Here is a 56,859-nt window from a genome sequence, read left to right on the forward strand (position 1 = left end):
CGGCCGCGCCGCCTTCCACCTTGCCGCGTGCGCGGTAGCCGGTGAGGGCCGAATGCGAGGTGGCCTGCGACTGCGCGGCGGTGAGCATCACACCCACGCGGCCGCGGTCGGCATCGAACACACCGATATCCGCACCGATCTGCAGGCCCGAGCGGGCCACCTTGAGCTCGAGCTGGTCATTGACCGCGCCCAGGCGGCTGTGGGTGGAGTCGACCTTGGCCCAGGTGTGCACGCCATCAATGCCGGCGGCGTGGTCGCCGTTGCGGTCGTGCCAGCTATGGCGCAGCAGCTGGGTGAGCGCGAACTGGTTGGCCAGGTAGGCGCCGGTCTCCGGACGCAGGACCGGCGCCGGGGCCGGGGCCGGATCGATCGGATCGACCGGGTCAACCGCATCCACCGGATCCACCGGATCCACCGGATCCACCGGATCGACCGGATCGACCGGATCGACCGGATCCACCGGGTCAACCGGATCAACCGGATCAACCGGATCCACCGGATCCACCGGGTCAACCGGATCGACCGGATCGACCGGATCAACCGGATCAACCGGATCGACCGGATCGACCGGATCGACCGGATCGACCGGATCAACCGGATCCACCGGGTCAACCGGATCGACCGGATCAACCGGATCAACCGGCGTGCAGCCGGGCAGGGCTGGATTGGCCTCGCACGGGTTGGTCGTCGGGATCTCCGAGCGCAGGTACCAGTTGCCGTCCTGGTGTTTGACCAGGAAGTACTCGTACTGCCCACCCACGGCACGACCGATCAGATCGAACTGTGCATTGGACGCACCGCCGACGGTGATCAGCGCAATGCCCAGATCGGTCTTTGCACCGGTCCCGCCGGCGTTGAGCACGCGTACACCGGCCTGGCCGTCGGCATCGCCGGTGATTGCCAGCGTGTCGGTGGCGGAGTGGTCATCGCCCAGCACGGTGTTGAACAGCAGCGTGCCGCCGTTGCCGGCAAACGTATTGACGGCCAGGGTATTGAAGGCAGTGCCGTTGCCCAGTGCGACGGTACCGGTGGGATCGAGCTGCAACCGATCGACGTTGCTGTCGCCGGTCAGCATCCAGGTGCTGCCGCTGCCCAGCGTTGCCGACGTGACGTCGGTGAATCGGCCATCGATACGCGCATTGTTGAGCAGCTGAACGTCGAGCGTGCCGGTGACGGTACGCGTGTCGAAGGTGACATCCCCGCTGAGGCGTGAGTCGTCCACCGTGAAGGCCACCGAGGTCCAGCCACGGGACGGCGTCGCGTCAAACGCGCGGACCAGCATCAGATGGTTGTCGCCGCCCACCAGTTGCGCAGCATTGGCAACCCGTACGTCATAAGACGCATCGACATTCCCGTAAGCCGCAACCTGTATCGCGGCGCCGCGCGCCGAACGCACCGTCGATCCATCCACCCGCAGTCTGAGGGTATCGGTGTCCGGAAGGGCGCCCAGGAGCTGGACGCCAACGTTGGCCGCTTCGATGGAGGAGCCATTGACGATATCCACCGTACCGCCGGCCATGCGCACGCCAATGCCGGAGAAGCGGTCCGAAACACCCGGATTGTCGGCGACACGGACCAGGGTGGCATCGAGCAGTGCATGCGCCCTGCCGATCGCCGTGGTCTCGCTGATCAGATCCACGCCCACGCTGGCGCCGGCGAAGCTGCTACTGAGGTCATCCATCAGAATGCTGCTGCCGATCAGATGCACGGTAGCGTCATTCTGCAGATGAAGGCCGCCATCGATGAAGGTCGACCCGATGGCGCGCAGGGAGGCGGCGTCGGTCAGTTCGAGGGTCTTGTTCGGGCTGGACATGCTGCGGCGCGACACGGTGGTGCCAATGAGGTCCACCTGTGAGGTGCTGTCGGCAATGATGTTGAACGTGGCGCCGTTCCTGACCACCAGACGTGCATCATTGCGGAGGGTCCATGTGTCGGCAGCGTCGCCGATGCCCACGTCGGCCTCCTCGCCATCCAGCACGCGCGCGTCCAGATCGCCGAACGGGAGCGAGGTCAGCGCAAGGATCACAGCACAGGTCAGCAGCCTGACAGGCGGATGACCAGGATGTCGGGTCGTGATGGCGTTCATTGTCGTGGGTCTCTCGATCGGGATAGGCCGGGGAGTTCGTGAGGTGGCCGGGCAGACTGCAGGGGGAACGGTGCAGCGGCGGTACCCTGGCGGTCGCAAATGACACGGACTGTCCAGCAGGGGATGCGCAGTGTCGCGATCGGACCTGCGTCAACCCATACAATTTCTTGCAGATTGTCTGCGTCTATCGCTGGCGATCATCGCCACCGGTGGACCCTCGTTCCGACGGCACGCGCAGGTCATGCCCCGCTGCGCGCTGGCGTCACGACAGCCACTGGCGCCGGGCCCCAGGCGCCGGCGTCCAGGTCATCGTCTTGGGGAGATCCGTCGAGGACGTGCAGTGTCGTGTTGCCAGGTCGGCTGACACACGCAGCAGATCGCCGTGGCGCTGCGGCGATGCACGGCGGCCGTCGGCACGTCAGACGACCGCTGTGCCCTGCTACACCGGCGGCAGCACTTTGCCGGGATTGAGGAGTCCGTCCGGATCCAGCGCCCGCTTGATCGCCCGCATCGCCGCCAGCGTGGCGGGCGTGAAGGCCTGGGCCATGAAGTCGCGCTTGGCCAGGCCGATGCCGTGCTCGCCGGACAGCGTGCCGCCCAGGGCGAGGGTCAGCGCGAAGATCTTCGGCAGGGCGGCGTGCGCGCGTGCGCTCTCGTCCGCGTCGTCGGGGTGGTACAGGATGTTGACGTGCAGGTTGCCGTTGCCGGCATGGCCGAAGGTGACGATGGTCAGCGCGTGTTCCTGCGCCAGCGCCTGCACGCCGGCGACCAGATCGGGAATGCGCGACACCGGCACCACCACGTCTTCGTTGATCTTGCCCGGGGCGATGCTGCGCAGCGCCGGCGACAGCGCCTTGCGCGCTGCCCAGAGCGTCTCGCGGGCGCTGCCTTCCATCGCCACGTCCAGCGCGATCAGGCCGTCGCCTTCGGCGGCGGTGGCCAGCGCCTGCAGCAGATAGGGCAGGGTGTCGTGATCGCCGTCGGCCTCGACCAGCAGCATCGCGCCGGCCTCGGGCACCACGGCACCATTGCGGCGCAGCAGCTCCAGGCTGCGCGCATCCATGAATTCCAGGCGGGTGGGCACCACCGGCTGCGCCATCAGGCGCGACACCGCGGCGGCCGCCGCATTGGCGTCGCGATACAGTACGCGCAACCCGGCCTGGGCCACGGGCAGCGGGGTCAGCTTGAGCGTGGCTTCCACGATCAGCGCCAGCGTACCTTCGCTGCCCACCAGCAGATGGGTCAGGTCGTAGCCGGTCGCATCCTTGGTGTACGCCCCTCCGCACCGGATCACCTCGCCGGCACCGGTCACCGCCACCAGGCCGAGCACGTTGTCGCGGCTGGTGCCGTACTTCACTGCGCGCGGGCCGCCGGCGTTGCAGGCGAGGTTGCCGCCAATACTGCAGATCTCCGCGCTGGACGGGTCCGGTGCCCAGAACAGGCCATGCGGTACCAGCGCGTGCTGCAGGTCGCCGTTGAGCACACCCGGCTCCACCACCGCGCAGCGGTTGCCCGGCTGGATGTCGAGGATGCGGTTCATGCGCGCGAACGAGAGCACGATGCTGCCATTCACCGGTACCGCCGCGCCGGTGGTACCGGTGCCGGCGCCGCGCGCGACCAGCGCGATGCCATGCGCGCGGCATGCACGTACCAGGGCGACAACCTGGTCGCGGTCGCGCGGGAAGGCCACGCCGGCCGGCAGCGCATGCCGCCACGAGTTGTCCTGCGCGTGCGCCTGCAGCGCGCTGTCGTCGGTGCGCCAGCCGTCGTCGCCCAGCAGGGCATGCAGGGTGGCGGCGAAGGCGGCGGGCAGGGCGGTGGTCATGGGGTGTTCCGGGACGAGGCGGGGGCAGGGTGGACCAGCTTCCAGCCGATCACGGCGGTGCAGAGTGGCAGCCACACCCAGCGCAGCTCGGAGAGCAGGGTGGTGATGCCACGTGCGTTGAAGAACTGGCCGGCGAACGGCGAGACGCGGATCGGCCGCCACGGCGCGAACAGCCGCTCGCCGCTCCACGGCCACCACAGCGCCACGCCCAGGCCGCCGGAGGTGAACGCATCCAGCAGCGGGTGCGACAACGTGCTGATGCCGACAAACGCGGCGGCCTGCACGGCCGTGGCGCGCAGACGCCGGTGCAGCAGTGCTGCCAACGTGGCCAGCAGCGCGGCGAACAGAAGCGAGTGGCTCGCACCGCGGTGACCGAAACTGTCGGCGTAGGGAATGTGCAGCGCGAACGCCAGCACGTCCGCGTCCGGCAGCATCGCCGCCACCACGCCGGCGGCCAGCAGCGGCGTGGCGATGCGGCCGCGGTCGGCCGCGCACCACAGCGCCAGCGGAATGGCGGCATGGGTAAGAACGGTGGGCATCAGCAATCCTCCAGCCGGAAGGCATCCCGCAGCCAGCGCAGCTGCGGTGGGTCGCCAGCGGCCTCGACCACATCGAAGCGGCAGGGCCGATCGGCCAGCGCCGGATGCGCCAGCAGGAACAGCTGCGCGGCCAGCACCAGCTTGCGGCGCTTGCGCAGATCGACCGAGACGGCACCGCCGCCGAACGCGGCCGACGCGCGGTAACGCACCTCCACGAACACCGTGGTGTCGCCGTCGCGCATCACCAGGTCCAGTTCACCACCGCGGTAGCGTGCGTTGGCGGCCAGCGGCTGCAGGCCGGCGCGACGCAGATGCGCCCGAGCCGCCGCTTCCACCGCCGCGCCGCGCTGCGCGCGTCCGGTGGCCATGCCGGACCTAGTTGGCCGACGCGATCGGCGTCGGCCGACCGCCGCTGAAGGTCGACCACACCGGCACACGCAGCACGTTGCCGTTGCTGTCAAGGAACAGTGTGCCGGTGGCGCCGGCCAGTGCGCCCTCGGTGGCGATCTTGTCCAGGTAGGCGCTGATCTTCCACGCATCGAAGCCGAACGCGAACAGGCGGCCGGACGCGCCGCGTGCCGAGGGCAGGATCTGCCCGGCGGTGGAAGCGGCCGGCAGGCCGGCCACGCCGCGCACATTCCAGGCTTCGTTCGGATAGATGATGCCGTCCAGCGCCATGTCTTCCTCGGGCTTGCCGCTGCCGAGGGTCAACTGCGAGGTGCCCACGCGGCTGGCGCCGCCGGCGCCGGCCAGCGCCAACTGCGGCGCCAGCGTGCGGGCCTGCGGCGCCTTCACCGCCAGGAACACGCCGTCCACGCTGCCTGCGGCGCGCAGCTGCGCGCCGACATCGCCCACGGTGTCGTTCACGCCGACCGTGGCCGCCACCTGGCCGCCACGCTGGGTGAAGCGCTCGCGGAACGCGGCGGCCGCGCGGCGGCCGGTCTCGTCGTTGCTGTGCACCACCAGCACCTTGCCGCGCTCGCGGCCGCGCAGGTACTCGGCGGCGATGATGCCGTCGTCTTCGGGGGCCATCGAGAAGCCGGCGCTGCCGGCCGGCGGGCTGCCCTTGCCACGGTTCAGTGCCAGCACCGGCACCGGCAGCTGCGCACGGCCGAACACCGCATCGACCTCGTCGCGGCCCAGCGGCCCGACGATGAAGTCGGCGCCCGCGCCCACGGCCTTGTCGTAAGCGGCCACGGCACCGGCGGCGGTGCCGGCGGTATCGATGAACTGGATCTCCGGGCGGCGGCGCGACTCACCGTAGTAACCGCTGAGCAGGCCATCGCGGACCGGCTGTGCGGCGGTGGCCAGGCGACCACTGAGCGGCAGCAGCACGGCCATCTTCACCGGCGGGCGGTAGCCATCGGACATCGCCGGCGGGCGCTTGCTGGTGTCGAACTGGCTGGCGCCATCGCGGTCGAACGGACGCGGCAGCGGCAGGCCACGGGCAATCAGCGCGCGACCGGCGAAGTTGTACAGCGGCTCGTTGGCCGGCAGCGCGGCGGCCCTGGCCCGCAGGGTGGCGTCGTCCAGGGTGCCGAGCAGGCTGGCGATGGCCTGCTGGTTGTCACTGCGCGCCTTGCCGGTCAGCGCGGCATGTGCGCGGGCGCGCTCCAGCGCGGCGCCGAGGGTGTCGCCGGTGGCCTGCAGCGCATTGGCGCGGGCCAGCTGCCAGCGCGTGCGCAGCGACGGAGCCACTGCGTCCGAGGATTCCTTCAGTGCGGCCAGCGCCTGTGCCGGCTGTCGGTCGGCCAGTGCCAGCTCGGCACTGGTGAGCTGGTAACGCTGCAGGCTGGCGCCGGTGAGCTGGCGCGGCTGCACCTGGCTCAGCAGGCTGCGGGCGCGGGTGGCATCGCCGGCTTCATGCCAGGCGAAGGCAGCGTCGGCCAGCGCGGCACTGCGGGCACTGCCACGCAGGGTGTTGGCCAATGCTTCGAGCTGCACGGCGGCATCACGCGGCTTGCCCTGCTCGATCAGTGCCAGCGCCTGGCTCTGCGCCGGGGATTCGGGGGCACTGGTGAGGCTGGTCGTGGCGCAGCCGGCGAGCAGCAGCAGCGACAACGAAAGGGCAGAGATCCGTGCGACGGGCTTGTTCATGATCAGGTCCATTCGATGGGGGCAGCGGCCGTGGCCGGGGAACGGTACGATTCTACCCTTGACCCATGAGTGCCGTTGCGATGAGTGCTGTCCCCACGCTGTATGTCGTTGCCACCCCGATCGGAAACCTCGCCGACCTGACGCCGCGCGCGCAGGAGGTGCTGCGCTCGGTGGCCGCGATCTGCGCCGAGGACACCCGCCGCAGCGGCCAGCTGCTGGCCCACTTCGGCATCCAGCAGCCGCTGGTGGCGCTGCACGACCACAATGAAGAAGCGTTGTCGCAGCGGATCGTGGCGCGGCTGCAGGCCGGGGAGTCGTTGGCGCTGGTCAGCGATGCCGGCACGCCCCTGGTGAGCGATCCAGGCTACCGCCTGGTCCGCGCGGCGCGCGAAGCGGGCATCCGGGTCAGCCCGGTGCCGGGCGCGTGCGCGGCGATCGCGGCCTTGAGCGTGGCCGGTCTGCCCAGCGACCGCTTCACCTTCGAAGGCTTCCTGCCGGCCAAGGGAGCGGGCCGCCGCGAGCGGTTGAATGGACTGGCGGGCGAAACCCGCACGCTGGTGTTCTACGAATCCTCGCACCGCATCATCGAATCGCTGGCCGACATGGTGGCCGCGTTCGGGGCCGAGCGACCGGCGGTGATCGCGCGCGAACTGACCAAACTGTTTGAAACGGTGCTCGACGGCCCCCTGGGCTCGCTGCTGCAGCAGGTGGAAGCCGACGACAACCAGCGCAAGGGCGAGTTCGTGGTGATGGTGCAGGGCGCCGCCGACGACGCGCAGGCCCAGCTTGCTGCAGGCCGCCGCATGTACGCCAAGCTCAGCGAGCACCTGCCGCCTTCGACCGCCGCCAAGCTGGCGGCGGAACTGACCGGCGCGCCGAGAAAGGCGCTGTACGGGAGTTGAGCTGCGGTCGGGTGGTCGTCAGTGCCTGGGATGCAGCGCCGATGTCGGAACGTAGGGCAGCCGGCCAACGGTCGGCTCCACCGGTGTGCTGTCCCGAGCAACAGCCCCCTTCAGTACAGGAGGCACGCCGACAGGCGGGGGGATGTGGGGGCTGGTGGCACCCTGGGGGCTTCTTCGCAGAAGGCGAAGAAAGGGCGGAGCCGGCCGATAAGCCGGGTTTTGTCGTGGACAGTCATTCTTCTAGGCGCTGCGTCACCGCAGCGCTCAAGCAACCTACCCGGACCCGACGCGGGCCACGTCATTAGGTCCCTATTTGGTCTTGCTCCAGGTGGGGTTTGCCGTGCCGGTCTGTTGCCAGACTCGCGGTGCGCTCTTACCGCACCATTTCACCCTTACCGGCTCCCCGAAGGGAACGTAGGCGGTATCTTTCTGTTGCACTTTCCGTCGGCTCGCGCCGCCCAGGCGTTACCTGGCACCTTGCCCTGTGGAGCCCGGACTTTCCTCGGCATCCGCAAGGGATGACGCGACTGTCTGGCCGACTCCGCCGCGCGCATTGTCCCACATCCGCTGCGCGGCAGGGACGTGGATGCGGGACTACGGTGCAGGCGTGTCCAACCGGGTCTCGCCGATGCAGCGGCCATCGGCGGCGAAGCGGCGCTCCTGGATGAAGCCGTGGCCGCGTTCGTCCAGGGCGATGACGGTACTGGCACGGGTGCCGTAGTCGGGGCTGCGGATGAATGCCGAGGACAGCCAGCGCTCGCGCTCCAGGCCGATGCCGGTGTCGGGCAGGGCGTCGTCGTCGGCACGGCCCTCATTGGCCAGCGCCTGCCAGAGCGGGTCCAGCGCGACCTCGCCACGGGCGATCCAGTCGCCGAGGGCCTCGACCAGGTTCACGGTTTTCGGCCACGGCGCATCGAGCGGGCCATTGGACATGCCGTGCAGGCCCGGTGACAGCGTCCGTCGCAGCAGGGGATGGTTGCCCAGGAACTGGCAACTGTCGCGGTCGGCCAGCAGCAGGTTGAACGGGGCGAAGGCGGAGGCATCGGGGGCCAAGGCATCGGCGAAGGCGGCGGCCGGGGCGCTGCCACGCAGGAAGTCGGCCACCAGTGCACCGCGCGAGGGGCCGGTCTGGCGGGCCAGCGGGTCGCGCACGTTGGTCACCACCGCCATCCGGCCGTTCTGGCCGATGCCGGCCCAGGTGCCGCCGGAGCGGAGGTCGCGCCCGGCCATCACGCCGGTGTCGGGTGCGGGCCAGGCCGCCAGCGCGGCGGTGGGCCGGGCGTGGAACTCGTCGCGGTTGCCGGCCATGACCAGCTGCCAACGGGGGTGGGCCTTCCAGGCCAGAGCGAGCAGACACATGCGCCGATTGTGCCGGGTTTGCGCACGAACAGGTCGAAGCCGACCCCCGCGCGACTGAATGCGGGCAAGGGTTTCACGCCCTCTGCACAGGCCTGAACTTCCGATCAATCTCAAAAATTGAGACGAAACAGCAACTTGTGGATAAGCCTTGAACAAGTCTCTAAACATTGCTGCAAGCCCTTGATGTTCAAAGTGATTTCGGCTTCGCAAAGTTGTTGACAACCCAATCGGCACTGCTAAGGTGGGCAACAGAGGGAAAACCGGGTTTTTTGTGGTTTTTCGTGGTTCAATGTTTCACCGGGCAAAGGAAAAGGTGCAGGCGTCGTGTTCCAGGGCGAGACGGCCATCACAGTTGATGACAAAGGGCGCATGGCGGTTCCCACCGCTTATCGCGACCTCGTCGCGCGCGCCAGCAACAACCGTCTCGTGCTCACCTACAACCCGTTCGAGTCCGGCTGCCTTTGGCTCTATGCCGAATCGGAGTGGGAGCGGGTGCGGGACGACGTCATGTCCAAGCCCAACACACAGCGTGTCGTGCGTCTGCTGCAACAGAAGCTGGTCGGTTCGGCCGCGCATCTGGAGCTGGACGGCAACGGTCGCATCAGTATTCCCGCCAGCCACCGTGGTGCCGTTGGCATTGAAAAGAAGGCGGTTCTGCTCGGCATGGGCGACAAATTTGAATTGTGGAGCGAGCAGGCACATCGCGCGTTGATCCAGCAGACATTGTCTGACGAGGATCTCGGCGATGGGTTGCTCGACCTGAAGTTGTGAGCCGGGGTGCCCGGGTGCGCGGGGGCGCGCAGGCCGGTCACCTTCCGGTGTCGCAGTCGCCGGCGGGCCATCTGCCGGTGCTGTACACGCAGGTCCTGGAAGGCCTGGCGGTGATCGAAAACGGACGGTATCTCGATGGCACGTTCGGTCGTGGCGGTCATGCCCGCGGCGTGCTCGAGCAACTCGGTCCTGGAGGCCGGCTGCTGGTCATGGACAAGGATCCCGAAGCGATTGCGGTGGCCGAGCGCGATTTCGCGCCGGATCCGCGCGTCTCGATCTTCCGTGGCAGCTTCGCCGACCTGCTGCATTGGGATGCCACCGCCGACGGTCTGGACGGGGTGCTGTTCGACCTCGGTGTGTCGTCGCCGCAGCTGGATGTGGCCGAGCGCGGTTTCAGCTTCGGCAAGGACGGCCCGCTGGACATGCGCATGGACCCGGACAGCGGCGAGAGTGCGGCGCAGTGGCTCAATCGCGTTGAAGAGCGTGAGCTCATGGATGTGCTGTGGACCTACGGCGAGGAGCGCCAGGGCCGCCGCATCGCCCGCGCGATCATTGCGCGCCGCGACAGGCAGCCGTTCGCCCGCACTGCCGAACTGGCCGAGCTGATCGCCTCGGTGATGCCGCGTGGCAAGGACAAAATCCACCCGGCCACGCGCAGCTTCCAGGCCATCCGCATCCACATCAACCGCGAACTGGCCGACCTCGAAGCCGGCCTGGACGCGGCAATGGCGCGGCTCAAGCCCGGTGGCCGGTTGGCGGTGATCAGCTTCCACTCGCTGGAAGACCGCATCGTCAAGCAGTTCATGAACCGTCATGCCAAGGCCCCGCCGACCAACCGCCGGCTGCCGGAACTGACGGCGTTCGTGCCGACGCTGGACCTGATCGGTGGCGCCATCAAGGCCGACGACGACGAGCTGGCGGTCAACCCGCGCTCGCGCAGTGCCGTGCTGCGTGTCGCCGAAAAGCGTGCGGTGGCCGGATGAGCCGCCTGCTGCTCATTGTGCTGCTGGCCTGCACGATCGCCTCGGCGATCGGCGTGGTGTTCATGCGCCACCGCCACCGCCAGACCTTTGTGGAGCTGTCCAAGGTCGAGCGCGCGCGCGATGAGCTCAATATCGAATTCGGCCGCCTGCAGCTGGAGCAGGCCACGCTGGCCGAAGCGACCCGGGTCGATCGCGTTGCCCGCGAACGCCTGGGCATGAAGTTCCCCGAGGCCGCCGACGTCGTGGTGGTGCGCCCATGAGCAAGTCCGGCCGCAACCGTGCCCGCAACAGCTTCAACCTGCGCCAGCGCCTGAAGTGGGTGGGTCTGGCGCTGGGCCTGTGCTCGGTGTCGCTGGTTGGCCGCGCCGCCTACGTGCAGATCATCAACAGCGAGTTCTACCAGCGCCAGGGCGAAGCCCGCTACCTGCGCGAGCTGCCGATCAACACCTCGCGCGGCATGATCACCGACCGCAACGGCGAGCCGGTGGCGGTGTCCACCCCGGTCGCCTCGATCTGGGTCAATCCGCAGGAACTGCTGCGCGAACCCGAGCGCATCCCGGAGCTGGCCACCGCGCTCGGCATGCCGCTGGACGAGCTCAACGCCCGCCTGGCGCAGAAGGCCGACAAGGAATTCATGTACTTGCGCCGCCGGATCAACCCCGACGACGCCGAGAAAGTGGTGGCGCTGAAGATCCCCGGCGTCGCCTCGCAGCGCGAGTTCCGCCGCTTCTACCCGCAGGGGGAGGCGATGGCGCACGTGCTGGGCTTCACCAACATCGACGACCGCGGCCAGGAAGGGCTGGAACTGGCCTTCGACGAGTGGCTGCGCGGCAAGCCCGGCGCCAAGCGGGTGATCCGCAACCGCAAGGGCGATACCGTCGAAAGCGACCTGCTGCGCCCGGCCGAACCCGGCAAGGACCTCACCCTCAGCATCGACCGCCGCATCCAGTTCCTGGCCTTCAAGGAGCTGCGCAACGCACTGATCGCCAACAAGGCGGCCGGTGGTTCGATGGTGATCATGGATGTGGCCACCGGCGAAGTGCTGGCGATGGTCAACCTGCCGACCTACAACCCCAATTCGGTCGGCGGTGCCGCGCCGGACACGCGCCGCAACCGCGCGGTCACCGATCTGGTCGAGCCCGGTTCGACCATGAAGCCGTTGACCATCGCCTCGGCGCTGCAGTCCGGTGTGGTCACCAAGGACACCATCGTGGACACCAATCCCGGCTACATGGCCGTGGGCCGGTTCACCATCAAGGACGTGCCGCGCAACAACGGCGTGCTCAACGTCACCGGCGTGATCACCCGCAGCTCGAACATCGGCGCCGCCAAGATCGCCGCCAGGATGCCGGACCAGGTGTTCTACGATCACGTCCACAGCTTCGGTTACGGCGTGGCTCCGCACAGCGGCTTCCCCGGCGAATCGGCCGGTGTGCTGAAGCGCCCCGCCCGGTGGGACGGTGCCACCAAGACCACCATGTCCTACGGCTATGGCCTGAATGTCACGCCGCTGCAGATCGCCACTGCGTACTCGGCGCTCGGCAACGGCGGCAAGCTGATCGCGCCCACCTTCGTGAAGGGACAGCGCAACGAAGGCAAGCAGATCATCGACGAGAACATCGCCAAGGAAGTGGTGGCGATGATGGAAACCGTGGTCACCCAGGGCGGCGCCAAGCAGGCGGCGGTGCTGGGCTACCACGTGGCCGGCAAGACCGGTACCGCGCGCAAGACCGGTCCCGGCGGATACGAGCGCGGGCATTACAACGCGCTGTTCGCCGGGGTCGTGCCGGCCAGCAACCCGCGCTTCGCCACGGTGATCGTGATCAATGACCCGCAGGCGGGCAAATACTACGGCGGCCTGGTGTCGGCACCGGTGTTCCACAACGTCATGGAAGGCGCGCTGCGCCTGATGGACGTGCCGCCGGACGATATCGAGTCCTGGCTGGCCGCGCAGCAGTCCGGAAAGATGGGGCACTCCGCCTCGATCCTGCCGGCGCCGCCGGCCGAGGTGGTCCTGCCGGCCGATGCCGCCGCTGAATTCGATGCCGCGCTGCCCAGCGCGCACGCCACGACGCCCCCCGCGCAGGGAGGCACGCAATGAGCCAGACGATGTTGCTTTCGCAGTTGATTCCCGACGTGGCGCTGCCCCACGACCCGACCATCACCGGGCTGGTGCTGGACAGCCGCGCGGTGCGCCCGGGCAATGCCTTCGTGGCGATCGCCGGCTTCGGCGCGCACGGGCTGGGCTTCGTCGAGCAGGCACGTGCTGCCGGCGCGGGCGCGATCCTGTTCGATCCGCCGGCCCCGGCCGAGCTGCCGGCCCCGGCCGACGCGATCGCGGTGCCGGGCCTGCGCATGCGCATGGGCGCGATGGCCGACCAGTTCCACGGTCACCCCTCGCGCGCGATGACGATGGTGGGAGTGACCGGCACCAACGGCAAAACCTCCACCGTGCAGCTGCTTGCCCAGGCCTGGCACCTGCTTGGCATCCGCAGTGGAAGTATCGGCACGCTGGGGGTCGGACTTTATGGTGATGTGGTGCCGACCGGCTTCACCACCCCGCTGGTGCTGCAGATGCACGCCGTGCTGGCGCAGCTGCGCGATGGCGGCGCGCAGGCAGTGGCGATGGAAGTCAGCTCGCACGCGCTCGACCAGGGGCGGGTGGACGCGGTCCACTACGACGTGGCGGTGTTCACCAACCTCACCCGCGATCATCTCGACTACCACGGCGACATGGCGCAGTACGGTGCGGCCAAGGCCAAGCTGTTCCACCGCGCGGGCCTGAAGGCCGCGGTGGTCAACCTCGACGACCCGTTCGGCAGTGAACTGCTGCGCACCCTCGACGCCGGCGTGCAGCCGGTCGGGGTCAGCTCGCGCGGCGCGCAGCAGGCCGCGGTGCGTGCCGATTCGCTGACGCTCGACGGTCGCGGCATCGCCTTCGAGCTGGTCGTTGGCGGTGAACGCCACCCGGTGCAGTCACCGCTGCTCGGCCGCTTCAACGTGGACAACCTGCTGGCCGTGGCCGGCGCGCTGCTGGCGCTGGACCATGCCCCGGCCACGATCGCCGCGCTGCTCTCGCAGCTGCAGCCGATCGCCGGCCGCATGAACCGTCTTGGCGGTGCGAACGGCCAGCCCACCGTGGTGATCGACTACGCCCATACCCCCGACGCGCTCGAACAGGCGCTGGCCAGTCTGCAGGGCCACCTGGCCGGGCGGCTGGTGTGCGTGTTCGGCTGCGGTGGCGAACGCGATACCGGCAAGCGCCCGCAGATGGCCGCCATTGCCGAACAGCACGCCGATGTGGTGATCGTCACCGACGACAACCCGCGCGGCGAAGACGGCGATGCCATCGTTGCCGACATCCTGGCCGGGCTGCGCGCGCCTGACGCCGCCATCGTGCAGCGCGACCGCGCCGCCGCGATCACCCGGGCGATCGGCCTGGCGGGCGCCGGCGACATCGTGCTGATCGCCGGCAAGGGTCATGAACCCTACCAGGAGATCGCCGGCGTGCAGCATCCGTTCAATGACACCGAGGTGGCCGCACGCGTCCTGGCGGCATCGCACGGGGAGGCGGCACGATGAAGCGCACGCCGCTGTCACTGATCGCCCACTGGGCCGGTGGCGAGATCCACGGTGAAGACACCGCGATCGACGCCATCAGCAACGATACCCGCACCCTGGCCCCCGGCAGCCTGTACGTGGCGCTGCGTGGCGAGCGCTTCGACGGCCACGACTTCGCCGCCGACGCCGTCGCGCGCGGCGCGTCGGCCATGCTGGTCGAGCGCCTGCTCGATGTGGCGCTGCCGCAGATCGTGGTCGCCGACAGCCAGCACGCGCTGGGTCGGATCGCCGCCGGCATGCAGCGTGACCGCCAGGCCGAGGTGTTCGCCATCACCGGCAGCAACGGCAAGACCAGCGTCAAGACCCTGCTGCTGGCGATCCTGCAGCAGGTTGCGCGCGAAGAAGGGCGCGTGGTGTATGCCAACCCCGGCAACCTCAACAATGAAATCGGCCTGCCGCTGGCGCTGATCGACGCCCCCGAAGACGCGGACTACGCGATCTACGAGATGGGCGCGGGCAAGCCGGGTGACATCGCCTACCTGACCGACATCGTGCGCCCGCGCTATGCGCTGGTGAACAACATCGCGCCGGCGCATCTGGAACGCATGGGCAGCCTGCAGGGCGTGGCGACCACCAAGGGCGCCATCTACGCCGCGCTGCCGGCCGATGGCGTGGCGGTGATCAATGCCGACGACGCCTTCGGTGCCTGGTTCGAACAGCACGTGGTCGGCCAGCCGCCGCGCAGCCGCGTGCTGCGCTACGGCCTGGACCACAGTGCCGACATCACCGCGCTGTCGGTGCGCCTCAGCGTCTCGGGCAGCCGGTTCGTGCTGTCCACCCCGCAGGGCCAGGCCGAAATCGTGCTGGCGTTGCCGGGCCGCCACAACATCGGCAACGCGCTGGCCGCGGCATCGCTGGCGCTGGCGGCCGGCATCACCCTGGCCCAGGTCGCCGCCGGTCTGGCGCGCGCCGAGCCGGTGCCGGGCCGTCAGGTCGCGCACGTGCTGCCGGGTGGCGCGGTGCTGATCGATGACAGCTACAACGCCAACCCCGGTTCGCTGGCCGCCGCCATCGATGCGCTGGCCGCCGCCGGCGACGAAGGCTGGCTGGTGCTCGGCGACATGCGCGAGCTCGGCCCGGACGGCGAAGCGCTGCACGCGCAGGCCGGCCGTCGCGCGCGCGACGCCGGGCTCAAGCGGCTGTACACGCTGGGCACGCTGAGCGCCGCCGCGTCGGCCGCTTTCGGCGACGGTGGCCGCCATTTCAGCGACCACGACACCCTGGCCGCTGCACTGGCCACCGAACTGCATGCTGGCGTGCGCTGCCTGGTCAAGGGCTCGCGCGGCAGTGCGATGGACAAAATTGTCAAAGCGCTGCTGGCGCGAGGAGAGGAAACCCCCAATGTTGCTTGAACTGGCCCGATGGTTGCAGCAGTTGGAGAGCCTGTTCGGGCTGTTCGGCTATCTGACTCTGCGCGGCATCCTCGCGGCGCTGACCGCGTTGTTCCTGTCGCTGTGGCTGGGGCCGGCGATGATCCGCAGGCTGGCCCAGTTCAAGGGTGGCCAGCCGATCCGTACCGACGGTCCGCAGACCCACTTCTCCAAGGCCGGCACGCCCACGATGGGCGGTTCGCTGATCCTGCTGACCATCACCCTGTCAGTGCTGCTGTGGGCCGATCTGCGCAACCGCTATGTCTGGGTGGTGCTGGCGGTGATGCTGTGCTTCGGCGCGATCGGCTGGTACGACGACTGGATCAAGATCGTGCGCCGTGACCCGAACGGTCTGAAGTCGCGCTGGAAGTACCTGCTGCAGTCGATCTTCGGCCTGGCCGCCGGCCTGTTCCTGTTCTATACGGCCGATGTACCGGCCGCGATGACCTTCTATATCCCGATGTTCAAGTCGGTGGCGCTGCCGCTGGCCGGCATCAGCTTTGTGGCCATCGCCTACTTCTGGATCGTCGGCTTCTCCAACGCGGTCAACCTGACCGACGGCCTGGACGGGCTGGCGATCATGCCGACCGTGCTGGTCGCCTGCGCGCTGGGTGTCTTCGCCTACGCCTCGGGCAACGTGGTGTTCTCCAGCTACCTGCAGATCCCGCAGATTCCCGGCGCCGGTGAACTGGTGATCATCTGCGCGGCCATCGCGGGCGCGGGCCTGGGCTTTTTGTGGTTCAACACCTACCCGGCGATGGTGTTCATGGGCGACATCGGCGCGTTGGCGCTGGGCGCGGTGCTGGGCACGATCGCGGTGATCACCCGCCAGGAACTGGTGCTGGTGATCATGGGCGGTGTCTTCGTTGTCGAGACGCTGTCGGTGATGATCCAGGTCGCCTCGTTCAAGCTGACCGGCAAGCGCGTGTTCCGCATGGCTCCGATCCACCACCACTTCGAACTGAAGGGCTGGCCGGAACCGCGCGTGATCGTGCGCTTCTGGATCATTTCGGTGGTGCTGGTCCTGATCGGCCTGGCCACGTTGAAGGTCCGCTGATGAACGATCTGTCGCGCCAGGCAACCCGCCTTGAAGCCATCGGAGGCCACTTCGACAAGTGGCTGCTGGGCGCGATCATCGCGCTCACCGGGCTGGGCGTGGTGATGGTCGCGTCCAGCTCGATCGCGTTGATGAGCAGCCCGTTCTACTACCTCAACCGCCACCTGATCTTCCTGGCGGTCGGCATCGGGCTGGCCATCGTGGCCATGCGCACCGAGCTCAAGAGCATCGAGCAGTACAACCAGATCCTGCTGCTGGGCTGCTTCGCCCTGCTGGTGGTGGTGTTCATCCCCGGCCTGGGCAGCAGCGTCAACGGTGCCCGGCGCTGGATCAACCTGGGCATCTCCAAGTTCCAGACGGTCGAAGCGGTCAAAGTGCTCTACATCGTGTGGCTGTCCAGCTACCTGGTGCGCTTCCGCGACGAGGTCAACGCGACCTGGCCGGCGATGCTCAAGCCGCTCGGCGTGGCCGGCGCGCTGGTGGTACTGCTGCTGCTTCAGCCGGACTTCGGTTCTTCCACCCTGTTGCTGGCGATCACCGCCGGCATGCTGGTGCTGGGCGGGGTGAACATGCCGCGCATGTCCATGCCGGTGGTCATCGGCATGGTCGGCATGAGCGCACTGGCGATCATCGAGCCGTACCGCATGCGCCGCATCACCTCCTTCCTGGACCCGTGGGCCGACCAGCAGGGCGACGGCTACCAGCTGTCCAACGCGCTGATGGCCGTGGGCCGCGGCGAGTGGACCGGCGTGGGCCTGGGCAACTCGGTGCAGAAGCTGTACTACCTGCCCGAAGCGCATACCGACTTCATCTTCTCGGTGACCGCCGAGGAGCTGGGCTTCCTCGGCACGTGCCTGATCATCGCGCTGTACGCGCTGCTGGTGGGCCGCACCTTCTGGCTGGGCATGCGCTGCGTGGAGATGAAGCGTCACTTCTCCGGCTACATCGCCTTCGGCATCGGCCTGTGGATCAGCATGCAGAGCTTCGTGTCGATCGGGGTCAACCTCGGCATCCTGCCGACCAAGGGCCTGACCCTGCCGCTGATCTCGTCCGGTGGTTCCAGTGTGCTGATGACCTGCGTGGCGATGGGCCTGCTGTTGCGCGTGTCCTATGAGCTGGACCGCGCCGAGCGGCGCCAGGCCGTGCGCATGGGCGCCCCCGAGGGCGACGACGGTGCCGCTGCGGCCGACGCGCCGACCAGCGCCACGGCCGTCGCTGCCGCCCTGCAGGATGCCCCGCGCGACAGCTCGCCGCGCGGCACCAGCCGCATGCAGCAACGCATCGAACCGACCCTGGGGAGGATGGGATGAGCCTGCCCGTTGCCCCTTCCGAACGCCCGGTGATGATCATGGCCGGTGGTACCGGCGGCCACATTTTCCCCGGCCTGGCCGTGGCGCGCGTGCTGCGCGAACGCGGTGTGCCGGTCACCTGGCTCGGCGCCGATGGCGCGATGGAAACCCGCCTGGTGCCGCAGCACGGCATCCACATCGACACGTTGGCCATCAGCGGCCTGCGCGGCAAGGGCACGCTGGCCCTGATCGGTGCGCCGTGGCGCCTGCTGCGCGCGGTGCGTGCCGCCGGCTTCCTGATCCGTGACCGCCAGCCGCGTGCGGTGATCGCCTTCGGTGGCTTCGCCTCCGGTCCGGGTGGACTGGCCGCGCGCCTGCACGGCCTGCCGCTGCTGGTGCACGAACAGAACCGCGCGCCGGGCCTGACCAATCGCGTGCTGTCGCGCGTCGCGCGGCGCATCCTGACCGGTTTCCCGGGCAGCTTCGCCGCGCGCGAGGAAGCGGTGGGCAATCCGGTGCGCGCCGAGATCGCCGCGATCGCCATTCCCGAATCGCGCCTGGCCAACCGCCAGGGGCCGCTGCGCCTGCTGGTGCTTGGCGGCAGCCAGGGTGCGCGCGCGTTGAACAACGCCGTGCCCAAGGCGCTGGCGGCACTGGGCGCGCGCGTTGCCATCGACGTGCGCCACCAGAGCGGCGAGAAGCTGCATGCCGAAGCCGTCACTGCCTACCGCGAGGCTGGCGTAACCGCGCAGGTGGACGCGTTCATCGCCGACATGGCCGAAGCGTACGCCTGGGCCGACCTGGTGGTGTGCCGTTCCGGCGCGTCCACCCTGGCCGAGCTGTGCGCGGTGGGCGTCGGCAGCGTGCTGGTGCCGTTTGCGGCCGCCGTCGACGATCACCAGACCCGCAATGCGGAGTACCTGGTCGAGCGCGGCGCGGCCGTATTGCTGAAGCAGGATGAAACGCTGGCAACGCACCTGCAGGGCGTGCTGCACGAATTGTCCGAAAATTCCGCCCGACGCATGCAGATGGCCAATGCCGCGCGTGCCCTGGCCAAGGTCGATGCCGCTGAGCGCATCGCCGACATCATCCTCGAGGAATCCAAATGAACACCGCACCGCGCCACGGCGCAGGCCCGACGCGAGGCCGCGCATGATCCGCCGCCTGCACGACACCAACGACCTGGTACGCGCCTTCCCGCGCGTGCACTTCGTTGGCATTGGCGGCACCGGCATGAGCGGCATCGCCGAAGTGATGCTGACCCTGGGCTATGAAGTGTCCGGCTCGGACAACGCCGACAACGCCGCCACCCGCCGCTTGGCCGGCCTGGGCGCGCGCGTGATGCGCGGCCATTCCGCCGCCAACGTGCTCGGCACCGACTGCGTGGTGGTCTCCAGCGCGATCCGCGAGGACAACCCGGAACTGATGGAAGCGCGCAGCCAGCGCATTCCGATCATGCCGCGCGCGGCCATGCTGGCCGAACTGATGCGGTTCCGTCGTGGCATCGCCGTCGCCGGTACCCACGGCAAGACCACCACCACCAGCCTGACCGCGGCGGTGCTGAGCGAGGGCGGGCTGGACCCGACCTTCGTGATCGGCGGCCAGCTGCTGGCTGCCGGCGCCAATGCCAAGCTTGGCAGCGGGCAGTGGCTGGTGGCCGAGGCCGACGAAAGCGATGGCAGCTTCCTGCGCCTGAACCCGCTGGTGTCGGTGATCACCAACATCGACGCGGACCATCTGGAGAACTACGGCAACGACTTCTCGCGGGTCCAGGCCGCCTTTGCCGAGTTCCTGCAGCGCCTGCCGTTCTACGGGCTGGCGGTGCTGTGCATCGACGATCCGGAAGTGGCCGCCCTGGCCGCACAGACCCCGCGCCATGTCATGAGCTATGGCATGAGCGGCACCGCCGACGTGCGCGCCGAGGACGTGGTCCAGGACGGCCCGCGCATGCGCTTCACCCTGCGCCTGCCGGAGGGCAGCAGCCACCCGGTGACGCTGGCGCTGCCGGGCAGGCATAACGTGCTCAACGCGCTGGCCGCCGCTGCGGTCGGCTGGCAGCTCGGTGTCGCCCCGGAGGCCATCGCGCGTGCACTGGAAGGCTTCGCCGGCATCGGCCGTCGCTTCAACGACCTGGGCATCGTCACCACCCGCACCGGCGCCAAGGTGCGCGTGATCGACGACTACGGCCACCACCCGCGCGAGCTGGCTGCGGTATTTGCCGCCGCCCGTGGCGGCTGGCCGACCCAGCGCCTGGTGGTGGCGTTCCAGCCGCACCGTTACAGCCGTACCCGCGATCAGTTCGACGCCTTCGCCGCGGTGCTGTCCGAAGTGGACGCGCTCGTGCTGAGCGAGGTCTACCCGGCCGGCGAGGCGCCGATCCCCGGCGCCGATTCGCGCTCGCTGGCCCGTGCGATCCGTGCGCGCGGCCGCAGCGAGCCGGTCGTGGTCGGCCAGGCGGCAGAGCTGGCGCACGTGCTGCCTGACGTGCTGCAGGACGGCGACCTGCTGCTGATGATGGGCGCCGGCGACATCGGCTACGTGGCCCAGCACATCGCGGTGGACGGTTTCCAGGAGGCACCGGCCGAATGAGCGCATTCGTGTTTCCCTCGCTGCGCATCACCGACCCGGCCGCCTTCGGCCGCGTCGCGGTGCTGCTCGGCGGCAGCTCCAGCGAGCGCGAGGTATCGCTCGATTCCGGCCGCAACGTGATCGAGGCGCTGCGCGCCCGTGGTGTCGATGCGACCGCCGTGGACGGCATTCCGGCGCTGGCCCAGGCCCTGGCCGAGCGCCGCTTCGACCGTGTGTTCAACATTCTCCACGGCCACAACGGCGGGGGCGAAGACGGCATCGTGCAGGGGCTGATGGAGGCCTTCGCCGTGCCGTACACCGGCTCGGACGTGCTCGGCTCGGCGCTGAGCATGGACAAGATCCGCACCAAGCAGGTGTGGCTGGCACACGGCCTGCCGACCCCGCGCTTCGTGTCGATCGGCACCGGTGCCGATGTGCATGCGGCCGCGCGCGAGCTCGGTCTGCCGGTGGTGGTCAAGCCGGCCAATGAAGGCTCCAGCGTGGGCATCAGCCGGGTCACCGAGGAATCGGGCCTGGACGAGGCCGTGGCGCTGGCCGTGCGCTACGACGGCCAGCTGCTGATGGAGCAGATGGTGGTCGGCGATGAGCTGACCGTGGCCATCCTCGGTGATGTCGCGCTGCCGTCGATCCGCATCGTGCCCAAGGGCCAGTGGTACGACTACAACGCCAAGTACATCGCCGAAGACACCCAGTACCTGTGCCCGGGTCTGGAGGGTGAGGACGAGATCGAGATCCGGCGCATCGCACTGGCGGCGTTCCGCGCCGCCGGCTGCAGCGGCTGGGGCCGTGTCGACGTGATGCGCGATCGCAGCAGCGGCCGCTTCTACCTGCTCGAGGTCAATACCGCCCCGGGCATGACCAGCCACTCGCTGGTGCCGAAGGCAGCCCGTCAGGCCGGCATCGACTTCGAGGAACTGGTCTGGCGCGTGCTGGAGCAGACCGTGGAGGTGCGCTCCGCATGAACGCCGTGCTGCGCATCTTCGTCTGGTTGCTGGCCCTGTCGCTGGTGGCGCTGCCCGTGGTGGCGGTGCTCAACGGCTGGGTCGGCGCCGAGCGCTGGCCGCTGGCGAAACTGCGGGTGCACGGTGAATTCAAGCGCGTGCCGGCCGAACAGCTGCAGCAGGTGGTCCTGCCCTATGCCAGGGCCGGCTTCTTCGCGGTCAAGCTGCAGGACGCCCAGGACGCGATCGAAGGCCTGCCGTGGGTGGAAAGCGCGCAGGTTCGCAAGCAGTGGCCGGACGTGCTGGAAATCCGCCTGGTCGAACACAAGCCCTTTGCGCACTGGGGCAAGGACCGGCTGCTGTCCGAGCAGGGCAAGCTGTTCGCCACGCCGCGCAAGCTGCAGGACGTCGAGCTGCCCGACCTGGATGGCCCGGACACCCAGACCGCTGAAGTGGTGGCGCTCTACAACGATGCGCGCGCGCTGTTCGCGCCGGCCGGGGTGGACGTCAAGCGGGTCACGATGGACGCGCGCGGCAGCTGGTCGCTGCTGCTGAGCAACGGCACCGAAGTGGTGGTCGGCCGCGACGATGCGCGCTCGCGCCTGCAGCGCTTCGTGCGCGTGCTGCCGCAGCTGGCCAGCCAGCAGGCGCCGATCGAACGCGCCGACCTCCGATATACCAATGGTTTCACGCTGAGCTGGGGCACCCCGGCCCCGGCCGCGCCGGCCGCACCGGCCAATGTGGCGCACAGGACGCAGGACAGGACATGAATCGCAAGGGTGACAAATCGCTGATCGTCGGCTTGGACATCGGCACCTCCAAGGTGGTGGCGCTGGTCGGCGAGTACTCGCCGGGCAATCCGATCGAGGTCATCGGCATCGGTTCGCACGAATCGCGCGGCCTCAAGCGCGGCGTGGTGGTGGATATCGAGTCCACCGTTCAGTCGATCCAGCGTGCGGTCGAAGAGGCCGAGCTGATGGCGGGCTGCGAGATCCGTTCGGTGTATGCCTCGATCTCGGGCAACCACGTGCAGTGCAAGAACTCGCCCGGCATCGTGCCGATCCGCGATGGCGAAGTGACCTGGGGCGACCTGGACCGCGTGCTCGATGCGGCCAAGGCCGTGGCGATCCCGGCCGACCAGAAGATCCTGCATGCCATCCCGCGCGAGTACGTCCTGGACGATTCGCAGGAAGGCATCCGCAACCCGGTCGGCATGACCGGCGTGCGCCTGGAAGTACATGCGCACCTGGTGGTGTGCGCGCAGTCGGCCGCGGCCAACATCTCCAAGTGCGTGCAGCGCTGCGGCCTGCAGGTCGACGACCTGGTGCTGTCCTCATTGGCCTCCAGCGTGGCGGTGCTGACCGCCGACGAGCGTGAGCTGGGCGTGGTGCTGGTCGACATGGGCGCCGGCACCACCGATCTGGCCGTGTTCGTGCAGGGCGCCATCTGCCACACCGCCTCGCTGCCGATCGCCGGCGACCACGTCACCAACGACATCGCGCATATGCTGCGCACGCCGACCCCGGAAGCGGAGCAGATCAAGGTGCGCTATGCGTGTGCCCTGGCCCAGCTGGCCACCGCCGAGGAAAGCATCCAGGTGCCCAGCGTCGGCGATCGTCCGCCGCGCCGGATGCCGCGCCATGCGCTCGCGCAGGCGGTGCAGGGTCGCTACGAGGAAATCTTCGAGATGGTGCAGGCCGAACTGCGTCGCTCCGGATTCGAGGAACTGGTGCGCGCCGGCATGGTGCTCACCGGCGGTGCCTCGAAGATGGAAGGCGTGGTCGAACTGGCCGAGGAAATGCTGCAGATGCCGGTCCGCGTGGGCATCCCGCAGCATGTCACCGGGCTCGGCGAAGTGGTGGGCAACCCGGTGCACGCCACCGGCGTGGGCCTGCTGCTGATGGGCAGCCAGATCGAACACCCGCGCCGTCCGTCGCTGCCCACCGGGCGCGCGGGCAGCATGTTCAAGAAACTCAAAACCTGGTTCCGGGGCGAGTTCTGACGCCCCCGCGGTACAGCCGACTGTTGGTCGGCTGGTTCAACACCGGCCTTGGCCGGCGCTTCAAACAGCAACACACAACCCACACAGCCGCAACGGCAACATGCAGCGCGAAGGCAGGACGCCTGGACGCCCATGCCACCCAGAAGCGGATACAACGAGGACACGGACATGGCGCATTTCGAACTGATTGAAAAGATGGCACCCAATGCGGTGATCAAGGTGATCGGCGTGGGCGGCGGCGGCGGCAACGCCGTGGCGCACATGGTGAGCACCAGCGTGGACGGCGTGGAGTTCATCACCGCCAACACCGATTCGCAGGCCATCAAGAACTGCGGCGCCAAGCTGCAGCTGCAGCTGGGCACCAACGTCACCAAGGGCCTGGGCGCCGGCGCGAACCCGGAAGTCGGCCGCCAGGCCGCGCTGGAAGACCGCGAGCGCATCATGGACGCCCTGCAGGGTGCGGACATGGTGTTCATCACCGCCGGCATGGGCGGCGGTACCGGCACCGGTGCCGCACCGGTGGTGGCACAGCTGGCCAAGGAGATGGGCATCCTGACCGTCGCCGTGGTCACCAAGCCGTTCCCGTTCGAAGGCCGTCGCCGCATGCAGGTCGCGCTGAAGGGCATCGAGGAGCTGAGCCAGCACTGCGACTCGCTGATCACCATTCCGAACGAAAAGCTGATCACCGTGCTGGGCCGCAATGCCACCATGATCCAGGCCTTCCGTGCCGCCAACGACGTGCTGCAGGGCGCCGTGCAGGGCATCGCCGACCTGATCGTGCGTCCGGGCCTGATCAACGTCGACTTCGCCGACGTGCGCACCGTGATGTCGGAAATGGGTCTGGCGATGATGGGCACGGGCACCGCGCGTGGCGATGACCGCGCCCAGGCCGCTGCTGAAGCCGCCATCCAGAACCCGCTGCTGGACGATGTGAACCTGGCCGGCGCCAACGGCATCCTGGTCAACATCACCGCCGGTGCCGACTTCACGATGGCCGAGTTCGACGAGATCGGCCGCACCATCGATGGCTTCGCGTCCGAAGACGCCACCGTGGTGGTGGGTACCGTGCTCGATCCGGACATGCAGGACGAAGTCCGCGTGACCGTGGTGGCCACCGGCCTGAACCGTGTTGTCAGCGCCAAGACCCAGCGTCCGGGCGAACGCGCGCCGATCAAGCTGGTCCGCAACGCCACCACCGGCCAGCCGGAGTTCGGCGAGTTCGACACCGGTGGCGATGCCGTGTCCAAGGCGGTGGGTGGCATGGGTCTGGGCCTGCGTCGTCCGAGCGCGGATACCGTGGCGCCGTCGTCGTCGTCCTCCTCCTCGGGCCCGGCCGCGGCCGAGCTGCCGAACGATTACCTGGACATCCCGGCGTTCCTGCGCCGCCAGGCGGACTGAGGAACGCCCACCCGGGGTCTTGTCCTCCCCGGTGAGCGCCTCCATGTCCCATGCTGCCGGGCCAGGATCGGCCCGGCAGTCTGCCGCCCCGTCGCCACGACCCTGTGTCATGGCCCCTCGGCGGTGGTATCGATGCACCCCGGTTCAGAAAGGGGTGGCGGTACTGCGTGTTATTCTTGTTTGTCACTTGTCGCGCTGACTGCGCGCTATCCGGCCTGGCCCCATGATTCCGCAACGCACCCTCAAGAACACGATCCGCGCCACCGGCGTTGGCCTTCACAGTGGCGACAAGGTCTACATGACCCTGCGTCCGGCCCCGGTCAATCACGGCATCGTGTTCCGTCGCGTGGACCTGGACCCGGTGGTGGAAGTCCCCGCCCGTGCCGATCTGGTCACCGAAGTGACCCTGTGCACCGGCCTGACCCATCACGACGCCAAGATCCAGACCGTCGAACACCTGATGTCGGCCCTGGCCGGCCTGGGTGTGGACAACATCATCGTGGAGCTGTCCTCGGCCGAACTGCCGATCATGGACGGTTCTTCCGGCCCCTTCGTGTTCCTGCTGCAGTCGGCGGGCATCGCCGAACAGGACGCGCCGAAGCGGTTCATCCGCATCCTCAAGACGGTTGAAGTGACCGACGGCGACAAGGTCGCCCGGTTCGAACCGTATGAAGGCTACAAGCTTGGCTTCACCATCCAGTTCGACCACCCGATGATTCCCGCCAAGCAGTCGCGCGCGGAGATCGAGTTCTCGACCCTGGCCTACACCAAGGAAATCTCCCGCGCGCGCACGTTCGGTTTCATGCGCGACCTGGAGTACATGCGCGAGCGCAATCTCGGCCTGGGTGGCTCGATGGACAACGCCATCGTGCTGGACGAGTTCCGCGTGCTCAACGATGACGGCCTGCGCTACGCCGACGAGTTCGTGCGCCACAAGATTCTCGATGCGATCGGCGATCTCTACCTGGCCGGTGGCCAGGTCCTGGGCGCCTATGAAGGGTTCAAGTCGGGGCATGCCCTGAACAACAAGCTGGTGCGCGCGCTGCTGGCCGATGCCTCGGCGTGGGAGTGGGTGAGCTACGAATCGCCGGCCGCTCCGGCCCCGGTGGCGTATGGAATGCCCGCCTACGCGTAAGATGGTTTTTGCAAGTCATTGAAATGAAAGAAAAAACGACGGCGCCGATGGCGCCGTTCGCGTATCCGGACCGGACGCCCGCGCTGGCGTTGACGTGAATGAACCGTGGGGGTGCCTACGTCACGGATTTGTGAACCCGATCAATTTATCGTCGATGTTTAACGCGTTTCTAACAAAACGCTAACGACTGGGCGACCATCCACCGCTACGATGCTGGCCGGCTCCCTGCCAAGTTCACATGCTCGTGACGCGGCGGGGAAGGGGCTGGATGCCCCGATGCAGTCAGGAGGTGGAGGACGAATCCACGTCGTGCAGACAAGCCAAGGCGTCGCGTAGCCCTTTGTGCGTGGCGGCTGAAACTGCGTGGGGGCCATTCCGGTTGTCGAGCGCTGGGGAGCGCGGTGGAGGGGCAGACGCAGTCTTGACGGTCACCTTGGTGACTTTCAGCCCGATGGACCGGGCCGCGTCGATGAGCTGGGCTTCGGCAAGCCGCACCTTGGCATGCCAGACCGGGGACTCGACGAGAAAAACGAGGTGTTCGCCGTTCACATTCGCCAGCCGGCAACGGGTGGCCAGGGTGGGCGGCAAATGGGGGCGCAACTGCCGGTCCAGCGCATCGAGCCACAAGGCTCGGCGCAACGGGTTTCCGGATTTGTCCGCCATGACTGCATCCAGCGCCGGTTTCGGTGTTGAAGCAGGACGGGCACTGGATTTCGGCTCAGACATGAAAACTCACTGATGGCATTCAAAAAGATCGTAATCAAAACGCGTGAAGGACAGGCCAAGACGCCGCTGGCGCGTTTGCGTTTCTACTTCGAGGATCGACCCCGGGCCCTGCTGGGCAGTGTACTGGGGGTGGGCTGCCTGATCGGCTTTGGTGCCGGTATTGGTGGCAGCATGTTCAATGATTCCCGCCTCCACGCCAAGGTCGCCCAGCAGGAGCGCGAGCTGGCACAGGCCCGGAAAGACGCCCAGACCCAGGTCAACGCGCTGGCAGCGCGGATGGGCGAACTGCAGGCGCAGGCCACCCGTCTCAACGCCCTGGGCGAACGACTGACCCAGATGGGCAAACTGGAAGACGGCGAATTCGACTTCAACGAGACCCCCGGCCTCGGTGAAGGTGAAGCCGGCCCGACCCAGGACATCCCGGTCAGCGCGGTCAATGCCGACTTACAGGTGCTGGAGCAGCGCTTCGCTGCTTCAGGCCGCCAGCTGTCGGTGATGGAGTCGCTGATGTTCGACCACCAGCTCGAACAGAACGCCGTTCCGGGTCGCATGCCGATCCGCAACACCTACATCACCTCCAATTTCGGTACCCGCAGCGATCCGTTCGGTCGCGGTGCGGCCACCCACAAGGGCATGGATTTCCACGCCCGCGTTGGCGATCCGGTGATGTCCGTGGCCGACGGCGTGGTCAGCTTCGCCGGGGTCAAGGGCGGTTACGGCAACGTGGTCGACGTGGACCACGGCAATGGCTATGTGACCCGCTACGCGCATAATTCGCGCCTGGTGGTGAAGCCCGGCGATCTGGTCCGGGCCGGTCAGGAAGTGGCCAAGGCCGGTTCCACGGGCCGTTCCACCGGTGCCCACGTGCACTTCGAGGTCTGGGAAAACGGGCAGGTGGTCAATCCCCGCAAGTTCCTGGGCGATGGCGGCAATACCCCGGTCGGGCGCGTTTCGCGCGGCTGATCCACTTGGGCGGGGGTGCTTGAAACGTACGCCCCCCGTCCCAAGCTACAATGGGTGTTGCCATAGACAGGGCGCAGTGCGCCCTGTTTCGTTTGCGGCCGATGGCTCCCCGTGGGGAGCCTCGCCGTTGGGGCGTCTCATTCCAACCGGTTCCTTCAATGATCAACAGCCTGCTTACCCGCGTCTTCGGCAGTCGTAATGAACGACAGCTGCGCCAGCTCAACCGCATCGTCGCCAAGATCAATGCGTTGGAGCCGGACATCGAAAAGCTCTCCGACGAGCAGCTCAAGGCCAAGACGCCGGAATTCAAGCAGCGCATCGCCGACGGTGAAGCCTTGGACAAGGTCCTCCCGGAAGCGTTCGCAGTCTGCCGCGAGGCCAGCCGCCGCGTGCTCGGCATGCGCCACTACGACGTGCAGCTGATCGGCGGCATGGTGCTGCACCTGGGCAAGATTGCCGAAATGCGCACCGGTGAAGGCAAAACCCTGGTGGCGACCCTGCCGGTCTACCTCAATGCGCTGGAAGGCAAGGGCGTTCACGTGGTGACCGTCAATGACTACCTGGCCCGCCGCGACTCGGCCCAGATGGGCAAGCTGTACAACTGGCTGGGCCTGAGCGTGGGCGTGGTCTACCCGGGCATGCCGCACAGCGACAAGCGCGAGGCCTACGGCAGCGACATCACCTACGGCACCAACAACGAATTCGGCTTTGACTACCTGCGCGACAACATGGCGCTGTCGCGCGCGGACCGCTACCAGCGCGGCCTGCACTATGCGATCGTCGACGAGGTCGACTCGATCCTGATCGACGAAGCCCGTACCCCGCTGATCATCTCCGGCCCGGCCGACGACTCCCCGGAGCTGTACATCCGCGTCAACCGCGTCGTGCCGCACCTGATCAAGCAGGAAGCGGAGGACGGCGAGGGTGACTTCTGGGTCGACGAGAAGGGCAAGCAGGTGCACCTGTCCGAAGCGGGCATGGAGCACGCCGAGCAGCTGCTGGTCGAGGCGGGCATCCTCAACGCCGAGACCGAAGGCCTGTACGCCGCGCAGAACCTGACCGTGGTGCACCACCTCAATGCCGCCCTGCGCGCGCATGCGATCTACCAGCGCGACGTCGATTACATCGTGCGCGACGGTGAAGTGGTCATCGTGGACGAATTCACCGGCCGCACCCTGGCCGGCCGCCGCTGGTCCGATGGCCTGCACCAGGCGGTGGAAGCGAAGGAAGGCGTGCCGGTCCAGCGTGAGAACCAGACCCTGGCGAGCATCACCTTCCAGAACCTGTTCCGCATGTACAAGAAGCTGTCCGGCATGACCGGTACGGCCGATACCGAAGCCTACGAATTCCAGAGCATCTACAACCTGGAAGTGGTGGTCATTCCGACCAACCGTCCGACCATCCGCAAGGATGCGCCCGACCAGGTGTTCCTCAACCGCAACGGCAAGTTCAATGCGGTGCTGGCCGACATCCAGGACTGCAACAAGCGGGGCCAGCCGGTGCTGGTGGGCACCACCTCGATCGAAACCTCGGAGATGCTCTCCGAGCACCTGCGCAAGGCCGGCGTGCACCACGAAGTGCTCAACGCCAAGCAGCACGACCGCGAAGCCACCATCATTGCCAATGCCGGCATGCCCGGTGCGGTGACCATCGCCACCAACATGGCCGGTCGCGGTACCGACATCGTGCTGGGCGGGTCGCTGGAAGCGCAGCTGCATGAGCTGGGCGAAGAAGCCACGCCCGAGCAGCGCGCCCAGGTCAAGGCCGCCTGGCAGGAGCGCCACGACCAGGTCAAGGCTGCCGGTGGCCTGCACATCGTGGGCACCGAGCGCCATGAATCGCGTCGTATCGACAACCAGCTGCGTGGCCGTTCGGGCCGCCAGGGCGACCCGGGTTCCTCGCGCTTCTACCTGTCGCTGGAAGACAACCTGATGCGCATCTTCGCCTCGGACTGGGTCCAGAAGGCGATGCGCATGATGGGCATGAAGGAAGACGACGTCATCGAAGATCGTCTGGTCAGCCGCCAGATCGAGAAGGCGCAGCGCAAGGTCGAAGCGCACAACTTCGACATCCGCAAGAACCTGCTCGACTTCGACGACGTCAACAACGACCAGCGCAAGGTGATCTACGCCCAGCGCGACGAGCTGCTCGATGCCGAGTCGGTGAAGGACAATGTGGACGGCATCCGCGGCGACGTGATCTACGACATCGTCGCCCGCTTCGTGCCGCCGAATTCGATCGACGAACAGTGGGACCTGCCGGGTCTGGAGGCTACGCTGGCCGCCGACCTGGGGCTGCAGATGTCGCTGACCGACCTGGTCAAGTCGCACGAGGAGCTGGACGCCGAGGGCATCGCCGAGAAGGTGCAGGCCCGTGTGGACCAGCACTTCGCCGAGAAGGAAGCCGGTGTCGGCGACGAGACCATGCGCGCGCTGGAAAAGCACGTGATGCTGACCGTGCTCGACCAGAGCTGGAAGGAACACCTGGCCCGCATGGACTACCTGCGCCAGGGCATCTACCTGCGCGGTTACGCGCAGAAGCAGCCCAAGCAGGAGTACAAGAAGGAAGCCTTCGAGCTGTTCTCGGACATGCTGGAGAACGTCAAGCGCGAAGTGGTGACCCTGCTGGCGCGCGTGCGCATCCGCAGCGAAGAAGAAGTGGCGGCGCTGGAAGCGGCCGAACGCCAGCAGGCCGAAGCGCGTCTGCTGCAGTCGCAGTTCCAGCACCAGGACGCCGGCGGCTACAGCGCCGACGAAGAGGCGGCGGAGGTGGAGGCGGCGCGCAACGGCGTGGGCCAGGTCACCCGCGAAGAGCCCAAGGTCGGCCGCAACGACCCGTGCCCGTGCGGCAGTGGCAAGAAGTTCAAGCATTGCCACGGTCAGCTGACCTGATGCACACGAAGCCCCGCCTCGAGCGGGGCTTTTTTTTGGGGTGGCGTTTTTCCCCCGCGTGTCCAGGCCAGTGGCGCCCTGTGGACGCGTTGGCGTCCCACGCCTGCCGGGATGACCGCCTCGCGCGCGTCTGACCGTGCGCCACCAGCCCTGGCCATCCATGCGGTCGGCAGCCATTGCGCCAGCCGGCCGGGATTGGGCATCCTGCCTGTATGCCTTCCCCCAAACGATCGATCCATGTCGTGGCCGGCGTCATCACCGACGTCCGTGGCCGCATCCTGCTCAACCGCCGTACCGAGAACAGCGATATGGCCGGCCTGTGGGAGTTCCCTGGCGGCAAGCGCGAGCCGGGCGAGACCTCCGAGCAGGCGCTGGTCCGCGAGCTCCGCGAAGAGCTGGGCATCGAGGCCGAGGTCGGCGCGTGGCTGATGGATGTCCCGCAGGTCTATCCGGACAAGCATCTGCGGCTGGAAGTGCGGCATATCCGCAGTTGGAAGGGCTCCCCGCGCGGCCGTGAAGGCCAGGCCATCACCTGGGTGACCCCGGACAAGCTGTCGCGGTACTCGATGCCCCCGGCCGACCTGCCTGTGGTGGCCGCCCTGCGCCATCCCGACCGCTATCTGGTCACCCCGGAACCCGCTGGCGAGCACGACCATCCGCACTGGCTGCAGCGGCTGGGTGCAGCGTTGGATGCCGGCGTGCGCCGCGTGCATCTGCGCACCCCCGACAGCCCCGCCCGGGCCGCGCTGGCCGAGGCGGCGATCCGGGCCCACGGCAACCGGGCGCAGTGGCTGCTCAACCGCGACATCGCGTTGGCCGGGCGGCTGGGGGTGGGCGTGCACCTGGGCAGCGAGCAGCTCCTGCAGCTGGACGCCCGCCCGCTGCCGGCCGGGCAGCTGGTGGGAGCCTCCTGCCACGACCTGACGCAGCTGCAGGCCGCACAGCGGCTCGGCTGCGACTTCGCGGTGCTGGGGCCGGTGCAGGCCACCCCCAGCCACCCTGGCGCGACACCATTGGGATGGGAGGCCTTCGAGGCCTTGCGGGCGCAGGTCTCGCTGCCGCTGTACGCGCTCGGCGGCCTGGCCCCGGCCGATATCGCCGAGTCGCGTCGCCACGGCGCCCAGGGCATCGCCGCCATCCGCAGCCTGTGGCCTACAGTGTGATCCAGAAACAGCCGTACTGACGCCGTAGCCCGAACACCGTGCGGGCCGGCGTGACCGAGTTGGCCAGGGTCTGCTCCAGGCGCAGGCCGATCGGGCGCGGGCGCGCGACCGGCGCGGGCAGCGGGTCGGTGCTGCCGGGAACCGTGAGGCTGGCCGGCGCTTCGTCCACCGCACCGGGATACACCGGCGCGATATCGATCAAGGGGCGCTGCACCACCGTCTCCAGCCGTCCGATGATGTGGTTGGCGGTGGCGTCGGACACGTTGTTCCACAGGTAGATCGAGGACAGCCGGTTGACGTCGCGGGTGCTCACCGCATCGCGGATCTGCCCGGTCAGTTCGCTCAGCCGCCGCGCGCAGCCGGCGCGGAACATGCCGGTGTTGCCGACCTGCGGCACGCGCGCCGGCATTCGTGTGGTGGCACCCAGCGCATCGCAGCTGCGGTCGGTGAACACGGTGTCGCCCTGCGCGGTGGTGCAGCGGTTCACGCGCGACGCCTGTGCCCCGGCCGGCGTGGGGAGGCAGGGCAGGCACGCAAGCAGCAGGAGCACGGTCGTTCGCATCGCTGCAGCGTAGCGGCCGCGCCGTTATCTGCAAGCGATTGAGCGCCGTCGCTCAGCCGCGCAGCAGTTTCAGCACCTGGGTGGTGGGTTTGGCCAGATTGAGGGTGTAGAAGTGCAGGCCCGGCGCGCCGCCGGCCACCAGCCGCTCGCACAGGCTGGCGACCACCTCGGCACCGAAGGCGCGCACCGACTCGGCGTCATCGCCGTAAGCCTGCATGCGCTTGCCGATCCAGCGTGGGATTTCCGCGCCGCACTGTTCGGAGAACCGGCGCAGCTGGCTGAAATTGGAGATCGGCATGATGCCCGGCACGATCGGCACGCTCACCCCCAGCCTGCGTACCGCGTCCACGAAGTGGAAGTAGGCATCGGCATTGAAGAAGTACTGGGTGATCGCCGCATCGGCGCCGGCATCGATCTTGGCCTTGAAGTGCTTCAGGTCCAGCAGCGCGTCGTTGGCCTGCGGGTGCGTCTCGGGGTAGGCGCCGACCTCGATGCGGAACGCGTCGCCATGCTCGGCGCGGATGAAGCTGATCAGCTCGGCGGCATAGCGCAGGTCACCGGGGTGGCCCATGCCCGACGGCAGATCACCGCGCAGTGCGACGATGCGGCGGCAGCCGATGGCACGGTACAGCTTGAGCAGTTCGCGGATCTCCTCGCGGCTGCCGCCGACGCAGGACAGGTGCGGGGCCGCCTCGAAGCCGTGGTGCTGGTTGAGGTGGCGCACCGTCTCGGAGGTATAGCTGAGGGTCGAGCCGCCGGCGCCGAACGTACACGAGACGTACTCGGGCGCGAATGCCTTCAGCCTGCTCGCGGTACGGTCGAGCTGGGCGCGCTGCTCGTCGGTCTTGGGCGGGTAGAACTCGAAGCTGATGGCAGTCATGGGCGGGCGCGGCGACGGGGGTGATGCAATCATATCTCTTCATCGCGATGAAAGTGAAGTGAACGCCATGCGCCTTGCACAGGGTCCCGCTTACAGTGGCGGCACTGTCCAGGAGTACCCGCCATGCAGATTCTCATTACCGGTGGCACCGGCTTCATCGGCCGCCGCCTCTGCGCGCGGCTGCTGGCCGACGGTCACACGCCCATCGTGCTGACCCGCCGGCCCGGCCGCACCCCGCAGCCGGGCATCCACAGCGTCGGCACGCTGGCCGAGGTCGGCCCGGTCCAGGCGGTGGTCAACCTTGCCGGTGAGCCGCTGATGGACGGACGCTGGAGCGAGGCGCGCAAGCAGGCGCTGCATGACTCCCGGATCGGCACCACACAGGCATTGCTGGCCTGGATGGCGGCGCTGCCGGAGCGGCCGCAGGTACTGGTGTCGGGGTCGGCGATCGGCTGGTACGGCCCGCGCGACAGTACGCCGCTGGACGAAACCGCGTCGCCGGGCCACGACTTCGCGGCGATGCTGTGTCGCCAGTGGGAAGCCGAAGCGTTGAAAGCCGAGGCCTTGGGAGTGCGCACCTGCGTGCTGCGGACCGGCATCGTGCTCGAACGCGAGGGCGGGGCGCTGGAGAAAATGCTGCCGCCGTTCCGGATGGGGCTCGGTGGCCCGATGGGCGATGGCCGGCAGTGGATGAGCTGGATCCATCGTGAGGACCTGGTCGGCATGATCCTGTGGCTGCTCGCCAACGGGCGGGCACGGGGGGCCTACAACGGCACCGCGCCGGGCACGGTCACCAACCGCACCTTCGCCACCACGCTGGGCGAGGTCCTGCAGCGTCCCGCGCGGCTGACCACCCCGGCGTTCGCGCTGCGGCTGGCCTTCGGCGAACGGGCCGGCCTGCTGCTGACCGGCCAGAACGTACAGCCCGCGCATGCGCTGGCCGAGGGCTTCACCTTCCAGCATCCGTCGCTCGCAGGCGCACTGAAGGCAATCCTGGGTGCGCCGGACGATTGAGCCGTGCCGCGTCATCGGTCCCCCGCGACCGCTCACCCGCCGTCTGCGGCCGCTGCTCATCTCACCGCCCCCGCCCGCGTCGACCCGCGCCACGCTCTGTACTCACCCAGCAGGAGCCTGCCATGTCGACCGAACGCCACCGCCCCCTCCGCTCCCTCGCTCCGTGGATCGCGCTCGCGCTGACGGCGTGGGCCGTCCTGGCCCCCCCGGTCCACGCAGCGCCCGCGCGCTTCCAGGATCTGCAGGTCGAGGTGATCGGCAGCGGCCGCCCGGTGCTGATGATCCCCGGCCTCAACAGTGGGGCCGAGGTGTGGCGCGATACCTGCGCCGCACTGCAGCCGCAGGTGCAGTGCCATCTGGTGCAGCTGCCCGGTTTTGCCGGAGCGCCGCCGGTGGCCAGCGATGACTTTCTCGTGGCGATGCGCGACCGGCTGCTGGCTTATGCCGCCGCACAGCGGCTGGAGCATCCGGCGGTGATCGGCCACAGCCTGGGCGGTGTGGTGGCCCTGCAGATGGCGATCGAGGCGCCGGACCGGGTCGGGCCATTGGTGATCGTCGATGCCTTGCCCTATCTTGACGCCGTCCGCGATCCGGCCGCGACCCCGGCGCTGCGCAGAGCCGCCGTCGCCCAGGAACGCAGCACCCTGATGGCGGTCGAGGACGCCGCGTACCGCGCCAGCACCGACCGCTTCCTGGCCAGCATGACCCGCTCACCCGAGCACCTGGCCACGCTGCAGCAGTGGGGGCGCGACAGCGACCGGGCCACCACCGCCAATGCGATGTACTCAATGAGCATGACCGACCTGCGCGAGCCGATCGCCGCGATCACCGCGCCGGTGCTGGTGCTCGGTGCGTGGGCGGCCTACCAGCCGTACGGCGCCACGCTCGCGTCCACCCGTGCAACCTTCGCCGGGCAGTACGCACGTCTGCCGTCGGCGCGCATCGAGATGAGCGCCGACGGCTACCACTTCCTGATGTGGGATGATCCGCGCTGGCTGCAGGCACAGGTGCGTCGCTTCCTCGACCTGCCTGCACGCCACTGATCGCCCACGCGGAGAGCTCGACCGGCATGCAGGCAACAGGCGACAACGCGTTCTGGTGGCGCAATGCGGCGGTATGGCTGACCTATCTGGCCGTCAGCACGATGCTCGGCATCGGCTATGTCGGCCAGTGGTCGGGCATGCTGCTGATCTCGGCCAGTGTGGGCGTGGGGCTGTTCCTCGCCAGCGCGGCGATCCGGTTCCATGCGCTGCGCGTCGGCTGGCTGCAGCACGACGCGCTGGCCCTGGGCTGGCGCCTGCTGCTGGCAGTGGTGATCGGCAGCACGCTGGTCCAGGTGGGCACTGCCCTGCTGCTGTTGCCTGCACTGCAGCTGGACTGGGTACGCCTGCCCGGTCAGCGGGCCGATTACCGGCCGTTCGCGCTGTTCGGCTACTGGCTCAACAGCGCGGTGATGCTCGCGGCGTGGTGCGCGCTGTGGGCCGGTCGTCGTGCCCTGCTGCGCGCCCGCGACAGCGAAATGGCGCAGCTGCGGGCAGAGGCCCAGCGGGTCACGCTGGAGCACCAGGCACTGCGCGCCCGGCTCAATCCCCATTTCGTCTTCAATGCACTCAACAACCTGCGTGCGTTGATCCATGAAGATCCGGTGCGCGCGCGCGACATGGTGACCCACCTGTCGGGCACCTTGCGCCACGCACTGACCCACACCGACGCTGGGTGGGTCGCGTTGGCGGAGGAATGGCGGGTGGTCCAGGACTATCTGGCGGTGGAGGCAATCCATTACGAAGCGCGTCTGCGCGTGCGGGTCGATATCGAGACCGCGGCGCTGGCCGCGCGCCTGCCGCCGATGGCGCTGCAGCTGCTGGTGGAAAACGCGATCAAGCACGGCATCGCGGTGACCTGTGGCGGTGGAGATCTGCAGATTGCCGCGCGCCTGGTCGCTGGACAGCTGCACCTGCAGGTACGCAACCCGGTGGGTACCGCTCCGCCCGGTGAAGGACATGGTGTTGGCCTGGCCTACCTGCGTGCGCAGCTGGGCATTGGCGATGGCCAGGCAACATCGGCACAGGGGCGGTTGCAGCTGCTGCGCGAGGGCGATGCCATGCTGGCGCAGCTGGAGGTACGGCAGTGACCGCGCCGTTGCGGGTGCTGGTGGTGGACGATGCGCGGCTGGCGCGGCTGGAACTGCGCACGCTGCTGGCCGGGATCGAGGGCGTGCAGTGGGTGGGCGACGCGGACGACGTACCCGCCGCGCGCGAGGCGATCGCCCGGCTGCATCCGGACCTGGTGCTGCTGGACGTGCAGATGCCGACCGGCAGCGGGTTCGATGTCCTGGAGGGCATCGAGGCCCTTCCTCTGGTGGTGTTCGTCACCGCGTACGACCACTACGCGGTGCGGGCGTTCGAGCGTGATGCGCTGGACTACCTGGTCAAACCGGTCGACGCGACGCGGCTGCAGTCCGCCGTGGCGCGGGCGCAGGCACGGCTGGCGCGTGTCGATGCAGCGGCCGCCGCACCCCGCGATCGGCTGGGTGTGGACGACCAGGTCTTCCTGCGCGACGGCGAGCGCTGCTGGTTCGTGGCCCTGGGCGAGATCCGCCGGATCGTGGTGGACGGCAACTACGCGCGCCTCTGGTTCCGCGACCAGAACGCCGTGCTGGCGCGCAGCCTCACCACGCTGGAAGCACGCATGGACCCGGCGCTGTTCTTCCGCGCCAATCGCACTACGCTGGTCAACCTGAGGCGCATCCGCGCGGTGGAGCCCAGCATCGGCGATGGCTACGATCTGGTGCTCGACGACGGCAGCCAGGTCGAGGTATCGCGCCGGCAGGCGCGCGAACTGCGTGAGCGGATGGCACTGTAGGGGAGGGCGTCGCGCTAACCTAAGCGCAGTTTCTCCGCCGAACACATCATGTCCATCGTCCTTACCGAATTCGCCCGACCCCGCCTGTTCCCGCGCGTGCCGCGGGCCAACACCATCCAGGACTGCAGCGCCGAGCAGTTCCAGGCGCACCTCAACGCGCATGCGCCACTGAAGGTGCTGGACGGCTATGCGCCGTTCTGCAAGCTGCATGTGTACGAGAACTGGACCAGTACGCGCTGTCTCACGGTGCCGATCACCGACGCCAACCGCCACCAGCTGCACAGCGCCTACGAGGCACGCAACCGCGACGAACTGCCGGTGCTGGTGCGCTGGTTCGAGGGCGTGGAATCGCCCCGCGCCAACTACCTGGTGGTGATCCTGTACAGCGCCGCGCAACTGGCCAGGGAAGGGTCGCCCATCGACGCGGACTGGGGCATCGTCGGCTGCATCTACACCGCCGAGCCGGAGGAGGTGCCGATGGCGCCGATCACCATGATGCGCAATGCGCTGGGGGTGGAAGAGGGCGGCTCGGGCGTGCCGCTGGACCGGGAGGCCTATGCACGCGCGGTGGCATTCTGGGACTGCAATGCCAACTGGCGTCCATGAGCTGCCGGGTGTGAAGCAGTGCCTGTCGCCGGGCTGGCTATCATGGCGACAGGCACAGACAGGGAGCGCAGACAATGCAGGCACGGATGACGGGCGCGATCGCGCTGGGAGCAATGGCCGTGGCGATGTGCGTGCCGGTGCAGGCAGCCGGCGTCAACCGCAGTGGCCCGTGCGGCGGATTGACGGACCTGGCGCCCATCCAGGACGCCCAGGTGAACCGCCTGGTCGCGCAGCCGCAGGCCGGGCAGTGTGTCATCCGCATCGAGGCGGACACGGCATCCGCCCTGGAACGCCAGCAACGCATGCTCGAGGCGATCGCACAGATCGCCTGCAAGGGCGCAATGACGCTGAAGCCGGACCCGCAGGTCGGGCTGGCAGCAGAGGCGACGCTGCCGGCGCGCTGCGCACTGCCTGCCGGCAAGCCGCTGTTGCCGACGGGAGAGCGGTTCTGGGGCCGGCTGCACAACATGTCCTTCCGCTATCCGGCGCAGGCGCAGCGCGATGGACTGCAGGGCCGGACCGTGCTCAGAACACTTGTCGATGGCACCGGACGGGTGAGGGCGGCCGTGCTGGCGACGTCCAGCGGCCATGAGGTTCTCGATGAGGCGGCGGTGGCGCAGACGGCGCCCTGGCGGTTCGAACCGACCCGGCCCGGTCTCGCGGCGCCGGGCATGAGCGTGATGCCCGGTACCGTGACCTACAACCTGGAGTAGCGCCCGCCTACGCAGGTGGACGTGGGGTCCATTCCCACCACGGCGCGTGGTACTCGCGGTCGGTGCAGCGCCATCCCCGCCCGCATACAGTGCAGGTGGCGTCCAGCGTATCGCCCCAGCCGCCGTCGGCCACGCCGGTGGCGAGGGGCAGCACGTGGCCGCTGGCGACTTCGCGGCCGGGCTGATAATGCATCCAGTGCGGATACAGCTGGCACAGGCATCCACTGCCGTCACGCCAGTGGCGCAGCTTGCGCAGCACGAAGTCCAGTTCGTAGTGTTCGCGGATCCACCTGGGGTCTATGGTGTAGCGCGCCCGGGCGGCCTCCACGTAGGGCAACTGTGCAACCAGGTCGTCCAGCACACCCGCATCGCGGGTGAGGGCGACGGTGGCGGCCGCCGTGCGCAACCGGCCGTAATCGCCACTGCCCAGCGCCTGCAGCAGGGCAGTGCCTGGGCGACCTTCCTGCAGCGTCGGCAGGGACGCCCCCATCAGGCGCTCGAACAGGCGTCCGATCATGCCGATCTGCCGATCGGTGCATACGCGCCGTGGGTGAGCTGCAGCAGGTCCGCCGGGGCCAGGGCCACTTCCAGTCCACGGCGTCCGGCGCTGACGTGCACGGTGGGCAGCGCCGCCGCGCTGGCGTCCACGAAGCTGCGCAGCCGCTTCTTCTGCCCCAGCGGGCTGATCCCGCCCACCAGATAGCCAGTGGCGCGCTGCGCCTCGTCGACCTTGGCCATCCCGCACTTGCGGCAACCGGCTGCCTCGGCCAGCGCCTTCAGATCGAGCGTGCCGCTGACAGGCACGATCGCCACCAGCAGTTCGTGTGTGTCGGTACTGGCGAGCAGGGTCTTGAACACCTGGGCGGGGTCCAGCCCGAGCTGCTGTACCGCTTCGCCACCGTAGGAGTCGGCCGTGGGGTCATGCGTGTAGGACAGCACGCGGTGGGCGATGCCAAGCTTCTTGAGCAGGTTGATGGCCGGGGTCATGGAGACATGCTAGCGCAGGGCAGATCCGCCGATTTGACTCAGAGTATCGTGAGCCCTCATCAGCTTCTCCATTTTACGCCGCCAGCTGATTGTTAGCGCGTGCTGCCGCCTTCGCGCGTCAATATATTGACGGTATGTGGACACCATTTTCTAGCCGAGAGCTACATAGAGGATGTTGACATGCGTCGCATGTCTATAAGATCCTTCGCATCAAGAACTAGGTGAAGGGTGAATCGGCAAAGTAGTAAAGGGCGGTTTACTAAGTTATCCCGCTGTGGGGGGTTAACCCCCAAAACGTTTAGAGCGCGTCGCGGCCATCCGTCCTCGGATCGATGACCGATGAGCGAATCTGGCGACATAGACCGTCTTCCGACAAGAAGACGGGGTTGGTTGTGAGGGGATGGCTTGCGGTTACCCCGTTAAGCATGGATTTGTAGTTGACGTCGACAGCACCGCTGTTCAGTTGAATTTTTCTTCTGAATAAGTGCCTCAACTACGGAGCTTTACCATGTCTAATAATATTTTTACTAGTTCCAATCGCAAGCTGCTCGGTTTGGTTAAAAAAATTCGTCGCGCTACTGATTTTCTCTATTGGGCTTACAAGGTCAATAGGATCTCAGCAATGTTCTGCGAAATCTTCACTGACTTGAGCTAACCCTCGCTTCCTCTATTTATTGATTTCCAGTCTTGTTTTTTGTCTTCGTCGCAGGGATTTTCGGTGGCAGGTAGAGCAGTCGAGAAAAGGTATGCGGCAAATTCTTCGCCGCTCTTTGGGCTGTCATCCAAGAAGAAGCTCGCTGAACTCTTGAAGATTGAGCTTGCCGATCTGAAGTTTCTCTCGAGGTTCGGTGAGGATAACTTCAAAATTTGGTCGACCAGGCAAAAGCGAGTTGATGAGATTGCCGGATTTCCTGCCCGTAAATCGCGGGTCGTGCAGCAGCCAAAAGTCGTCCTGTCTGTCATTCATCGACGTATTGCTGAACTTTTGGCGCGAATTGAGCGTCCACTTTATTTGCATTCCGCGACGAAGGGTTGTTCATATCTAACGAATGCGCTGGTGCATGCTTGGGATGCGCCTGGCTGCAAAGTGGACATCAAAGATTTCTATCCAAGTGTCAAGAGATCGATGATCAAGTCCTTCTTTGAGAAGAGACTGATGTGTTCCCATGATCTTGCATCGTTCATTGCAGACATATGTACATATAAGGGCGTGCTTCCGACCGGCTCTGCTGTAAGTCCTATCCTTTCGTTCTTTGCTTGTCAGGAGATGTTCGAGCGGATCGAGCTATTTGCAGTGGCACGCGGGCTACGTTTTTCGCTTTATGTCGACGACATGTTCTTTTCTGGGGAGCACGCTGATCATCGGGCGGCGGAGAGTGTTGTGAAAATGCTCGCCAGGCACGGATTTAAAGGCCATAAAGTAGTTTGCTTTGCTGCTGGAGAAGTGAAGCTGATCACTGGAGTCGCAGTCAGTGAGGCTGGTACCTCCATTCCTTTTGTTCGTCAGAACAAGATGCGGATTTTTAGTAGGGCGTTGCGTCGCGAGACGAATCGAGAGCGCGCGATTCTCTTGGCACAGGCGCTTGTTGGCCAGTTTCGTGAGGCTGAGCGCTTGCAGCCTGGCACGAAGGAACGAGCAATCAGTATCGAGCGGCGTCTGGTAGCACTAAAGACCGGATCTGCCTATGAATCAGTTCTTGTAAGACGTCGAAGGCGGAGTAGATCTCGTGCGAAGGTGCTCACTTCAAAGCTCCTTCGGGCGATTTCTCTCATGCGGGCGTCGTCTGCTGCGGCGAGGGCCTGAGCTTTCTCGGCAGCGGAAAAGAATAATGGGCGCCCGAAGGCGCCCATTGCTTCTTTCAAAGCCTATGTTGATCCAGCCCGATCAGTAGCGGTAATGATCCGGCTTGAACGGACCTTCCACCGGCACGCCGATGTAGTCGGCCTGTTCCTGGGTGAGGGTGGTCAGCTTCACGCCGATCTTCTCCAGGTGCAGGCGGGCCACTTCTTCGTCCAGGTGCTTGGGCAGCAGGTACACCTTCTTCTCGTAGCGGTCCTTGTTCGCCCACAGGTCGATCTGGGCGAGGGTCTGGTTGGCGAACGAGTTGGACATCACAAAGCTCGGGTGGCCGGTGGCGCAGCCCAGGTTCACCAGGCGGCCCTCAGCCAGCAGGAAGATCGCGTTGCCGTTGGGGAACACGTACTTGTCCACCTGCGGCTTGATGTTGATCTGCTGCACGCCCGGGTAGCTGACCAGCGCGTCGACCTGGATCTCGTTGTCGAAGTGGCCGATGTTGCAGACGATGGCCTGGTCCTTCATCGCGCTCAGGTGCTCGATGCGGATGATGTCCTTGTTGCCGGTCGTGGTGACGTACAGATCGGCACGGCCCAGGGTGGATTCGATGGTGTTGACCTCGAAGCCTTCCATCGCGGCCTGCAGGGCGCAGATCGGATCGATCTCGGTGACCACCACGCGGGCGCCGTAGGCGCGCAGCGAGGCGGCACAGCCCTTGCCCACGTCGCCGTAGCCGCACACCACGGCGACCTTGCCGGCCAGCATCACGTCCATCGCGCGCTTGAGCCCGTCGGCCAGCGACTCGCGGCAGCCGTACAGATTGTCGAACTTGCTCTTGGTGACCGAGTCGTTGACGTTGATCGCCGGGATCAGCAGGGTGCCGGCCTGGGCCAGCTGGTACAGGCGGTGCACGCCGGTGGTGGTCTCTTCGGAGACGCCCTTCCAGTCCTTGACCACACGGCCCCAGTAACCCGGGCGCTCCTTGGCCACGCGCTTGAGCAGGTTCTTGATGACCTGTTCTTCGTGCGAGGCGGCCTTCTCGTCGACCCAGGTGCTGCCGTTTTCGAGTTCATACCCCTTGTGGATCAGCAGGGTGACGTCGCCGCCGTCGTCCACCACCAGCTCCGGGCCGGTCAGGGTGCCGTCGGGCAGGGTGAAGGTCAGCGCGTCCAGGGTGCAGTCCCAGTACTCTTCCAGCGACTCGCCCTTCCAGGCGAACACCGGCGTGCCGGACTTGGCGATCGCCGCGGCGGCATGGTCCTGGGTGGAGAAGATGTTGCACGAGGCCCAGCGCACGTCGGCGCCGATGTCCTTCAGCGTTTCGATCAGCACGGCGGTCTGGATGGTCATGTGCAGCGAGCCGGTCACGCGCACGCCCTTCAGCGGCAGGGTGGCGGCGTGCTTGCGGCGGATCGACATCAGGCCCGGCATTTCGTGCTCGGCGATATCCAGTTCCTTGCGGCCCCAATCGGCCAGCGAGATATCGGCGACCTTGTAGTCGCCTTCGGTCGAGAAGGTCTTGGCAACAACGTTCATTCGTAAGCTCCGGTAGTTGCGGGTCCGAGGGGACTCGCATTCGCCGGGCGCCGTTGGAACCAATCCTGGCCACCGAGCCTGGCCGGCCGGACAGGGTCCGGAACGGTCGCAGCGCCCCTCGGTGGAGGGTCGCCCATTATATCGCGGCAGGGGCGGTCGGCATGAATCGGTCCCGGCCCCCAACCATCGGCAGGGGGGCGATCGGCGCGCGGCTGTTAAGGTCCAAGGTTTGCACCAACATAGGGATCGAAGATGACACGCAATGATCGCCAGCGCCGCGCGCGCTGGGGCAGCCTGATCGTGGGCATGGCACTGCTTGCGGTGGCCCCGTTGGGTCTGGCCGCGCCCGCTGCCCAGACCCACACCCAGCAGGTGGCGGCCGCCAAGGGCGAGCAGGGCTACGAGCTGCCGTCGGCCGCCCTGCAGGCCGTGGTGGACGCACCGCGTGCGCCGACCCTGAGCCTGTCGCCGCGCCGCGACATCGCGGCCATGCTGCAGACCCCGCCGCTGCCCTCGATCAGCGTTGTCGCCCAGCCCGAACTGAAGCTGGCCGGCCTGCGCATCAACCCGGCCACGCATTCGTCCAGCCGCTTCAGCTTCGGCGACAAGCTGTGGCTGCTGAACGTGGCCGATGGCAGGGAGCGCCAGATCAGCGGCCTGCCGCAGCCGTTGTCGATCGCCACGCTGGCGTGGTCGCCGGACCAGAAGTACCTGGCGTTCAACCAGGTGCACGCCCCCACCGGTGCCAATGAACTGTGGATCGTGGATGTCGCGGCCGGGTCGGCGCGACGCCTGCTTGCCGATCTCAACACGGTGATGGGCGATGGTTACAGCTGGCTGCCCGACAGCCGCGGCCTGCTGGTGATGCAGCAGCTCAAGGGCCAGGGCCCCGCACCGGCCGCCGGCAGCATCCCGACCGGCCCGGCGATCCAGCAGACCGATGCGGATGCGGGCGTGCGCTCGATCCGTACCTACCAGGACCTGCTGAAGAACGAGGCCGATGCGCGCCTGTTCGATTACTACGCCAGCGCGCAGCCGGCACGCGTGGCCCTCAACGGCGAGGCCGCACCGCTGTCCACCGCCGGGGTGTACCTGGATGTGAGCGTGTCGCCGGATGGGCGTCACCTGCTCGCCGAGCGCGTGCTGCGCCCGTACTCCTATCTGGTGCCGGCCGACGATTTCGCCCGCCGCATCGAAGTGCTGTCCGCGCAGGACGGCTCGCTGCAGCACACCGTCAGCACCCTGCCGCTGGTGGAAGGCCTGCCGACCGGCAACGACGCCGTGCCGACCGGTGTGCGCAGCATCAGCTGGCGCGCCGACGCACCGGCCACCCTGGTCTGGGCCGAGGCCCAGGACGGCGGCGATCCGGCTCGCGAGGCCAAGGTGCGCGACGCGGTGCTGATGCAGGCCGCGCCGTTCGACAGGCCGCCGGTCACCGTGGCGCAGCTGGGCAGCCGCTATGCCGGCATCCAGTGGGGCCGTGGTGATCTGGCGCTGCTCAATGAATCGTGGTGGAAGAGCCGCGAGGTGAAGCAGTGGCGGATCGCGCCGGACCAGCCGGACAAGGCGCCGGAACTGCTGTCGGCCCGGTCTTCGCAGGACCGCTACAACGACCCGGGTCGCCCGGCGATGGTGCGCGACGTCAACGGGCGCGCGCGCCTGCAGGTCAGTGCCGATGGCCGCAGCATCTTCCTGATCGGGCAGGGCGCATCGCCGGAAGGCGACCGTCCGTTCGTTGATCGTCTGGACCTGGAGAGCCGGCAGACCACCCGTCTGTTCCACTCGCAGGCGCCGTCCTATGCGTTGCCGCAGGCGCTGCTCGACCAGGAAGGCACCTCGCTGCTGCTGACCCGCGAATCGCCTGACGAGCCGTCCAACTTCTACGTGCAGTCGCTGTCCGATGCCAGCGCCGCGCCGCGCGCGTTGACCCGCTTCCAGCACCCGCTGCCGCAGCTGCGTGGGGTGAGCAAGGAGCAGATCCGCTACAAGCGCAACGATGGCGTGGACCTTACCGCGACGCTGATGCTGCCGCCGGGCTACAACGCGAAGAAGGACGGCCCGCTGCCCTTGCTGATGTGGGCCTACCCGGGCGAGTTCAAAACCGCTGCGGCTGCCAGCCAGGTCACCGATTCGCCGTATCGCTTCAACGCGATCAGCTACTGGGGCCCGCAGGCGTTCCTGGCCAAGGGCTATGCGGTGCTGGTCAGCCCGTCGATGCCGATCATCGGCGAAGGTGACAAGGAACCCAACGACACCTACCTGCCGCAGCTGATCGCCAACGCCGAAGCAGCGGTGGATGAAGTGGTGCGCCGTGGCGTGACCGATCGCGATCACATCGCCATCGGCGGCCATTCCTACGGCGCGTTCATGACCGCCAACCTGCTCGCGCACACGCGCCTGTTCAAGGCCGGCATCGCCCGCAGTGGCGCCTACAACCGCACGCTGACCCCGTTCGGTTTCCAGGCCGAGGAGCGCAACTACTGGCAGGCGCAGGACGTCTACCAGAAGATGTCGCCGTTCAACTACGCCGACAGGATCAAGGACCCGATCCTCTTCATCCACGGCGTTGACGACAACAACTCCGGCACGTTCCCGATCCAGAGCGAGCGCATGTTCGCTGCGGTGAAGGGCCTGGGCGGCGACGCACGGCTGGTGATGCTGCCGAACGAATCGCATGCCTACCGCGCGCGCGAATCGGTCATGACCATGCTGGCCGAGAGCGAGCGTTGGCTGGAAAAGACCATCGGGCCGGGCAAGCCGATCAAGAAGAAGCGCTGACGCCACGGGCAACGGCCGCCGGCCGGTATGGAGCCCGAGGGCAACGTACCGGCCGGCGAATGAAACACAGGATCACGGGAGGTGCCGGCCGCTGGCCGGCACTACCAGATGAAACCATTGTTCTGCGGTAGGCTGGATCGGATTCCGTTCCCGAGGCCAGTGCGTCGCAGATGAACGAGTACCGCAGCAGCATCGTATTTGCCACTCCCGATATTCCCCTGCGCGATGACGTACGCCGGCTTGGCGCACTGGTCGGCGACCTGCTCGCCGAGCAGGTCTCCACGCAGTTCTACGAGGACGTGGAACAGGTGCGCACGCGCGCCATCGCCCGGCGCGAGAGCGACGCCCCCCTGTCCGACCTCAACGATGCACTGACCGGCCTGCCGCCAGCGCGCGCCGAAGCGATGGTCCGGGCATTCAGCACCTACTTCCAGGTGGTCAACATCGCCGAGCGCGTGCACCGCATCCGCCGCCGTCGCGATTACCAGCGCGCCGGCACCACCGCGCCGCAGCCGGATGGCCTGCAGGACGCGCTGCAGAAACTCAAGGCGCAGGGCGTGACCCTGGCCGAGCTGGCGGACTGGCTGCCACGCATCGACATCGAGCCGGTGTTCACCGCGCATCCCACCGAAGCGGTTCGCCGCGCGCTGCTGGAAAAAGAGCAGCTGATGGTCGCCAGCCTGGTCGACAACCTGGATGGCCAACGCACGCCGGGCGAAGCGGCCGCCGATGCCGCGCGCTTCCGCATGGCGCTGACCGCCTCGTGGCAGACCACCGATTCCTCGCCGGTACGCCCGACCGTGGAGGACGAGCGCGAGCATGTCGGGTTCTATCTGGTGCAGGTGCTGTACCGGGTCATCCCGGTGCTGTACGAATCGCTGCAGCAGGCGTTGCTCGATACCTACGGCGAGGACCTGCCGCTGCCCCGCCTGCTGCGTTTCGGCACCTGGGTGGGCGGCGACATGGACGGCAACCCGAACGTGGATGCCGGCACCATCCGCGCCACGCTCGATGCGCAGCGCCAGGCGGTGCTGGGGCGCTATCAGAAGGACCTGCTGCAGTTGGCCAGCCTGCTCAGCCAGTCCACCGAACGGGTGGCGGTCAGCGATGCGCTGCAGGCACGGGTGGCGCACTACCGGGAACTGCTGCCGCAGGTCACCTCGCGTCCGCGTCATGCCGACATGCCCTATCGCCTGCTCAATGACCGCATGCGCGCCCGCGTGCAGGCCACCCTCGATGACGCCACAGGTGCGTATGCCTCACCGCAGGCGCTGGAAGACGACCTCACGCTGATCTTGGACAGCCTGCACGCGAACAAGGGCGACCATGCCGGCGGCTTCGCGGTGCGCCGCCTGCTGTGGCGAGTGCGCACCTTCGGCTTCCATCTGGCGCGGCTGGATGTGCGCCAGGAATCGAGCGTGCATGGCCGCGCGCTGGCCAGCGTGCTGGATGGGCAGGAGGCCTGGGACGCCGCCGACGCGGTAGCCCGTGCGGCGCGGCTGGCACCGTTCGCCAGCGGTGAGCAGGCGCTGCCGGCCAGTACCGACGACGGCGGCGCACGCCTGGACGCGGTGTTCGCCGCGTTGGCCGACGCACGCCATCGGCACGGTACCGATGCGCTGGGCAGCTACATCATCTCGATGGCGCACGACCGCAGCGATGTGTTGGCGGTACTGGCGCTGGCGCGGCGCGGCGGTCTGGTGGATGACGCCGGGGCGGTACCGCTCGACATCGCGCCGTTGTTTGAAACGGTCGATGATCTCAAGCGTGGCACCGATACCCTGCGGGACCTGCTGGCCGACCCGGTGTACCGCGCGCACCTGACCGCCCGCGGCGATGTGCAGATGGTGATGCTGGGCTACTCCGACAGCGGCAAGGACGGCGGCATCGCCGCCTCGCGCTGGGGGCTGCAGCGTGCGCAGGTGGAGCTGCTGGAGGTGGCGGCCGACAGCGGCATCCGGCTGACCTTCTTCCACGGTCGCGGCGGGTCGATCAGCCGCGGCGGCGGCAAGACCACCCACGCGGTGGACGCCTCGCCGCGCGGCAGCATCGATGGCCGCCTGCGCGTGACCGAGCAGGGCGAAGTGATCCATCGCAAGTACGGCATCCGCGCGCTGGCGCTGCGTTCGCTGGAGCAGTCCACCGGGGCGGTGCTGCGGTCCAGCCTGCGTCCGCGTGCGCCGGAACCGCGCGAGGCGCAGTGGCGGCCGGTAATGGACCTGGTGGCGGCCAGGAGTGCCGAGGCCTACCGCGCCTTCGTTGGCCAGAAGAATTTCATGCAGTACTTCCGCCAGGCCACGCCGATCGATGTGATCGAACGGATGACGCTGGGCTCGCGCCCGTCGCGGCGGCTGGGCGAGGACGCCGCGCTGTCCAACCTGCGTGCGATTCCGTGGGTCTTCGCCTGGAGCCAGGCGCGGGCGGTGATTCCGGGGTGGTATGGCGTGGGCAGTGGCCTGCAGGCGGCGATCGATGCCGGGCACGAGGCCACGCTGCAGGAGATGGCGCGTGACTGGCCGTTCTTCAGTACCTTCCTGGACGACATCGCGATGGTGCTGTCCAAGGGCGACATCACCATCGCCGAGCAGTTCTCGCGGTTGTCCGGCCCGCTGCACGGGGTGTTCTTCCCGCAGATCCAGCGCGAGCTGGCGCTGACCGGGTCGCTGATCCTGGCGCTGACCGGGCAGGACGAACTGCTGCAGCACGACCAGCGCCTGGCGCTGTCGATCCGCCTGCGCAACCCCTACGTCGATCCCATCAGCGTGCTGCAGGTGGACCTGCTGCGGCGCTGGCGTGACAGCGGCGGTGACGATGACGACGTGCTGCGCGCATTGGTGGCGTGCGTCAACGGCGTGTCGCAGGGCGTGCAGAACACCGGGTAGGCGAAAGCAGCGCCGGAGGCTACGAATGGCTGGGCGGGTTGGACGCCAGCAGTTCCAGATGGCGCTGTTCCATTTCCTCGCGCAGCTGGCGGCGGATCAGCGCGGCCGCATGGCGACGGCGCTCGTCGCTGGTTTCCAGCTGCAGCGGCGGCACTGGGGTCGGTCTGCCCTCGTCGTCCACCGCCACCATCGTGAAGAAGCAGCTGTTGGCGTGGCGCACGCTGCGCTTGAGGATGTCTTCGGCCACCACTTTCACCCCGATCTCCATCGAGGAGGTGCCCGTGTAGTTCACCGAGGCCAGGAAGGTGACCAGCTCGCCCACCGCGATCGGCTGGCGGAACATCACCTGGTCCACCGACAGGGTCACCACGTAGCGGCCGGCATAGCGGCTGGCGCAGGCGTAGGCGACCTGGTCGAGCAGGCGCAGCACCGCGCCACCGTGGACCTTGCCGGAGAAGTTGGCCATCTCCGGGGACATCAGCACGGTCATCGACAGCTGGTTGGATTTGAATTCGGTGGTCATTGGCCGATTGTAGCCGGCGATCGGACGCCTGAAACGACGATGGGCCGCTTTCGCGGCCCGTCGTTTGAGGGGCAGCCGACCAACGGTCGGCTCCACCCGCAGGAAGTGGACCGCGTTGGCGGCCCATTTCTTACTTCAGCTTCGCATCCGCGCGCAGGGCGGCGGCGCGATCGGTCTTCTCCCAGGAGAAGGCGGTCGCGTTGACCAGCTCACCGGCACCGTCGGTGTAGCTGAATTCCTTCGGCTTGCGGCCGAAGTGGCCGTAGGCGGCGGTCTGCTGGTACATCGGGTGGATCAGGTCCAGCATCTTGATGATGCCGTACGGGCGCAGATCGAAGTGCTTGCGGATCAGCTTCTCGATCTTGTCGTCGCTGATCTTGCCGGTGCCGAAGGTGGTGACCGAGATCGAGGTCGGCTCGGCCACGCCGATGGCGTAGGAGACCTGCACTTCGCAACGGTCGGCCAGGCCGGCAGCCACGACGTTCTTGGCGACGTAGCGGGCAGCGTAGGCGGCCGAACGGTCAACCTTGGACGGATCCTTGCCCGAGAAGGCGCCACCACCGTGACGGGCCCAGCCGCCGTAGGTGTCGACGATGATCTTGCGGCCGGTCAGGCCGCAGTCGCCCACCGGGCCGCCGATCTCGAACTTGCCGGTCGGGTTGATGTGGAACTTGGTGCCCTTGTGCAGCCACTTGGCCGGCAGCACCGGCTTGATGATCTCTTCGCGGACGGCCTCGATCAGGTCCTTCTGCTTGACGCCCGGGGCGTGCTGGGTCGACAGGACAACCGCGTCGATGGCCGAAACCACGCCGTTTTCATAGCGCAGGGTGACCTGGCTCTTGGCGTCCGGACGCAGCCAGGACAGCGGCGAGTTCTTCTTCTTGCGGACCTTGGCCTGCTGCTCGACCAGACGGTGCGACAGGTGGATCGCGGCCGGCATGTAGCTGTCGGTTTCGTTGGTGGCATAGCCGAACATCAGGCCCTGGTCGCCGGCGCCCATTTCTTCGGGCTTCTTGCGATCCACGCCCTGCGCGATGTGCGGGGACTGCTTGCCGATCAGGTTCAGCACGCCACAGGTGGCGCCGTCGAAGCCCACGTCGGAGCTGTCGTAGCCGATGTCCAGGATCACCTTGCGGGTCAGGGCTTCCAGATCGATCCAGGCGCTGGTGGTGATTTCACCGGCCACGATCGCCACGCCGGTCTTGACCATCGTCTCGCACGCCACGCGGGCGCGCTTGTCCTGGGTCAGGATCGCGTCCAGCACCGCATCGGAGATCTGGTCGGCAATCTTGTCCGGATGGCCTTCGGAGACCGATTCGGAGGTGAACAGGTAGCTGGACATCAGGCGTAATATCCTTTGATTCGGATGGAAAGATGGGCGCGAATGATACACGGCAAGTCGCGCTGATGCATTGTGCGCCAGCCGGAGTTGCCCGAGGTTAAGCCGGTGTGCCCGTCGCAGGGCCCGCTGTGACGCCATTGGGGCCCAGCGTCACCGCCCAGTGTTCCACCAGCGTGACAAATCCACGGCCCTGCACGGGCCGGCCGTCATCGATCTGCCGCCAAACCGCCATCACGCTGCCTTCGTTGCGGGCCACGCTTTCGGCCAATCCGGCCGCCGGGCATGAGTGAGCACGCCATGCAGCAGTTCGAGCAGCGCCTCCAGGAGCGGTATCCGCAGTGGTTCCACGGCCCTCGGGCCCGTCTGGCCAGGCCGCTGCTGCGCAGCGTGGGGCGCTGGTCGCAGCTGGACCGGATCGAGGCGTTCCTGCAGCGCAGCGCCGGCCTGCGCGGTTTTGGCTTCGTCAGTGCCGGCCTGGACTTCCTGGGCGGCCGCTATCGGGTCGAGGACGTCGAGCTTGCGCGGATTCCCGCCACCGGCCCGCTGCTGATCGTGGCCAACCACCCCTCCGGTGCGCTGGACGCGCTGGCCCTGCTGGACGCGGTCGGGCGCATCCGGCACGACGTACGGATCGTGGCCAACGATCTGCTGGCTGCCATCGAGCCCCTGCAGGACCTGCTGCTGCCGGTCCGCATCCTTGGCGGCACGGCGAAGCGACCTAGCGTGCAGGCGGTGGGGCAGTCGCTGGCGGCGGGCCAGTGCGTGATCGTGTTTCCGGCCGGGGAAGTGTCGCGGCTGTCGTTGCGCGGGATCCGCGATGGCCGCTGGCAGCGCGGCTTCGTGCGCTTGGCACGGGACGCGGCGGCCCCGGTGCTGCCGATCCGGGTGGACGCGCGCAATTCGGCCCTGTTCTATGGCGTGTCCACCGTGTTCAAACCGGCTGCAACGCTGCTGCTGGCGCGGGAGATGTTCGCCCATCGCGGCCGGCCGCTGCGTCTGCGCATCGGCACGCCCATGCAGCTGGGGCAGGGCGACACCCGCAGCGAACTGCTGGCGGTGCGACGTGCGTTGTACGCGCTGGGGCGGCAGGCTGAGGCCACGCCGGCCGGTGGTGCCGGCCCCGAGCCGCTCGCCGCACCGGTCGCGCCCTCGCGGGTGGCCGCCGCGATCGCCGCGGCCGAGGTGCTCGGGCAGACCGCCGATGGCAAGCAGATCCTGCTGGCCCGCTGCAGCACCGGGTGCGCGCTGCTGCTGGAGCTGGGACGACTGCGCGAGCTGACGTTCCGCCGGGTCGGCGAAGGCACCGGCCGCAGCAGCGACCTGGATGCCTTCGACCTGGACTACCAGCACATCGTGATCTGGGACGGTGCCGCGCAGCGCATCGCCGGGGCCTACCGGATCATGCGCGGCGCCCAGGCCCTCGCGCAGCGCGGCCTGGCCGGGCTCTACAGCGCGTCGCTGTTCCGCTACTCCGACGACGCCATCCCCCGCATCGCCGAAGGACTCGAACTGGGCCGCAGCTTCGTGGTGCCCGACTACTGGGGCAGCCGCAGCCTGGACTACCTGTGGCAGGGCATCGGCGCGTATCTGCAGCGCCGGCCCGGCATCCGCTACCTGTTCGGCGCGGTCTCGATCAGCGCCGCGCTGCCGCAGGACGCCCGCGAGCAGCTGGTGGCGTACTACCAACGCTACTTCGGTGGCGAGGCGGGGCTGGTGGCCTCCCACCGGCCGTTCCAGTACTTCGCCGCGCCGCCGTGCTTTGGTGACCTGGATGCGACGGCCGCGTTCGACGTGCTCAAGGCCAATCTGGCTGCGCTCGGCACCGGCGTGCCAACCCTCTACCGCCAGTACACCGAGCTGGCCGAACCCGGCGGCGCGCGCTTCCTGGCCTTCGGCGTCGATCCGGACTTCAGCGATTCGATCGACGGCCTGATCGAAGTGGATCTGCACGCGATCCGCCCGCACAAGCGCAAACGCTACCTGCGCCAGGCAGGGCTGCCGGCATGAAGGCGCTGACGCGCCTGCCACCCCACCGGCGCGCGGTATTTCTCTCCGACGTGCACCTGGGCTCGCGCCATTGCCACGCCACCGAGCTGGCGCGGTTCCTGGCCGAGCTGCGCTGCGAGCGGCTGTACCTGGTGGGCGACATCATCGACCTGTGGTGGATGGCGCACCGGCGGGCGAGCTGGCGGCCCGCCCACAGCGACGTGATCCAGGCCCTGCACGCGCTGCGCGGTGCCGGCACGGAGATCATCTACATTCCGGGCAACCACGACGCGTCGCTGCGCCGTGCGTGCGGGCTGATGCTGCCGGCCATGCAGGTCCGCCGGCGGGTGATCCACGTCACCGCCGACGGGCGCCGGCTGCTGGTGGTCCACGGCGACGATTACGATGGCATCACCCACTTCGGCGGTCTGCAGGAACGGTTTGGCGACTGGCTCTACTACCGCATCCTCACCGGCAACCATCTGCTCAATGCCGTCCGGCGGCGGTTGGGACGACGCTACTGGTCGCTGTCGGACTTTCTCAAGAAGCGCAGCGGCGCCGCCGAGCGCTACATCGAACGCTTCGTGCAGGCCGGGTTGGATGACGTGCGCCGGCGCGGGCTGGATGGCATCGTCTGCGGACACATCCACCGCGCCGCGCTGGTCGAGCGCGACGGGCTGGTGTACGCCAACGATGGCGACTGGGTGGAAAGTCTGACCGCGCTGGTCGAGGACCCCGACGGCAGCCTGCGGTTGCTGGACCACCAGGGAAACATGCTGGTGGAGCTGGCCGCCACAGCGCGGTTGCCGAAGGCCGCCTGAGCGCGCGGCATCGCGCGTGTCCGGCTGCTAGCATCGGCCGATGGACTCCTTAAGCCAGATCGTACTGGGCGGCGCCGTCGCCGCCGCCATCGCCCCGGCCGGCCACCGCCGCGCCGCCCTGCTTGCCGGTGCCGCCCTGGGCACCCTGCCGGACCTGGATGCACTGCTGCTGGCGGCGACCGCCGCCGACCCGGTGGCACTGATGACCGAGCACCGCAGCTACAGCCACTCGCTGCTGGTGCTGCCGTGGGTGGCGGCGCTGATATGGTGGGGCTTCAAACGGTTCGGCAAGGGGCGGGTGGCCGAGGCACCGGGACGCTGGTTCTGGGCCATCCTGCTGGCGCTGATCACGCATCCGCTGCTGGATGCGTTCACCGTCTATGGCACCCAGCTGTGGTGGCCGTTCACCCCGCCGCCGACCATGTGGTCCAGCGTTTTCATCATCGATCCCGGCTATACGGTGTGGCTGCTGATCGGCTGTACGGTGGCATGGTTCGCCCGCGCGCGGCCGCTGGCGCAGCGCGCGCTGGTGGCCGGGCTGGTTCTCAGCAGCGGCTATCTGGGCTGGTCGCTGCTGGCCAAGCACACGGTGGACCGCGAGGCCGACCGCGCGCTGGCCGCGATGGGCCTGGCCGACGCCCCCCGGTTCTCGGTGGCGATGCCATTCAACACCCTGCTCTGGCAGGTGGTGGCGATGACCCCCAACGGCTATGTGATCGGCGAGCGTTCGCTGGTCGCAGACCGTGGCCCGATGGTTTTCCACGGCCATCCGTCCAACGTGCAGGCGCTGCGCCAGGCGGCGGCTCTGCCGGCCGTGGCGCGGCTGCAATGGTTCAACCGCGGCTTCATGCGCGCCCGGGTGGTGGACGGCGAACTGCAGCTCAGCGACCTGCGCATGGGCCTGGAGCCGGACTACACGTTCACCTTCGCGGTGGCGCGGACCGAGGGCGACGGCTGGGCGGCAATCACGCCGCGACAGCTGCGGCCGGCGTATGAAGGGAAGGAGGGCAGGGCGAGGGTGGAGCGGCGGTTCGCGTCGATGTGGCAACGCATCTGGCGCACACCGACCGCGACCGGCGTCATCGCCCCGAAGGCAGGCTGGCAGGAGGCACCGTGAGCGGACGTTTCAGCATGGAGATCAACGGCACGCGCTACACCCGGCTGGCCGATGTGCCACCGGAGTACCGCGCGCTGCTGGTGCAGTTGACCCCGGCAGCGTCAACCACGCCGCCGGCGGCACCGCTGCGCGAACTGCTGCAGAAGGCCAGGGCGCAGCCCGATCGCGGGCGCCAGCAGCAGGTGCTGCTGGAGGCGCTGCGCAGCGTCGACCCCGAACGCGCGCAGCGCATGGAACACACGCTGTCCGAGCGCAATCCGCGCCGGGGGACGGGTACGCTGGAGGTGGGCAGCACGCCGACACCGCGCCCGCGTGAAGGCGCACGCATCCAGAGCGTGGGCACCACCGTGGCGGCCGGCGATCGCGGTGGCATGGCGATCTGGGCGCTGCTGGCGGGGGTGGTGGTGCTCAGCCTGGTCGGCTGGCTGCTGTCCGCGTAGCGGCCGCGGCCGTCAGTACACCGTGGCGCGGGCCTGCACGAAGGAAAAGAAGAACACTGCGTTGGGGTCGTTCTGCACCAGGCTGAACTCGCGGCGCATGCCGTCCACGGTGTCCTGGTCGACCAGGCCGGCCTCCAGCAGCGGGCCGGCTGCCGACAGCAGCAGCTGCTCCCAGAACGCGATCATGGTCTTGCGACGGGCCGGCTCGCGGTTGTCCAGGTGGATGGTCTTGATCTCGGTGTGGACGTCGCGGAAGCCGCCGGCCAGCAGCAGGTTGCCCAGCTTGGCGCCCACGAACGGGTCGCCGCCGTGGTCGTACTGGAAGTCGTTGAAGGCCATCCAGTAACGCCAGATGTGCGGCGAGTACGGATCGAGCAGGAACGAGGCGTTCATCACTTCGGTCACGTACACCGGCGAGCCCGGTACCAGCACGCGGCGCACTTCATTGAGCACCCGCGCCGGCGAGGGGACGTGTTCGAGCACCCAGCACAGGAAGGCGGCGTCGAACTCGCGCGGGCCGAACGGCAGGTTGCCGGCGTCGGCCTGCAGCAGCGCGTAGCGTTCGCTGCACCACGGCGTGCGGGCCAGGTTGGTGGCGGCGGTGGACAGTTGCGCCTCGCTCAGATCCACACCGGTGACGTGCAGCTCCGGGAAACGCCGCAGCAGGATCTCGGTCTGCGCGCCGACGCCGCTGCCCACTTCCAGCAGGCGCCTGGCGCCACCGTAATCGATGCCGCTGAAAATGCTCGATTCAAACAGGCGCGACTGGGTGACCAGCCGCTGCTGTTCGGTGTCGGAGAAGCCGTGGAGGTAGGTCGGTGCGGTGATCGGCGGGGTCATGGCGGCAGGCTCAGGCGGCAGACGACACCGGCTCGCCGGCGGCGAGGGCATCGAAGTAGTCGGTGGTCAGGACGATCTGGCTGGCGGCATCCTCGGCGCGGTTGACCACCGCGCGGAAGGCGGCGTTCTCCGGCCGGTCCTTGGCGTACCAGCCCAGGTGCTTGCGCGCGATGCGCACGCCCTGCGGCTCGCCATAGAAGTCGTGCAGCGCCTGCAGGTGGCCCAGCAGAATGTCGCGGACTTCGTCCAGGGTCGGTGGCGGCAACAGGGTGCCGGTGGCCAGGAAATGGGCGACCTCGCGGAATATCCACGGACGGCCCTGGGCGGCGCGGCCGATCATCACCGCGTCCACGCCGGTCTGGGCCAGCACCTGCGCGGCCTTCTGCGGCGAATCGATGTCGCCGTTGGCCAGCACCGGAATGCGCAGCGCGGCCTTGATCGCCGCGATGGTCTCGTACTCGGCGCTGCCGGTGTAGTGCTGGTCGCGGGTGCGCCCGTGCACCGCCAGCGCAGCGATGCCGCTGTCCTCGGCGATGTGTGCGATCAGCGGACCATTGCGGTGGTCGCAGTCCCAGCCGGTGCGGATCTTCAACGTGACCGGTACGTCCACCGCCTCGACCACGGCGGTGAGGATGCGCGCCACCAGCGCCTCATCGCGCATCAGCGCCGAGCCGGCCCAGGCATTGCACACCTTCTTGGCCGGACAGCCCATGTTGATGTCGATGATCTGTGCGCCGTGGTCCACGTTGTAACGCGCCGCGTCGGCCAGCTGCTGCGGCTCGGTGCCGGCGATCTGCACGCTGATCGGGTCCGGCTCGCCGGCGTGGTCCATACGGTGGAGCGACTTGCGGGTGGTCCAGAAACGCGGGTCGGAGATGGTCATTTCCGAGGCGGCCAAGCCCGCACCCAGCCGTTTGCACAGCAGGCGGAACGGCTTGTCGGTGACACCGGCCATCGGCGCCAGCACCACGTTGGGCCGGATGTTGTAGGGGCCAATCTGCATGCACGCATTGTAGTGCCGGCCGCCGGCCGGCAACCACGCACCGGACCGCGATCCGGGCCAGTGTTAAGGCCGATCCGGAAGGCCCTGATGCGCTCCGGTCATGAGCATATGCTTGACGATTGCTTCCGCCGCCCCCAGCGCGGCGGGATGGTGGGCGGTTGGCAGGGGGTTACAGCCGCGTCCAGACCTGCACGCTGCCGGCCAGATGGAGACCGGCCAGCGTCAGGCAGGCCGCCGAGCTGGTGTACCAGAAACGGGCGCCGTTGCAGCCGGGGCGCACCCGTCCGATCAGCAGCCCGGCCAGCCCGCGCACGCCGAGGACCGCGATGATCAGCACCAGGACTTCCTGACGGCCGGGGAGCACCGGCAGCCAGCCCGCGGCCGAGAGGGCGTAGGCCGTCCATAGCGCCAGCACCGCGGTGATGGCGGTGGTGATTGCCGTGGGGAAGGGATGGCCGGCGCGGG

At 67.9% G+C, this 56,859-nt stretch carries 49 protein-coding genes, 1 other RNA gene and 1 riboswitch (1 of these 51 only partly in view); of the genes, 32 read left to right on the top strand and 18 right to left on the bottom strand.

Annotation, left to right across the window (positions count from 1 at the left end):
* From OC534_RS19315 to OC534_RS15090, 5 genes are all read right to left on the bottom strand, one after another.
* Positions 1 to 2,026, bottom strand: a 2,026-nt coding sequence (locus OC534_RS19315) for an autotransporter outer membrane beta-barrel domain-containing protein (RefSeq protein WP_316044088.1), incomplete at its 3' end; no start/stop codon positions are given.
* Positions 2,027 to 2,525: 499 nt separating this feature from the next.
* Positions 2,526 to 3,911 carry an FAD-linked oxidase C-terminal domain-containing protein gene (locus OC534_RS15075; protein WP_136003662.1) on the bottom strand — a complete coding sequence of 462 codons (1,386 nt, stop codon included), beginning with the start codon at positions 3,909 to 3,911 and terminating at the stop codon, positions 2,526 to 2,528.
* Positions 3,908 to 4,450, bottom strand: a complete 543-nt coding sequence (locus OC534_RS15080; protein ID WP_136003664.1) for a metal-dependent hydrolase — start codon at positions 4,448 to 4,450, stop codon at positions 3,908 to 3,910. The genes OC534_RS15075 and OC534_RS15080 overlap by 4 nt, the downstream gene beginning before the upstream one ends.
* Positions 4,450 to 4,818 (bottom strand): YraN family protein, encoded by a 369-nt coding sequence (locus OC534_RS15085; RefSeq protein ID WP_136003666.1) that lies wholly within the window; start codon positions 4,816 to 4,818, stop codon positions 4,450 to 4,452. The genes OC534_RS15080 and OC534_RS15085 overlap by 1 nt, the downstream gene beginning before the upstream one ends.
* Positions 4,819 to 4,825: 7 nt before the next feature.
* Positions 4,826 to 6,547, bottom strand: coding sequence for a penicillin-binding protein activator (locus OC534_RS15090; protein WP_166472612.1), 1,722 nt, complete (start codon positions 6,545 to 6,547; stop codon positions 4,826 to 4,828).
* Between the two features lie 80 nt (positions 6,548 to 6,627).
* Between OC534_RS15090 and rsmI the strand changes: the two genes are divergently transcribed.
* Positions 6,628 to 7,449, top strand: coding sequence for a 16S rRNA (cytidine(1402)-2'-O)-methyltransferase (gene rsmI, locus OC534_RS15095; RefSeq protein ID WP_262072089.1), 822 nt, complete (start codon positions 6,628 to 6,630; stop codon positions 7,447 to 7,449).
* Between the two features lie 192 nt (positions 7,450 to 7,641).
* Here the strand turns inward: rsmI and rnpB are convergent.
* Positions 7,642 to 7,992, bottom strand: an RNA gene (gene rnpB, locus OC534_RS15100) — RNase P RNA component class A.
* A gap of 51 nt (positions 7,993 to 8,043) precedes the next feature.
* On the bottom strand, positions 8,044 to 8,808 hold the full coding sequence (locus tag OC534_RS15105; RefSeq protein ID WP_017357225.1) for an NRDE family protein: 765 nt from the start codon (positions 8,806 to 8,808) through the stop codon (positions 8,044 to 8,046).
* Between the two features lie 324 nt (positions 8,809 to 9,132).
* Between OC534_RS15105 and mraZ the strand changes: the two genes are divergently transcribed.
* From mraZ to lpxC, 15 genes are all read left to right on the top strand, one after another.
* A complete protein-coding gene (mraZ, locus tag OC534_RS15110) occupies positions 9,133 to 9,579 on the top strand; it encodes a division/cell wall cluster transcriptional repressor MraZ (protein WP_017357226.1) in 447 nt (148 codons plus the stop codon).
* Between the two features lie 14 nt (positions 9,580 to 9,593).
* The gene (rsmH, locus tag OC534_RS15115; protein WP_153165009.1) at positions 9,594 to 10,562 is read left to right on the top strand and encodes a 16S rRNA (cytosine(1402)-N(4))-methyltransferase RsmH; all 969 of its coding nucleotides are present in this window, start codon (positions 9,594 to 9,596) and stop codon (positions 10,560 to 10,562) included.
* Complete coding sequence (gene ftsL / locus OC534_RS15120) at positions 10,559 to 10,822, top strand: cell division protein FtsL (protein WP_017357228.1); 264 nt, start codon at positions 10,559 to 10,561, stop codon at positions 10,820 to 10,822. Before rsmH ends, ftsL begins: the two co-directional genes overlap by 4 nt.
* Positions 10,819 to 12,663, top strand: a complete 1,845-nt coding sequence (locus OC534_RS15125) for a penicillin-binding transpeptidase domain-containing protein (protein ID WP_136003670.1) — start codon at positions 10,819 to 10,821, stop codon at positions 12,661 to 12,663. Before ftsL ends, OC534_RS15125 begins: the two co-directional genes overlap by 4 nt.
* Positions 12,660 to 14,144: a UDP-N-acetylmuramoyl-L-alanyl-D-glutamate--2,6-diaminopimelate ligase gene (locus OC534_RS15130; RefSeq protein ID WP_262072091.1), complete on the top strand. Its 1,485-nt coding sequence runs from the start codon at positions 12,660 to 12,662 to the stop codon at positions 14,142 to 14,144. Before OC534_RS15125 ends, OC534_RS15130 begins: the two co-directional genes overlap by 4 nt.
* A complete protein-coding gene (gene murF, locus OC534_RS15135; protein WP_136003673.1) occupies positions 14,141 to 15,535 on the top strand; it encodes a UDP-N-acetylmuramoyl-tripeptide--D-alanyl-D-alanine ligase in 1,395 nt (464 codons plus the stop codon). Before OC534_RS15130 ends, murF begins: the two co-directional genes overlap by 4 nt.
* The gene (gene mraY, locus OC534_RS15140) at positions 15,525 to 16,610 is read left to right on the top strand and encodes a phospho-N-acetylmuramoyl-pentapeptide-transferase (protein WP_017355440.1); all 1,086 of its coding nucleotides are present in this window, start codon (positions 15,525 to 15,527) and stop codon (positions 16,608 to 16,610) included. The genes murF and mraY overlap by 11 nt, the downstream gene beginning before the upstream one ends.
* Positions 16,610 to 17,920 carry a putative lipid II flippase FtsW gene (gene ftsW, locus OC534_RS15145; protein ID WP_017355441.1) on the top strand — a complete coding sequence of 437 codons (1,311 nt, stop codon included), beginning with the start codon at positions 16,610 to 16,612 and terminating at the stop codon, positions 17,918 to 17,920. The genes mraY and ftsW overlap by 1 nt, the downstream gene beginning before the upstream one ends.
* Complete coding sequence (gene murG, locus OC534_RS15150; protein WP_017355442.1) at positions 17,917 to 19,008, top strand: undecaprenyldiphospho-muramoylpentapeptide beta-N-acetylglucosaminyltransferase; 1,092 nt, start codon at positions 17,917 to 17,919, stop codon at positions 19,006 to 19,008. The genes ftsW and murG overlap by 4 nt, the downstream gene beginning before the upstream one ends.
* Positions 19,009 to 19,051: 43 nt before the next feature.
* Complete coding sequence (gene murC / locus OC534_RS15155) at positions 19,052 to 20,488, top strand: UDP-N-acetylmuramate--L-alanine ligase (RefSeq protein ID WP_017355443.1); 1,437 nt, start codon at positions 19,052 to 19,054, stop codon at positions 20,486 to 20,488.
* On the top strand, positions 20,485 to 21,450 hold the full coding sequence (locus OC534_RS15160; RefSeq protein ID WP_136003675.1) for a D-alanine--D-alanine ligase: 966 nt from the start codon (positions 20,485 to 20,487) through the stop codon (positions 21,448 to 21,450). The genes murC and OC534_RS15160 overlap by 4 nt, the downstream gene beginning before the upstream one ends.
* Complete coding sequence (locus tag OC534_RS15165) at positions 21,447 to 22,199, top strand: cell division protein FtsQ/DivIB (protein ID WP_017355445.1); 753 nt, start codon at positions 21,447 to 21,449, stop codon at positions 22,197 to 22,199. The genes OC534_RS15160 and OC534_RS15165 overlap by 4 nt, the downstream gene beginning before the upstream one ends.
* A complete protein-coding gene (gene ftsA, locus OC534_RS15170; protein ID WP_017355446.1) occupies positions 22,196 to 23,431 on the top strand; it encodes a cell division protein FtsA in 1,236 nt (411 codons plus the stop codon). Before OC534_RS15165 ends, ftsA begins: the two co-directional genes overlap by 4 nt.
* 168 nt (positions 23,432 to 23,599) lie before the next feature.
* Positions 23,600 to 24,829, top strand: a complete 1,230-nt coding sequence (ftsZ, locus tag OC534_RS15175) for a cell division protein FtsZ (protein WP_017355447.1) — start codon at positions 23,600 to 23,602, stop codon at positions 24,827 to 24,829.
* A gap of 223 nt (positions 24,830 to 25,052) precedes the next feature.
* Complete coding sequence (lpxC, locus tag OC534_RS15180; protein WP_017355448.1) at positions 25,053 to 25,964, top strand: UDP-3-O-acyl-N-acetylglucosamine deacetylase; 912 nt, start codon at positions 25,053 to 25,055, stop codon at positions 25,962 to 25,964.
* A gap of 282 nt (positions 25,965 to 26,246) precedes the next feature.
* On the opposite strand, the gene OC534_RS15185 is transcribed toward lpxC, so the two are convergent.
* The gene (locus tag OC534_RS15185) at positions 26,247 to 26,690 is read right to left on the bottom strand and encodes a DUF721 domain-containing protein (protein WP_026070670.1); all 444 of its coding nucleotides are present in this window, start codon (positions 26,688 to 26,690) and stop codon (positions 26,247 to 26,249) included.
* Between the two features lie 12 nt (positions 26,691 to 26,702).
* On the opposite strand from OC534_RS15185, the gene OC534_RS15190 reads away from it, so the two are divergent.
* From OC534_RS15190 to OC534_RS15200, 3 genes are all read left to right on the top strand, one after another.
* Positions 26,703 to 27,653, top strand: coding sequence for a M23 family metallopeptidase (locus tag OC534_RS15190; RefSeq protein WP_017355450.1), 951 nt, complete (start codon positions 26,703 to 26,705; stop codon positions 27,651 to 27,653).
* Positions 27,654 to 27,811: 158 nt separating this feature from the next.
* Positions 27,812 to 30,544, top strand: a complete 2,733-nt coding sequence (gene secA / locus OC534_RS15195) for a preprotein translocase subunit SecA (protein WP_017355451.1) — start codon at positions 27,812 to 27,814, stop codon at positions 30,542 to 30,544.
* Positions 30,545 to 30,756: 212 nt separating this feature from the next.
* Positions 30,757 to 31,707, top strand: a complete 951-nt coding sequence (locus OC534_RS15200) for a Nudix family hydrolase (protein WP_153164899.1) — start codon at positions 30,757 to 30,759, stop codon at positions 31,705 to 31,707.
* Here the strand turns inward: OC534_RS15200 and OC534_RS15205 are convergent.
* Both OC534_RS15205 and metF read right to left on the bottom strand, forming a co-directional pair.
* Positions 31,697 to 32,194: a hypothetical protein gene (locus OC534_RS15205; protein ID WP_262072092.1), complete on the bottom strand. Its 498-nt coding sequence runs from the start codon at positions 32,192 to 32,194 to the stop codon at positions 31,697 to 31,699. The two genes, OC534_RS15200 and OC534_RS15205, sit on opposite strands and share 11 nt — an antisense overlap.
* A 127-nt stretch (positions 32,195 to 32,321) precedes the next feature.
* Positions 32,322 to 33,149: a methylenetetrahydrofolate reductase [NAD(P)H] gene (metF, locus tag OC534_RS15210; protein WP_017355284.1), complete on the bottom strand. Its 828-nt coding sequence runs from the start codon at positions 33,147 to 33,149 to the stop codon at positions 32,322 to 32,324.
* A gap of 123 nt (positions 33,150 to 33,272) precedes the next feature.
* Here metF and OC534_RS15215 point away from each other — a divergent pair, with 123 nt between their 5' ends.
* From OC534_RS15215 to OC534_RS15240, 6 genes are all read left to right on the top strand, one after another.
* Positions 33,273 to 34,163, top strand: a complete 891-nt coding sequence (locus OC534_RS15215) for a TIGR01777 family oxidoreductase (protein ID WP_262072093.1) — start codon at positions 33,273 to 33,275, stop codon at positions 34,161 to 34,163.
* A 122-nt stretch (positions 34,164 to 34,285) separates the two neighbouring features.
* Entirely contained in the window at positions 34,286 to 35,206 is a 921-nt protein-coding gene (locus OC534_RS15220) for an alpha/beta hydrolase (protein WP_262072094.1), read from the top strand.
* A 26-nt stretch (positions 35,207 to 35,232) separates the two neighbouring features.
* Positions 35,233 to 36,294 (top strand): histidine kinase, encoded by a 1,062-nt coding sequence (locus OC534_RS15225; protein ID WP_262072095.1) that lies wholly within the window; start codon positions 35,233 to 35,235, stop codon positions 36,292 to 36,294.
* Complete coding sequence (locus OC534_RS15230) at positions 36,291 to 37,025, top strand: LytTR family DNA-binding domain-containing protein (protein WP_017355280.1); 735 nt, start codon at positions 36,291 to 36,293, stop codon at positions 37,023 to 37,025. Before OC534_RS15225 ends, OC534_RS15230 begins: the two co-directional genes overlap by 4 nt.
* 48 nt (positions 37,026 to 37,073) lie before the next feature.
* Positions 37,074 to 37,631 (top strand): DUF3228 family protein, encoded by a 558-nt coding sequence (locus OC534_RS15235; protein ID WP_017355279.1) that lies wholly within the window; start codon positions 37,074 to 37,076, stop codon positions 37,629 to 37,631.
* A gap of 86 nt (positions 37,632 to 37,717) precedes the next feature.
* On the top strand, positions 37,718 to 38,344 hold the full coding sequence (locus OC534_RS15240) for a TonB family protein (RefSeq protein ID WP_166472618.1): 627 nt from the start codon (positions 37,718 to 37,720) through the stop codon (positions 38,342 to 38,344).
* Positions 38,345 to 38,351: 7 nt separating this feature from the next.
* Here the strand turns inward: OC534_RS15240 and OC534_RS15245 are convergent, their stop codons facing one another.
* Positions 38,352 to 38,861, bottom strand: a complete 510-nt coding sequence (locus OC534_RS15245) for a hypothetical protein (protein ID WP_262072096.1) — start codon at positions 38,859 to 38,861, stop codon at positions 38,352 to 38,354.
* Entirely contained in the window at positions 38,858 to 39,331 is a 474-nt protein-coding gene (gene ybaK / locus OC534_RS15250) for a Cys-tRNA(Pro) deacylase (protein ID WP_017355276.1), read from the bottom strand. Before ybaK ends, OC534_RS15245 begins: the two co-directional genes overlap by 4 nt.
* Before the next feature lie 805 nt (positions 39,332 to 40,136).
* Here ybaK and OC534_RS15255 point away from each other — a divergent pair.
* Positions 40,137 to 41,135 carry a reverse transcriptase family protein gene (locus OC534_RS15255; protein WP_262072097.1) on the top strand — a complete coding sequence of 333 codons (999 nt, stop codon included), beginning with the start codon at positions 40,137 to 40,139 and terminating at the stop codon, positions 41,133 to 41,135.
* An 81-nt stretch (positions 41,136 to 41,216) separates the two neighbouring features.
* Here OC534_RS15255 and ahcY read toward each other — a convergent pair whose 3' ends face one another.
* Positions 41,217 to 42,662, bottom strand: coding sequence for an adenosylhomocysteinase (gene ahcY, locus OC534_RS15260; RefSeq protein ID WP_262072098.1), 1,446 nt, complete (start codon positions 42,660 to 42,662; stop codon positions 41,217 to 41,219).
* 38 nt (positions 42,663 to 42,700) lie between these two features.
* Positions 42,701 to 42,788, bottom strand: a riboswitch (S-adenosyl-L-homocysteine riboswitch).
* 126 nt (positions 42,789 to 42,914) lie between these two features.
* Between ahcY and OC534_RS15265 the strand changes: the two genes are divergently transcribed.
* On the top strand, positions 42,915 to 45,440 hold the full coding sequence (locus tag OC534_RS15265; protein WP_262072099.1) for a prolyl oligopeptidase family serine peptidase: 2,526 nt from the start codon (positions 42,915 to 42,917) through the stop codon (positions 45,438 to 45,440).
* Positions 45,441 to 45,610: 170 nt separating this feature from the next.
* Positions 45,611 to 48,322: a phosphoenolpyruvate carboxylase gene (gene ppc, locus OC534_RS15270; RefSeq protein WP_262072101.1), complete on the top strand. Its 2,712-nt coding sequence runs from the start codon at positions 45,611 to 45,613 to the stop codon at positions 48,320 to 48,322.
* Between the two features lie 19 nt (positions 48,323 to 48,341).
* Here ppc and OC534_RS15275 read toward each other — a convergent pair whose 3' ends face one another.
* Positions 48,342 to 48,845 carry an acyl-CoA thioesterase gene (locus OC534_RS15275; protein WP_017355271.1) on the bottom strand — a complete coding sequence of 168 codons (504 nt, stop codon included), beginning with the start codon at positions 48,843 to 48,845 and terminating at the stop codon, positions 48,342 to 48,344.
* A gap of 130 nt (positions 48,846 to 48,975) precedes the next feature.
* A complete protein-coding gene (gene metK, locus OC534_RS15280) occupies positions 48,976 to 50,187 on the bottom strand; it encodes a methionine adenosyltransferase (RefSeq protein WP_017355270.1) in 1,212 nt (403 codons plus the stop codon).
* Positions 50,188 to 50,484: 297 nt separating this feature from the next.
* On the opposite strand from metK, the gene OC534_RS15285 reads away from it, so the two are divergent.
* The 4 genes from OC534_RS15285 to OC534_RS15300 are packed head-to-tail and all read left to right on the top strand — an operon-like array spanning position 50,485 to position 54,551.
* Complete coding sequence (locus OC534_RS15285) at positions 50,485 to 52,194, top strand: lysophospholipid acyltransferase family protein (protein ID WP_262072107.1); 1,710 nt, start codon at positions 50,485 to 50,487, stop codon at positions 52,192 to 52,194.
* Positions 52,191 to 52,994, top strand: a complete 804-nt coding sequence (locus OC534_RS15290) for a UDP-2,3-diacylglucosamine diphosphatase (protein ID WP_136003698.1) — start codon at positions 52,191 to 52,193, stop codon at positions 52,992 to 52,994. The genes OC534_RS15285 and OC534_RS15290 overlap by 4 nt, the downstream gene beginning before the upstream one ends.
* Before the next feature lie 40 nt (positions 52,995 to 53,034).
* Entirely contained in the window at positions 53,035 to 54,111 is a 1,077-nt protein-coding gene (locus tag OC534_RS15295; protein WP_017356138.1) for a metal-dependent hydrolase, read from the top strand.
* Positions 54,108 to 54,551 carry a hypothetical protein gene (locus OC534_RS15300; RefSeq protein ID WP_136003700.1) on the top strand — a complete coding sequence of 148 codons (444 nt, stop codon included), beginning with the start codon at positions 54,108 to 54,110 and terminating at the stop codon, positions 54,549 to 54,551. The genes OC534_RS15295 and OC534_RS15300 overlap by 4 nt, the downstream gene beginning before the upstream one ends.
* A gap of 12 nt (positions 54,552 to 54,563) precedes the next feature.
* On the opposite strand, the gene OC534_RS15305 is transcribed toward OC534_RS15300, so the two are convergent.
* The 3 genes from OC534_RS15305 to OC534_RS15315 all read right to left on the bottom strand — a co-directional run.
* On the bottom strand, positions 54,564 to 55,391 hold the full coding sequence (locus tag OC534_RS15305; protein WP_017356136.1) for a methyltransferase domain-containing protein: 828 nt from the start codon (positions 55,389 to 55,391) through the stop codon (positions 54,564 to 54,566).
* 10 nt (positions 55,392 to 55,401) lie between these two features.
* The gene (gene dusB, locus OC534_RS15310) at positions 55,402 to 56,394 is read right to left on the bottom strand and encodes a tRNA dihydrouridine synthase DusB (RefSeq protein WP_262072102.1); all 993 of its coding nucleotides are present in this window, start codon (positions 56,392 to 56,394) and stop codon (positions 55,402 to 55,404) included.
* Positions 56,395 to 56,563: 169 nt separating this feature from the next.
* Positions 56,564 to 56,859: the 3' portion of a hypothetical protein gene (locus OC534_RS15315; protein ID WP_037591666.1), read on the bottom strand. The gene runs 133 nt beyond the window's last position; the window shows 296 of its 429 coding nt (coding positions 134–429); its start codon lies off the right edge, out of view — the gene reads right to left on this strand; it ends in the stop codon at positions 56,564 to 56,566.

The sequence above is a fragment of the Stenotrophomonas sp. Marseille-Q5258 genome (genome assembly GCF_946900935.1).
In the GTDB taxonomy this organism is placed as follows: Bacteria; Pseudomonadota; Gammaproteobacteria; order Xanthomonadales; family Xanthomonadaceae; genus Stenotrophomonas; species Stenotrophomonas nematodicola.

Bases quoted from the DNA above. Each gene is read 5' to 3' on its own strand.
- OC534_RS15305 (WP_017356136.1), bottom strand. From the start codon at position 55,391: ATGACCCCGCCGATCACCGCACCGACCTACCTCCACGGCTTCTCCGAC.
- OC534_RS15285 (WP_262072107.1), top strand. From the start codon at position 50,485: ATGCAGCAGTTCGAGCAGCGCCTCCAGGAGCGGTATCCGCAGTGGTTC.
- metK (WP_017355270.1), bottom strand. From the start codon at position 50,187: ATGTCCAGCTACCTGTTCACCTCCGAATCGGTCTCCGAAGGCCATCCG.
- ahcY (WP_262072098.1), bottom strand. From the start codon at position 42,662: ATGAACGTTGTTGCCAAGACCTTCTCGACCGAAGGCGACTACAAGGTC.
- OC534_RS15290 (WP_136003698.1), top strand. From the start codon at position 52,191: ATGAAGGCGCTGACGCGCCTGCCACCCCACCGGCGCGCGGTATTTCTC.
- OC534_RS15080 (WP_136003664.1), bottom strand. From the start codon at position 4,450: ATGCCCACCGTTCTTACCCATGCCGCCATTCCGCTGGCGCTGTGGTGC.
- OC534_RS15125 (WP_136003670.1), top strand. From the start codon at position 10,819: ATGAGCAAGTCCGGCCGCAACCGTGCCCGCAACAGCTTCAACCTGCGC.
- OC534_RS15200 (WP_153164899.1), top strand. From the start codon at position 30,757: ATGCCTTCCCCCAAACGATCGATCCATGTCGTGGCCGGCGTCATCACC.
- OC534_RS15075 (WP_136003662.1), bottom strand. From the start codon at position 3,911: ATGACCACCGCCCTGCCCGCCGCCTTCGCCGCCACCCTGCATGCCCTG.
- murG (WP_017355442.1), top strand. From the start codon at position 17,917: ATGAGCCTGCCCGTTGCCCCTTCCGAACGCCCGGTGATGATCATGGCC.
- OC534_RS15160 (WP_136003675.1), top strand. From the start codon at position 20,485: ATGAGCGCATTCGTGTTTCCCTCGCTGCGCATCACCGACCCGGCCGCC.
- ybaK (WP_017355276.1), bottom strand. From the start codon at position 39,331: ATGACCCCGGCCATCAACCTGCTCAAGAAGCTTGGCATCGCCCACCGC.
- metF (WP_017355284.1), bottom strand. From the start codon at position 33,149: ATGACTGCCATCAGCTTCGAGTTCTACCCGCCCAAGACCGACGAGCAG.
- OC534_RS15215 (WP_262072093.1), top strand. From the start codon at position 33,273: ATGCAGATTCTCATTACCGGTGGCACCGGCTTCATCGGCCGCCGCCTC.
- murC (WP_017355443.1), top strand. From the start codon at position 19,052: ATGATCCGCCGCCTGCACGACACCAACGACCTGGTACGCGCCTTCCCG.
- ftsW (WP_017355441.1), top strand. From the start codon at position 16,610: ATGAACGATCTGTCGCGCCAGGCAACCCGCCTTGAAGCCATCGGAGGC.
- OC534_RS15265 (WP_262072099.1), top strand. From the start codon at position 42,915: ATGACACGCAATGATCGCCAGCGCCGCGCGCGCTGGGGCAGCCTGATC.
- OC534_RS15225 (WP_262072095.1), top strand. From the start codon at position 35,233: ATGCAGGCAACAGGCGACAACGCGTTCTGGTGGCGCAATGCGGCGGTA.
- OC534_RS15275 (WP_017355271.1), bottom strand. From the start codon at position 48,845: ATGACCACCGAATTCAAATCCAACCAGCTGTCGATGACCGTGCTGATG.
- dusB (WP_262072102.1), bottom strand. From the start codon at position 56,394: ATGCAGATTGGCCCCTACAACATCCGGCCCAACGTGGTGCTGGCGCCG.
- OC534_RS15295 (WP_017356138.1), top strand. From the start codon at position 53,035: ATGGACTCCTTAAGCCAGATCGTACTGGGCGGCGCCGTCGCCGCCGCC.
- OC534_RS15220 (WP_262072094.1), top strand. From the start codon at position 34,286: ATGTCGACCGAACGCCACCGCCCCCTCCGCTCCCTCGCTCCGTGGATC.
- lpxC (WP_017355448.1), top strand. From the start codon at position 25,053: ATGATTCCGCAACGCACCCTCAAGAACACGATCCGCGCCACCGGCGTT.
- OC534_RS15130 (WP_262072091.1), top strand. From the start codon at position 12,660: ATGAGCCAGACGATGTTGCTTTCGCAGTTGATTCCCGACGTGGCGCTG.
- ftsZ (WP_017355447.1), top strand. From the start codon at position 23,600: ATGGCGCATTTCGAACTGATTGAAAAGATGGCACCCAATGCGGTGATC.
- murF (WP_136003673.1), top strand. From the start codon at position 14,141: ATGAAGCGCACGCCGCTGTCACTGATCGCCCACTGGGCCGGTGGCGAG.
- OC534_RS15240 (WP_166472618.1), top strand. From the start codon at position 37,718: ATGACGGGCGCGATCGCGCTGGGAGCAATGGCCGTGGCGATGTGCGTG.
- mraY (WP_017355440.1), top strand. From the start codon at position 15,525: ATGTTGCTTGAACTGGCCCGATGGTTGCAGCAGTTGGAGAGCCTGTTC.
- OC534_RS15090 (WP_166472612.1), bottom strand. From the start codon at position 6,547: ATGAACAAGCCCGTCGCACGGATCTCTGCCCTTTCGTTGTCGCTGCTG.
- OC534_RS15235 (WP_017355279.1), top strand. From the start codon at position 37,074: ATGTCCATCGTCCTTACCGAATTCGCCCGACCCCGCCTGTTCCCGCGC.
- secA (WP_017355451.1), top strand. From the start codon at position 27,812: ATGATCAACAGCCTGCTTACCCGCGTCTTCGGCAGTCGTAATGAACGA.
- OC534_RS15085 (WP_136003666.1), bottom strand. From the start codon at position 4,818: ATGGCCACCGGACGCGCGCAGCGCGGCGCGGCGGTGGAAGCGGCGGCT.
- OC534_RS15245 (WP_262072096.1), bottom strand. From the start codon at position 38,861: ATGATCGGACGCCTGTTCGAGCGCCTGATGGGGGCGTCCCTGCCGACG.
- ppc (WP_262072101.1), top strand. From the start codon at position 45,611: ATGAACGAGTACCGCAGCAGCATCGTATTTGCCACTCCCGATATTCCC.
- rsmI (WP_262072089.1), top strand. From the start codon at position 6,628: ATGAGTGCTGTCCCCACGCTGTATGTCGTTGCCACCCCGATCGGAAAC.
- OC534_RS15190 (WP_017355450.1), top strand. From the start codon at position 26,703: ATGGCATTCAAAAAGATCGTAATCAAAACGCGTGAAGGACAGGCCAAG.
- ftsA (WP_017355446.1), top strand. From the start codon at position 22,196: ATGAATCGCAAGGGTGACAAATCGCTGATCGTCGGCTTGGACATCGGC.
- ftsL (WP_017357228.1), top strand. From the start codon at position 10,559: ATGAGCCGCCTGCTGCTCATTGTGCTGCTGGCCTGCACGATCGCCTCG.
- OC534_RS15165 (WP_017355445.1), top strand. From the start codon at position 21,447: ATGAACGCCGTGCTGCGCATCTTCGTCTGGTTGCTGGCCCTGTCGCTG.
- OC534_RS15185 (WP_026070670.1), bottom strand. From the start codon at position 26,690: ATGTCTGAGCCGAAATCCAGTGCCCGTCCTGCTTCAACACCGAAACCG.
- OC534_RS15105 (WP_017357225.1), bottom strand. From the start codon at position 8,808: ATGTGTCTGCTCGCTCTGGCCTGGAAGGCCCACCCCCGTTGGCAGCTG.